Origin of the sequence: Nostoc spongiaeforme FACHB-130, from assembly GCF_014698475.1 — a bacterium.
GTDB classification, from domain to species: Bacteria; Cyanobacteriota; Cyanobacteriia; order Cyanobacteriales; family Nostocaceae; genus Nostoc_B; species Nostoc_B spongiaeforme.
In genome coordinates this window covers 1-57,671 of the sequence record NZ_JACJTB010000017.1, presented here as the reverse complement: position 1 = coordinate 57,671, position 57,671 = coordinate 1, and the positions used below count along the sequence as shown (strand labels likewise).

Here is a 57,671-nt window from a genome sequence, read left to right as displayed (position 1 = left end):
ATTTGGCTCATACAGTAAATTTGCCAATTGAGGCGGTAGAGCCAGAGGTAATTGCTCATCGCTGTGAAGTTGTATTTTTGTCTCTGCCAAATGGTCTGGCTTGCCAAATTACACCGCAATTATTAGAAAAAGGCTGTAAGGTTCTGGATCTGAGTGCGGATTATCGGTTTAGTGATTTGGCAACTTACACCAGTTGGTATGGACAAGAAAGAAGCGATCGCACTGCGGCGGCGACGGCTGTTTATGGTTTACCGGAACTTTACCGCGATCGCATTGCCGAAGCCCAATTAATTGGTTGTCCTGGCTGCTATCCCACCGCCAGCTTGTTAGCATTATCACCACTTTTAAAACAAGGCTTAATTGTGCCAGAAACCGCCATTATCGATGCCAAGTCTGGCACATCAGGCGGTGGAAGACAAGCAAAAGTCAATTTATTACTGGCAGAAGCTGATAATTCTCTAGCTGCTTATGGTGTTGTGCGTCACCGTCACACCCCAGAAATTGAGCAGATTTGTAGCGACTTAGCCGGTCATGAAGTGACTGTACAATTTACACCCCACCTCATCCCAATGGTGCGCGGCATTTTGGCGACTGTCTACGCTACACTGCGCGATCCCGGCTTGGCGAGAGATGATTTAATTACAATTTACAATGCTTTTTACCGCAATTCCCCTTGGGTCAAAATCTGCGAAAGTGGTGTTTATCCCCAAACCAAGTGGGCTTGCGGTAGCAATCTTTGTTACATCGGTGTAGAAGCTGACCCGCGTACAGGTCGGGTAATTGTGATGTCAGCAATTGACAACCTAATTAAAGGCCAAGCGGGTCAAGCAATACAGTGTTTGAACTTAATGATGGGTTGGGATGAAACCTTGGGGTTACCTAAGTTGGGATTCTATCCATAGTTAGGGAGTGGGGAGTTGGGAGTGGGGAGTAGAAAAATTCCCTAGTCTCTAGCCCCCAGTCCCTAGCCCCTATTTCGGACCTAAACCCACTGCACCAGCATAAATAGCGCGATCGCCTAATTCATCTTCAATTCTCAGTAAGCGGTTGTACTTGGCAACCCGTTCGCTACGACAAAGAGAACCTGTTTTAATTTGACCAGCGCGGGTAGCTACTGCTAGGTCAGCAATTGTTGTGTCTTCGGTTTCACCGGAACGATGACTGATGACTGAGCGGAAACCGTTGCGAGTTGCCATATCAATTGTTTCTAATGTTTCGGTCAAAGAACCAATTTGGTTGAGTTTAATCAACACGGCGTTACCAGCTTTAGTTTCAATACCTTTCCGCAAACGAGTAGCATTGGTTACAAACAAGTCATCTCCTACCAATTGTACCCGTGAGCCAATTTTCTCAGTCAGCAATTGCCAGTTAGACCAATCTTCTTCGTGTAAACCATCTTCGATTGAGACGATTGGGTATTGGTCAACTAATTGACCTAAATAATTGATGAACTCAACGGGAGAGTGGGGTTTACCATCGTAAACATACTGACCATCTTTGTAAAATTCGCTGGCTGCCACATCTAACGCCAAAGCGACTTGTTCCCCTGGCTTGTAACCTGCTTTTTCAATCGCCGCCACCAGCAATTCTAAAGCGACTTGGTTGGACTCTAGGTTAGGCGCAAAACCGCCTTCATCGCCCACCCCAGTCAGCAAGCCTTTGTCATCCAAAACTTTGCTGAGAGTGGCAAATACTTCTGCACCCCAACGTAAAGCCTCTTTAAAAGAAGACGCACCAATGGGGACAATCATAAACTCTTGAAAATCCACGTTGTTAGCTGCGTGTGCGCCACCATTAATCACATTCATCAATGGGACTGGTAATAAATTCGCCAAAGGGCCGCCTAAATAGCGATAAAGGGGAATACCCAAAGATTCCGCACCGGCTTTGGCTGCTGCGAGGGAAACAGCCAAAATTGCATTTGCTCCTAAATTGGCTTTGTTAGGCGAACCATCCACCGCAATCATTGTGCGATCGATTAATTCTTGGTTCAGCGCATCCAAATTTAACAACTTGGGAGTTAAGATTTCTTTGACGTTCTGTACTGCCTTGAGAACACCTTTACCGCCATAGCGGCTTTTATCATTGTCCCGCAGTTCGTGAGCTTCAAAAGTTCCTGTAGAGGCTCCACTGGGAACCTGCGCTAGTCCCACAGCACCATTTAGCAAATGCACCTCGGCTTCAACGGTGGGTCTACCCCGTGAATCGAGAATTTCCCGTGCGACAATTGCCTCAATGGCTGTATCTACAATGTTACTCATCTGTGCTTTGTCCTTTATTCGAGTGCGTTCTTAGAGTTGAGCGCCTTAAGTCCAGTGGATTAACCTAATCGTTAGCATAGGCTGTTCAGCGACCTGATGGGCTGAGATTAAAGAAGATTTCCAGATATAGTTAAAGTGCTGAGTGCTGAGAAGCCAGTGCGTTGGGCGGCTCCGCCGACTCCCTCACTGGCGTTGCTGAGTATCAAGTCAGTTATTTCAGAGTTACGAGCAATCAACATTGTTCTAATCTTGCGGTAAATCCCTTTAGGATATGCGAACTTTGGATTTTGGATTATTTCTGAGTCAAAAGTCAACAGTAAGCCATATTGTGCCTAGTTAAGTGCTGAGTTGAAAGTGCTGAGTGCTGAGTAAATGATTCTTCCACTGTCACCTGTCCCTTTTTCCGCAGGAAGTTGATTTTTCGATGAAAGCGATCGCTCTTGCTGCCAACAATGATAATTTTAAGGATTGGGAACCCTTAAAAATCGAAGTTTATGAACGCAGCCGACGATAAAACGATTGTTCGTGAGTATTTCAATTCCACAGGGTTTGACCGATGGAAGCGGATTTATGGCGATGGCGAAGTCAATAAAGTCCAGCTAGACATCCGCTATGGTCATCAACAAACAGTGGATAAAGTTATCGGCTGGCTGAAAAATGATGGCAATTTATCTGAGCTATCAATCTGTGATGCTGGCTGCGGTGTAGGTAGCCTGAGCATTCCCTTGGCAACGGAAGGGGCTAAGGTTTTTGCCAGCGATATTTCTGAAAAAATGGTGGAAGAAGGCAAACAAAGAGCTATACAAGCTTTAGGAAACGCCTCCAACCCAACTTTTGCTGTCCAAGATTTAGAATCTTTGACAGGCAATTACCACACCGTAATTTGCTTGGATGTACTTATCCACTACCCCCAAGACAAAGCCGATGAAATGATTTCTCACCTTTGTTCTTTGGCAGAATCACGGATAATCATCAGTTTTGCACCCAAAACTTGCGCTCTCAGTTTACTCAAAAAAATTGGTAGTTTCTTCCCTGGTGCCAGCAAAACAACTCGCGCTTATCTGCACCGTGAAGCTGATGTAGTTAAGATTATCGAGAAAAATGGCTTTACAGTCCAGCGTCAGGAAATGACTAAAACTCGCTTCTATTTCTCTCGCTTACTAGAAGCAACACGCAAGTAAGTGCTGAGTCACCGAAGTTTGCCAGGGCGGGGGAAATCCCCGAACTTTGCTCAACGCTGGGAACCCGCCCACGCAAGTTCTCTCTGAGTGCTGTACACTTTATGGGGGCTAAAAGAGTTGAAATCTTTGCTGTCTATGTTGCAATAAAGTTCAGTTAAGGCAACAACTTAGACTGGTGTAGGTTGGGTGGAGGAACGGAACCCAACATTCACGCATACTTTGTTGGGTTACGCTATCGCTACACCCAACCTACTATTCTCTTAACTGAACCGTATTGGTCTATGTTGGAGACAGCATAAATCAGTGAGCAGTCAACAGTTATCAGTTTCTTTGAAGACTGATGACTGTTAAATTGAGAATACCAATATCTCAGATCATTCTATTCGCTAATTTCTGAAAACTAATATCTTTCTACGCCTTCAAACTGCTTGTGATTCATAGCTTTTGCTGCTTCGCCACAGGTGCGGGGTGTGGGGAAAATTTTGTCTGGGTTGGCTAAACCTTGGGGATTAAATACTTGTCTCACCCATTGCATTGTTTCTAAATCGATGCTGTTAAACATTTCTGGCATATAACATTTTTTATCAGAACCAATGCCATGTTCACCAGAAAGACTACCACCCACTTTTACACAAAGCTTGAGAATTTCTCCGCCCAATTCTTCAACTTTTTCTAATGCACCAGGGACAGAATTATCATAAAGCACTAAGGGATGGAGATTACCATCACCAGCGTGAAAGACGTTAGCAATTTTATAACCAAATTTTTGACTTAAGTTTTCAATTTCTTGCAAAACATAAGGCAATTGTGTACGGGGAATCACGCCGTCTTGTACATAATAATCAGGGCTTAAATGTCCAGCCGCAGCAAAGGCCGCTTTTCTTCCTTTCCACAATTTTAAGCGGGTTTCTGGGTCACTTGCAGAGGTGACATTCCGTGCGCCATTTTGTTGACAAATTTCGGTAATTCTTTGTTTTAAAACTGCAACTTCGACTTCTAAACCATCAATTTCTACTAGCAGAATAGCAGTCGCATCTCGCGGATAACAATTAGTTGCGACAACATCCTCAACAGCATTGATGCTGAGATTATCCATCATTTCCATGCCACCAGGAATTATCCCGGCACTGATGATATCAGAAACACTAGCCCCCGCAGCTTCTACACTTGTAAAATCTGCCAATAATACACAAATTGATTCGGCACTTTTGAGAATTCTGAGGGTAATTTCTGTGGCGATTCCTAACGTACCTTCAGAACCAACAAATATACCTGTTAAATCATATCCTGGTGTTTCGGGGATTTGTCCACCTAAATCAACAATTTCTCCTTCTGGGGTGACAATTTTTAACCCAAAAACGTGATTGGTGGTGACACCATATTTTAAACAATGCACCCCACCGGAATTCTCGGCGACATTACCGCCAATTGAACAGATAATTTGGCTGGAAGGATCTGGCGCATAATAAAATCCGGCACCGCTAACGGTTTGCGTTACCCAACTATTAATTACTCCTGGCTGCACAACAATGCGCTGGTTTTCTAAATCAACGCTGAGGATTTGTCGCATTAATGAAGTGACAATCAATACAGAATCTTCTAATGGTAAAGCACCACCAGATAATCCTGTCCCAGAACCCCGTGCGATAAAAGGAACAGAATACTGATTACAGATTTTTACCACCGCCGCGACTTGTTCTGTGGTTCTGGGTAATACAGCCACAGCCGGACGTTGACGATAGCTAGTTAAACCATCACACTCATAGGTAATCAATTCTTCGCGGCGTTGAACTACACCATTTTTACCAAGGACAGCTTCAAATGCGTTGATGATAGGTTGCCAATTCCGTTGTTGTTTATCTTGGGTAAGCATAGAGTTTTAGGTAGATGACTCTGTAGAAGGCAGGAGTAGATTTATATGAATATTATTATTTTTGCAAGGATAGCAGTTTAGGGGAAGAAAATAGCGATCGCCCAAATTACATTCAGCATACATCCGCGTCCATCTGCGGTTAATTTTTCCTGTTACCTATCCCCTATCACTGATTTTTCGGCTTGCGTAATATTTGCGAACCAATGGGAACCAGAACTTGGTTCAGACTCCGCAACTGTTCGGCTGTCCCCATACAAATTAAGGTATCTCCTGGCATTAATACAGTATCACCAGTGGGGCCGCCAATAAGATTACCATCAACGCGGCGAATGGCTAAGACTAATGCACCAGTTTGCGATCGCAGTTTGGCTTTTTGCAAGGTTTGTCCGACAAAGGGAGATAAGCTCGAATCAAGTAAAAATTCTTCCATATACAACTGTCGGTCTGCACCCGAAAGAATGCCATCTACAAAGTCTAATACTTGCGGTCTCAAGGCGGCTGCGGCCATCCGCTTCCCCCCGGTAATGTATGGTGAAATTACGGCATCTGCCCCACCACGCTGTAATTTTTGTAACGCTTCTTCCGTACTGGCGCGAGCGATCGCCCGAATATCTGGATTTAATGTTTTTGCCGATAATACTGTATATAAATTTTCCGCATCCGAAGGTAGGGCAGCAACTATACAAATTGCTCTTTCAATCCCCACATGGAAAAGCGTATCATCTAAAGTAGCATCACCTTGGTATACTATATAACCTTCTCCTTGCGCCCTTTGCACAGATTCAAACTCCGAATCTATGACCACAAAAGGTACGCCTTCCGCCCGAAATTCTCTGGCAATTTGCCGACCAGTGCGACTAAATCCACAAATAATATAATGTTCGGTCAAGGATTCCATTAAGCGCCTCTGTTGTCGTAGCCGAATTCCTTCTTGAAAGTAGCCTTCGATGATGGCTTCTGTAAATCGATTGACTATGTAACCAATATTAACTACGCCCAATAAAATTAGGGCAATGGTAAACAAGCGTCCTCGGCTGCCTAGTGGCTGTGTTTCCCCATATCCCACCGTAGCTAAGGTAATCACTGTCATGTAAGCGGCATTTTCCCATGACCAACCCTCTACAAATCTGTACCATAAAGTGCCAATCAGGAACACACCCCCAAGGGCGATCGCTCCTGCCATTAGCTCTTTTTGGATACGTTGATATTTTCTCTCAAGAGTGGAATACATGGTTTAACAGTTAACAGTTAACAGTTAACAGTTAACAGTAAAATCCCTGGGCGAAAAGGCGCACCAATTGGTTAACAGCGTTGGTGGCGGTCTAAATTACCTGCCATCCGCCTGATAACTGATCACTGATAACTGATGGCTGATTTAAGGATATTTAAGCGTTAGCCTAAAAGAAATCATGATTTGCGATCAATCACAAGAAATTTTTAACAATTTCGAGGAAACTAGTAAGTGAGTGTAGAATTAAAAATTTTCAGGAGGAGCGGTTAGTGAGCTTACCAACTCTAGTTGAAGAAGCCAGCATCCCCCCAGCATCAGGTTCAGTGTCATCTATTCCTTTTGATTCGGATAGTTTTAACGCAGCCGTGATGTCAACTTATGGTCGGTTTCCTTTAGCCTTAGAAAAAGGTGCAGGATGCCGTGTTTGGGATACACAGGGGCGGGAATACCTAGATTTTGTGGCGGGAATTGCCACTTGCACCCTAGGACACGCCCATCCAGCAATGGTTGAAGCTGTGACACGCCAAATTCAAAAGCTGCATCATGTTTCTAATTTGTACTACATTCCCGAACAAGGGGAATTAGCCAAATGGATTATCCAACATTCTTGTGCCGATCGCGTATTTTTCTGTAACTCTGGAGCCGAGGCGAATGAAGCGGCGATTAAACTAGCACGTAAATATGCCCATACAGTTCTAGATATAGAAAAGCCAATTATTTTAACGGCGAATGCTAGTTTCCACGGGCGGACTTTAGCAACGATTACCGCCACCGGACAACCCAAGTATCAAAAATACTTTGATCCCTTGGTTCCAGGTTTCCATTATGTACCTTACAACGATATTACTGCCATCGAAACAGCCATTAGTGAGTTAGATGAAGGTGATTATCGTGTTGCGGCGATTTTATTAGAACCATTGCAAGGCGAAGGCGGCGTGCGTCCTGGTGATGTGGTTTACTTCCAAAAACTGCGGCGTATTTGTGATGAAACCGGCATTTTATTGATTTTTGATGAAGTGCAAGTCGGAATGGGACGCAGTGGTAATTTATGGGGTTATGAACATCTCGGTGTCGAACCAGATATCTTTACCAGCGCCAAAGGTTTGGGCGGTGGTATTCCCATTGGCGCGATGATGAGTAAAAAATTCTGTGATGTTTTTCAGCCAGGAGAACACGCCAGTACTTTTGGTGGGAATCCTTTTGTTTGTGGTGTGGCGCTGAGTGTTTGCCAAACCTTGGAAAAAGAAAATATTTTGCAGAATGTCCGTGAGAGGGGAGAACAGTTACGTACTGGATTAAAAGCGATCGCCGCTAAATATCCCCAGTATATTTCTGAAGTGCGGGGTTGGGGCTTAATCAATGGAATGGAGTTAGCTGCTGACATTTCTCTAACTGCTGGTGAAGTTGTCAACGCCGCTATTAGTGAAGGTTTATTACTTGTCCCCGCCGGGCCAAAAGTGGTGCGCTTTGTCCCACCATTAATTGTCAGCGAGGCAGAAATTGACCAAGCTTTACAAGCTGTAGATAAAGTACTAGCCAAAATTACTGGTTAAAAAGGCAAAAGTAAAAAGTTAAAAGGCAAAAGTATACTTTTAACTTTTTACCTTTTACTTTTTACTTTTAACTCCGTCCACCAATACCTTTTTTAAAGGCTGGACGTTCAGACATCCGGTTAATATATTCCCCAACTGCTGGGTAGGCACTGAGGTCTAGTTTCAGCATCATCGGGATGTAAGCAAGAATTGATCCCACCGCCACATCCGCAACTGTGAATTCATCACCCAGAATGAAGGGTTGTTGTTGAAAAATTTCGTTTAGTGGAGTTAACAACCTGGGTACTTCCCGTTCTCTGGTTGATTCGTTAAAAATCCCTGATGCCAGAGTAGAGTTAGCAAACAACACCCACTGATAGATTTCTGCACGTTTTTCTATTGAATCTGGGAATTTGCCATACTTTTCATTCAAATACAGCAAAATCGCCCCAGATTCCCAAAGCTGAAAGTCATCATCAATTATTGCTGGGACTTTTCCCATCGGGTTAATCTGCAAGTATTCGGGCTGCAAATGTGCGCCTGCTTGCATATCTAGCTGAACAAACTCGTAGGGAAGTTCTAGTTCTTCGAGATACCATTTGGCGATCGCAGCCCGACTAAAGGCACCACCGTAAAGTTTTAGCATAACCACTTAATATTTAAAGAACCTTGTGTGTATGTGAATGCTGTTTCACATTGTCTTCTTTAGTGACAACTCTGGCAGCATTTAACACCCGTTTACGTTCAGTAGAATACTTGAAATTTGTGTAAGTCGTACCCAAAGGAATTAAATTTTTGCTGCTTTCGCTGCGTTTATAAGTCCGCGCTGCTGCAAATACTCTTTGGGCAAATTCTTCACCAAACTGTGCCGATGCAGGAAAACCTGCGGGTAATAACGGCTTTTCACCCTCCAACACTGCACCTACAGTTGTGGCACAAGCCAGTTTATAGGAAGTTGGAATATCTTGTATTAATGTTTCTAAAGATGCAGAAGGAATTGGTTCTATAACTTCAACTTGATGAACTTCCCCATCTTCTTTAATAAAACAGGTTGCCAAGCCAATAACAACATAATCATCGGCAGCTAAATCGGCAGTATTTTGATCAGACATTGCGGTTGTCATGAGAAAATTGTCGCAAAACTTTAAAATTGGAAAATGTATAACTAGAGATTGGCAAATGTATAGCAATCCTAAATGATTTATAAACCTCTCTCCCTTGTTTACCCTGTCTTCCTTGTCTCCCTTGTCTTTGCTGTTTACATATCAACTAGGACTGCTATAGATGCTAGTAGTTCACCAACCGAACATTGCCGTGTAGACTTAGCAGGGGTGCAGGGGGCAGGGTGCAAGGGAGAGAATCTTTCCCCTCTGCTCCCTGCTCCCTGCTCCGAAGCTTGCCACCACGCAAAGTTATCTTGGCAGACTACTAGTGAAGGGAGAAACACAGCAACAAAAAACACTAAAAGCGTCTGAAAGTTGCAATGTTTCTTAACCCTTTTCTCCATCTCTCTTGAACGGCTAGTAGGATTCTACCAAGTTGTTGCTCATTTGCCATTTTCTCCTGATTGTTTACAAATATATTGCTCAGAATCTTTTTCTCCCTCTGCTCCCCTGCTACCCCTCATAATTAGATATTTTTTTAGTTGGAGTCCCTAACGCCTAGCTACGCGCATCAATAAAAATAAACCTATACCTAAGAAAATAAAATTAGGCAACCAAGCACCCAAAAAGGGAGAAATCACACCTGCTTGTCCGATCGCACCACTAACAAAAAATAGTAAATAGTAAGTAAAAATCACAATCACGCACACGCCAAAACTTGTACCTCTCCCAGTGCGTTGGGGGACGGTTCCCATTGCTGCGCCGACTAAGCCAAACACTAAACAGACAAAGGGTAAAGCAATTTTTTGTTGAATTCTGACTTGCAGCTTGCGAATTTTTTGGCGATCGCCTCCTAATTTTTCCACTGTTAACTGTTCTAAAGATTCGGAAATATTCATTTCACCATAGTCGCGGCTTTTTTCTACCAGACTCAGTGGTGTGCGGGGGAGTTTGAGTTGCTGCTGTTCAAAACGTAAAATGTTGCGATAAGAACCATTAGGCGCAACTAAATAAATAGTGCCATTGTAAAAATCCCAAACGCTTTGCGAACCATTCCATTGCGCTGATTCCGCCACAACCACCTGATTCAGCCCTGCTGTAGAACGGTCAATAATTGTTAAACCTTTCATGCGTTTACCGTCAAACTGGTCAGCATAAAATAAGCGTGCCAGCATCTTAGTTTTAGTTCCGTCGGCTTCTTGGATATCACGGTATTCGGGATAAAAAATATTTTGTTGTTTTAAAACTGGCTTATCAGATTTAATAGCATTTTGAAGAGTTTGATTTGCTTGGTAATTAGCTGTTGGTGTAATTTGTTCGTTAAAGACAAATGTCATACCTGTGACTAATAAACTTAACACAACAGCAGGCAGCACCATCCGATAGACACTTACCCCACACCCGCGTAATGCGATGAGTTCACTTTCGCTAGAGAGACGACTATAAGTCATCAAAGTCGCCAACAGCGTGGACATGGGAAAAGCTAACACGATAAAATATGGCATTTTTAACAAGAAGACTTGAATCGCAATGCCCACAGGTAGCCCCGATTCAACAATTCTTCTTACTAAGTCAAATACCGCATCAATTGTTACGCCAATCGATGAAAATGCCCCGACACCAAAAAAAAATGGTGGTAGCAATTCACTGAGCAAATAACGATCCATAATCGTAAATGGCAGCAGTGAATTAATACTATAAAAAGACTGTTGCTTTGTTGCAATCATAAGCAAATAAGAGTTTATGGTTTAACCCTGGTTAATGCGTAATTTGTAACTTATCAATTTAAATTTTTCTGTTTTTTTAAACGTGAAAATTATCCCCTAAATAGTATTGCCGGACGAGAGGATTGCTGTAAAGTTCGTCAGCTGTCCCAGAAGCGAGAATTTGCCCTTCACGCATAATATAGGCGCGGTCAGTGATGGCTAACGTTTCACGCACATTATGATCTGTGATTAAGACTCCCATACCGCGATCGCGCAGTCCTGCTACAATTTCTTGAATTTCTGAGACTGCGATCGGATCAACCCCAGCAAACGGTTCATCTAACAATAAAAACTTTGGCCCTTCTCTTCCCGCCGCCAACGCCCTGGCTAATTCTGTCCGCCGTCGTTCACCACCAGAAAGTTGAATACCTTTGCTGTTAGCTACTTTCTCTAACCGAAACTCCTTCAGCAAAGTATACAATCGCTTCGACCACTCCCGTTTAGGGACATTGGTTTGCTCTAAAACCAGAAGTATATTATCTTGCACAGTCAGTTGGCGAAATATACTGGCTTCCTGGGCTAAATAGCCAATACCCAAACGCGCCCTTTTGTGCATAGGGACACCAGTAATATCTTGAGTATCTAGCCAAACGCGCCCTTGATTGGGTCGTTCTAAACCTGTGGCAATGTAAAAGGTCGTCGTTTTGCCAGCACCATTCGGGCCTAATAAACCAACGACCTCACCCTGAATAACAGAAAGATTGACGCGATTGACAATGGCTCGCTTGCCATAAGATTTGTGAATATTCTCTAAAACAATTTTCACTATCAGCGTTGATTGATACTAAGTAGTTATTATGAACTGCATACACTAGTGGCGTGGCAAGGCTACTAGGACTTATGAAAAAGGGATTAGAGGCTAGAACTAGTTTTTTTACTCAGCACTCATAATTGTGAGGATAAACCAGGAAGTTATTCCCCGCAGTTCTACTTAAATATTAATTTGCAGGCTTGAGATTTGGTGTTTTGGGGGCTGGTGTATTATTTTGTCCACCTATTTCCGAGTCTTCCACCATATAAATCGACTCTACCTGACGATTGCCTTGGGGTAAAGCGACAAACCTGCCTTCATCAATTAAATATGTCACCTTCTCTGCCCGAATACTATTGCCGCCTTGCTGCAAAATATAGACATTGCCACTAAAATCTATGCGGCGTTCTTTGCTAAAGTATTGGGCTTGAGCCGCAGTTGCTTGGATTTGCCGCGCTGGATACAACATCTGCACATTACCACGGGCGGTGATAATTTGGCTTTTAGCGTCATATTCTTGGATATCTGAGCGAATAGTTAAAGGCCGATTACCAGCAGCAGACTGCGCGGTTGCTGTTTGTGTTTGGCTAGGAAAAGTAAATGCGCCTAAAAGTGCTACTGGGAGTACCAAGGCTAGACCAAAGCGACGTAGTTGTGATGTTAGGGATTGATTGCAGGGCTTCATAGAAATTTGGGGTTCAGAATTTCTGATTTGATACTAATTATCTCAAGTACTTTCTCCAGCGATAACCTCTACAATCTGGAATAGCTTGGGATAAGTCATGGCTGGAAAACTGACGTTTGGCAGAACGTTGAAGTTTCATCATGATCATATAAGTCTAATGCGGATTTCCCAAACAAGCGATCGCTCTCTGGATTTGGAGTGTTATCATATCTTAGGAACTTCTTCCCATTTCTATTAATACCTGGAGAGGTGGCAGAGTGGTTGAATGCGGCGCACTCGAAATGCGTTAAGGATGTAAGTTCTTCGGGGGTTCAAATCCCCCCCTCTCCGTTGTTAAATAAAACCCCAAGCAAAAAATTAGGGTAGTAAACAAGATGTTTGTTACTACCCTAAAGTTTATTTATATTACTTAATTACTACACAAAATTACTTAACTTCTTCAGGTGCAAACTTCTCAACTTTACCTTTTTTCACTGCGACAACAACATCAAAGGTAGAACAGTAAGAAAATGTCGTATTACTAGCTTTGTTGTAAAGGTTAACTACATGACCTGCACCACCAGGCTGAATTCCAACTGGTTCAAGGTCGCCAAAGAAGAAACGACGTAGTTGATCACCACTACCAAAAACACCTTTATTCTTGATGATCAAGTCAATTTTTTGTTGAGCGGACAAACCTGTAGCATCAGCAGCTGAAACCGGAAGTATAGAAATTGAAGGTTTTACAGCCTGAAATGAGATATTCCCAACTGTCAACAAACCAGCTACGGCAACACCTGTTAGTAAGGAAGGGGCGAATTTCATTGGTTATTATTCCTTATGTTTGAGCTTTAGAGCAGCTATCCAGAGCATCTCAAACGCTACTGAACCTCATGTGAAACTTAGCCATAAATTGTCTGAGTTTATTCCTTGAGAAGATTCAGTTTAAACTCAGCATTTTCTCAGGTAAATGTGATGTGCAGAAATCTTAGGTAATTTTTAAGGGTGTTTCAGGCTGTTATCAGCTCAATGTACGCTAATATCTTTTAGTATTCTGGATGTAATTTGTATTGCAACTATAAGTGGTATCGTTGTGACTAGCCTGAGAAGATGGCATCATTTCATTGATAGAATTCCCAGTCAAGCCTATCTCTGGCTCGCAATCGTCATTTTCGGCGCATCTGGCGCAATTACCCGCAAATTAACAGAAATTGGCTCGCAAAACTTAATAAATGGCAGAAACCCGATTTCTTTATGTAATGTCTTGTTCGTTGGTAATATCTGCGCCTTATTGGTTCTGATTCTGATCTATAGGCAGCAGTGGAACAAAACAGCATTGAAGCAAATATCTGTAAAGAATTGGTTAGTGTTGTCGGTAGTTTCTATCCTATCAGGAGCTTTAGCCCCTGGATTAATTTTTCAGGCATTGGCGCTTACCAATGTCAATAATGTGATTTTAGTTGGCAGATTAGAACCACCACTGGCTTTAGCTTTATCAATTTGGTTATTGAAAGAAAGAGTAAATCTGTGGGAAATTATTGGTGCGATCGCAGCTTTTATTGGTGTGACACTAACTGTCTTACTCCAACCACCAGGAACTCATATAACTAATATGCCAGGATTTCACTTAGGTACAGGCGAAATCCTAGCAGCCGTCGCCGCCGTCGCCGCCGCTATATCTACCGTGATTGGGAAAAAATCTGTCTCCCACATTCCTTTAGGAATTTTTACAATTTATCGCACTGCGTTAGGTACTATCGTATTTTTCTTTCTGGCTGTAAAGTTATACGGTCAACATCATTTTGTCGAAGTATTTTCGCCTTTTTTATGGCAGTGGATGTTGCTTTATAGTGTGGTGATTGTCGTCTTAGGCCAGTCCCTGTGGTTTAAAGGTTTGAGAGCTTCTAGTGTATCTTTAGCTTCCTTAGTTGGCTCATTTACTCCCATTGCAGGCATTTTGGCAGCTTATTTTATCTTAGATGAAGCCCCAACTTTACCTCAATATATAGGTGGTAGTTTGATTGTTATTGGCATATTTATCAGCCAATTCGGAATAATGCGCCAAACTCGTAGAGTCACTACCGTCAATCAAGTCAACTCTACCGGGGTGCAACAAGTAGAAAGCGAAATGGGATTTAAAGGTATTTAATACCAGTTTCAAGCAGATGTAGATTCTTGGGGTAACATTTCTGCATCTTCACCGAAAACCGCAGTGTCAGAATGATGCGATACAGCAAAGCCATCTGCAACATCTTTAATAAAACCAGCCACTGGTACAGCAATAATTAACCCTAAAACGCCACCAATATAAGTTCCTACTAATAAAGAAATTAACACCCAAATTGGTCTTAGCCCGGTGAAACTTCCTAACAAGCGCGGCGCGATCGCTTGGTCAATGAGTTGATCTATAATCACAGCTACTGCTAAAACTTTAACTGCTAACCAAAAATCATGGGTAGCGATAATTAAAGTAATTACAATCAAGCTAAACACATCGCCAAAGGGAATTAAGCTTAAAATTCCTACTCCTAAGCCAAAAAGCAATCCAAACTGGACTTGAAATACTAAAAACATGAATGTTTGGGCAAGTCCCATCAATAAAGCTAATGTGCCTTGACCAATCAAGTAATTTTGAAAGTTTTGTTGGATTGATTTACCAATTTGTTGGGCAGAATCCCAAGGCAACTTCTTAAATATACCGTGCCACAATCTTGAACCATCTAACAATAAGTAAAAGCTTAAAACTACTGTAATTAATGCACCAGAAACACTATCAATTGTGTCGATGATAATGCTTAACAGCTTATCTGAAAGATATTCCACTTCATCAGGAATTTTATCCGTAATTTTCGTAAAAATCTGACTAAAATCTATTCGAGTGTGCTGGCTAAAAGCCCAATCATTTAAAACCTGTAATTTGGTCTCACTAGAATCAATCCATTGGGGTAGTAATTTCACCATTTCATTAAATTGCTCATATACTATGGGCAATAACGTAATTGCAAAAGTTACTAATATCAATGAGGCTAAAACAAAAACTAGTGTAACTCCATAGTTGCGGTTTAATCCTTTCCTCTCTAGTAAAGCAACAGGATAATTTAAAATAAATGCAAATAAAGATGCTAATACAAGGATAGTTACCAAAGGTTGAAAATATTGAAAAAACCTTAATAATAGCCATCCATTAAGAAATAATAGCGGAAACAACAGTATTAAAATTAGCCACTTTAGGAGGTGATTAACTGATAACTTGATATTCATAATTATTCCTAAATTTTGTGAAATGGTATAAATCTACTTTAGTGGACTTTGACTATCAGCCCGAAACTTGATTTCTGGGTGAGATATCGTCCCATTGCAAGACTTCGCTTAAATACCAATGTTAGGATGAGTAGTATTTTTAGAGATGTGTATGTATCGTAGTTTATACTCAGTCCTAGCGAACAACCTTTGTGCAGAAGTCATCAAGATATCACTTCAACTACTTGCGACCAATGGTGCTACGTCGGTATATTTACGACAGCTATGATGCTTTGAAGATTGCGGCTACAACTAAGTTATGATTCATGCCGTGACGTTTAAACACTTGCATCTCAACAACCAATGGTAAATTCCACCCTCGTGGCCACACTCTATGTCAACCCTGTAACGGGGAAAGATACTAATGATGGTTCACGGTTGAGTCCGTTTAAAAGCCTCACCCGTGCCTTAAGAACCACAACACCGATAATTATTCAGCTGTCACCAGGTACTTACAGCGCGGCTAACGGTGAACAGTTTCCCTTGGTGTTAACTGCGGGGGTAACAGTCATTGGTAATGAACTGAATAAAGGTGCAGGAATTATCATTTCTGGCGGGGGTGAATATCAAAGCCCGACTTTTAGCGTCCAGAATATCACGTTGTTATTGCTGGGTGATGCCAGTTTGATGGGTGTGAGTGTGACAAATCCCAATGCTAAAGGTACTGGGGTATGGATAGAGTCATCAAATCCTTATTTGGCTAACAATACTTTGATTAGTTGTGGACGAGAAGGAATATTTATTACCGGAAACGCCAAACCCGCCATTTTAGATAACTTGTTTGTCCAACATGCTGCGAGTGGGTTGTTTATGGCGCGGAATAGTAAAGGGGAGATATTACGCAACACTTTTCAAAAAAATCCTTTGGGGATCGCGATTACAGACTCAGCCGCGCCATTAATTGCCAATAATAAATTATCAGAGAATCGGACTGCGATCGCTCTTTCCCGTGATGCCCGTCCGGTATTGCGGCAAAATTCGATCAGCAAAAATGCACAGGGTGGCTTGTTGGTTAATGCTAATGCTGTCCCAGATTTGGGTAACAGCCAAGATGCTGGGGCGAATATCTTTCAAGATAATGGTGAGTTTGATTTACAAAATGCTACTTCACAATCCCTGATTTCTGCTGGTAATCAATTAAACCCCACTTTGGTGAAAGGACAAGTCAATTTCGTCGCCGCCACCGAAGATAGTCCGAGATTAGTTACTGGGAGTAGCAGTTTTCCTGATTTGGCGGGACATTGGGCTGCGGTGTTTGTCGAAGCCTTAGTTAGCCGAGGGGCAATTAGTGGCTTTCCTGATGGTACATTTGGCCCCAATGCACCCATTACCCGCGCCCAATATGCGGCGGTGTTGGCGAAAACTTTTCAGTTACCCAGCAGTAGTCAAGCTAGTAAATTTACCGATGTCAAATCAGATTTTTGGGCAGCACCAGCTATTTTTAGTGCGGCGACAGCCGGATTTATTAGCGGTTTTCCTGATGGGACATTTCGCCCTGGAAATAATCTCACAAGGGTACAGGCGATTGTATCAATTGTTAACGGTTTAAAATTTACAGGAGGTAATTCTAATGTGTTGAGTGTCTACCGCGATCGCGCCCAAATTCCCAGTTATGCTACTAATGCTGTCGCCGTCGCCACCCAAAAATTAATCATCGTCAATTATCCCCAATCGGATTTGTTAGAACCTCTGCGGGAGATTACACGCGGCGAAATGGCCGCCTTACTATATCAGGCGTTGGTTGCCAATAGCAAAGAAAAAGCGATCGCCTCGCCTTATATTGTCAGTCCTGATGCCGAAGTTCCGACATTTACCGACTTAGTGGGACATTGGGCGGAACCATTTATTCGCGCCTTAGCAAGCCTGAATTTAACTCAAGGTTTTGCTGATGGTAGCTACCAGCCAGATAAACCCATGACTCGCGCCCAATATGCAGCTTTGGTGGCGGCGGCTTTTAACCCGACTCCCAAACGCCCAGCCATTGAATTTATTGATGTTCCCCAAAATTTTTGGGCTTACAAAGCTTTACAAATTGCTGCGAGTGGTGGTTTTGTGAGTGGATTTAGCGATCGCACTTTCCGCCCCGATCAAAATGTCCAAAGGTTACAGGTGATTGTTTCCCTCGTGAATGGTCTCGGCTTACCCGCCGCCCAAAGTAATTTATTACTGCCTTACACTGACAGTAATACTATCCCTGACTATGCCCAAAAAGCAGTGGCAACCGCTACACAACAACGCATTGTTGTCAACTACCCCAAGCCTAATTTACTCGCCCCCACCCGCGAAGCCACCAGGGCTGAGGTTGCAGCAATGGTTTATCAAGCTTTAGTAGCCATTAACCGCACCGCAAATCTTAATTCGCCCTATATTGTTTCGACAGCCAAGGGTTGACCAAGTAAAATGAAAAACATTGCTGATTAACTTGGAAACCTTGGTGACCAACCCTATAGCTAAAAACACACTAGGCTATAGGCGATGGGTCGAAAATTTACACCTATTGCCTCAAGCCAATAGTCCCATGTTTACCAAAACGCCAGAAACAGCTGCTGAATTAGCAGCCGCCCTCCTAATTCACTACAGTTTTGACCTCAGTGGCTATAGTGCTACTGAGTTAGTTTACCGTTGGCAAAATCAATATCCCCTTGATTGGCTGCACTTAGCAGTCATTGAAGCTTTGTATCAAGGTCGTTATAAAGCGATTTCGGTACAGCAAATCCTGGCATTTTGGCAACGAAGGCAGCAGGCAATTTATCATTTCAACATGGAATTTGAACGCCTGATTTGCAGTAAATTCCCTGAAATCTTAACTGCCCTAAATACACCAGCGTTACCGCCTGCTCCAGAAGATGGTAACTCAGAAAATGTAGCGAATGTTGCCAATTTGGCAATAAATCATTCTGCATACTCGGTTGAGGCGGAATTTGAACCCAGCTACAAACGTAAAGAAACAGCCTCTAGTCGTAGCGAAAGTGAACGTGTCAAAAACATTTTGGCATCATCAACTTTAACTCTCCCTGCCACAGAAACTAAATCTAGGGTGACTTCTTCACCAGTCCTACCTCATAATTTTTCAGCAAACTCTGACAATCAGCCCAAATTACTGCCATCTACCGTTAATCATCCCCCAATTGACCGCTTTACTCCCGAAACAAGCGATCGCTCCGAGTCATTTACCTCTAAACTTAAGGCCATTTCTAACGAAAAGCCGCAGCGTGTGTCTAGTCACAGACAACTTGAACAAAGTTAGTAAAACTAACCAAATATTTTTAAGATTATTTTTTACCAGAAAATAAAATTAATATATTATTTGTTGAATATAGGACTCATATTTGATTTATGAAAAAAACCAGTACACCTAGGTCAGGCTTTTTTCCTACTCCCTACTCCCCATTCCCTACTCCCTGCCTACACAACTAGATTCGGAAATCAAATCGGATTCCTATATTAAATGAGCGATCGCACTTAGGGACATAAATAAAAGTTTATGTAATTTTAAATTAGATTTATACTGCTTTTTACTTAAAAATTAAATAAAAAGCTTAATTTAGCTATGGCAAAATCAGTTTTTCAATTATTTAAATTTCTGAATTGAAATAAAAATCTTTGTAGAGACGTTGTTGCAGAACGTCTCTACAAAGATTTAAAAAATCCTGAAAATCATTTTTATCAATTCAGGTACAACAAATAATTTGTCATCTGACATTTATTTGATTGCGGAAATATCTGCAATCAAATAAGTGAATTTTTGCTGTCAAAAAAATTATGCCCAAAAAACAAATATTTTTCCTATGGTTCAAGTCACTTTTAATGTGTGGGGAAACGGTTCTATTAACCGTTCAGGAATAATTAATTCTAGTGAGCCGACATATACTATTATCCACGGCTATCAAAGTACTGCTGGTAACGCTGGGAATAACTACCAACCCGCAGATTGGGTAGTCAACATTGCCCAAACCATTCGGCAGCGTGAGTCGAATGCAAACATTATTTTGGTAGATTGGGAAGCAGGCGCAAGTTCCTTGTATTATCCAACTGCGGCTAGTAACACGCGGGATGTCGGGAATCAGTTAGCTACTTATTTAAGAAGTCGCGGCGTAGCCCCAGCTGATGTTAACCTGATTGGACATAGTTTAGGAGCGCACGTAGCGGGGTTTGCTGGTACAGCTTATCGTGCAGCTACGGGAAGTTCCATCGGACAAATTGTGGGCTTAGATCCAGCCGGGCCGAATTTTGAAGGCGCAGCCGCAGGCGATCGCTTAGATCCCACCGATGCAACTCGCGTCACAGCTATACATACTAGTGAAACCCTGGGCTACGATGCACGACTCGCTACCCTAGACCTCTACATTAACTGGAATGATCTATTCCAACCAGGACAAATCAGTTTTGTGGGTAATCATAGCTATGCCCATACTTTGTATACACAATTACTCCAAGGTAATAGCTTTACCCAGTCCAACGGCACTCTTTTGAACTTGAACACCGTACTAAATGCAGGATTTCTGGGTGAGAACTATAACAGCACTAAAAACAATCAAGTAATTGCTGCACTCAATCTTGTTGGTACTGCTGGCAATGATGTTTTGTCTGGTGGTGCAGCTAATGATACCATTCGTGGCAACGCTGGTAACGACAGGATTACAGGTGGCGATGGCAATGATTCCCTTTATGGGGATAGTGGGAGCGATCGCATCAATGGCGGACGTGGTAATGATTCTATCTTCGGTGGTACAGGGAGCGATCGCTTGTTTGGTGATGATGGCAACGATATACTAACAGGTGCAGATGCCTCCAATGGTAGAGGTTTGGGTGAAATTGACCGCTTAACAGGTAGTATAGGGAGCGATCGCTTTGTGGTTGGTGCTACCACGGGTGTCTTCTACAGCGATGGTAATACCAGCACCTCTGGTCTAGGCGACTATGCCTTAATCACCGATTTCAATGCCCTAGAAGATATCATCCAATTATCAGGCTCTAAATCTAGCTACAGCTTGGGAGCCGTACCCACTGGTTTACCTACAGGTACAGCCCTATTCCTCAATGAAAACAGCCTGGAATTAGTAGCGATTATTCAAGGTTCCACCAGCCTCAACTTGAGTGCTAACTATTTCGTCACAGTTTAAATTTCAAAAGTCCCTGATAGCCCGCTACAGGCGGGCTTTTCATTTTTAACCGTCTTTTATCTAGCTTTTATAAGGTTATCTTAGCTGTCTCTTAACATCAATCGCTTATAACTCCTGAGTAGCAGACAATTCAGGAGAACACTATGAAATTTTCCAGACGTAAATTTTTCACCTTAGCCGGAACAGGAACAGCAGGTGCTGTTCTCTTATCACCATTACAAGCTTTTTACGCCCAGCGCACATTAGCAGCCGGGCCTTACGGTGCTTTACAACCAGATCCTCTAGGTGTCCTAGATTTGCCTGCGGGATTTTCTTACAGAAGATTATCAGAAACAAGGCAAACAATGACTGACGGCTACAGAGTTCCCGGTGGTCACGACGGTATGGCCGCCTTTGCTGGAGCCAATGGTAATACAATTCTCATCCGCAACCATGAACTTTCTCCAACCTCTAGCAATGGTTTAAATGCACCCAATAGCAGCAAGTACAACACAAGTGCTAGAGGCGGTTGCACTAAATTAGTGGTTAATTCTTCCCGTAACCTAGTGGAACATCGAGGCGTTCTGGCGGGAACCATTCGTAATTGTGCTGGTGGCCCTACGCCTTCAGGGTCTTGGTTAAGTTGTGAGGAAACCTTTGAAACCAATAACAGCAAAAGGCATGGTTATGTGTTTGAAGTTCCCAGTAGCGCCAATACTTTTGTTACCCCTGTTCCACTAACAGCTATGGGGCGTTTCAACCATGAGGCTGCTGCGGTAGATCCCAACACAGGCTATATTTACATGACCGAAGATCAGCCGAATGGACTATTTTATCGCTTCATTCCCAACCAAACCAACAACCTGAGTGCTGGCGGTACGCTCTACGCCTTAAGAATTATCGGCTCATCTGGAATCAACACCGCTACAAATTTCCCCAAAAATACTCAAAGGGCTGTAGATTGGGTAACAATCAATACTCCTGACCCTGCTACTGATACCGTCAGAACCGAAGGTTATAACAAAGGTGCGGCTAGGTTTTCGGGTGGGGAAGGTATCTTTTATGGTAATGGTTATGTCTACTTCACTTGTAAGAGTGGTGGTAGTAGTGGAGATGGTCAAATCTGGCGCTATTCGCCTACTAACAATACCGTTGAACTGTATATTGAACCTAATAATTCTGGCGTTTTAGATAATCCCGACAATATTATTGTTTTCCCCAACCGTGACATTTTCCTTTGTGAAGATGGAGATGGAACAGATTATATTTTGGGCATTACACCCAGTGGCAGTCTTTACAAGTTTGCCAGGAATGCTCTCAACACATCAGAGTTTGCGGGAGTTTGTTTCTCACCTGATGGGCAAACCATGTTTGTCAATATGCAGACACCAGGAATTACCTTTGCAATTTGGGGTTCCTGGTAAATTTAGCTCTTAACTAAATCCTCTTCTGTCACCTATTACCTACTAAGTAGGTCGGTGTAAATAATTATTGTTGGAATAAGGCAGGGGGCAGGGAGCAGGGAGCAGGGGGAGAAAGCGTTTGAGCTTTATTTACTTTTCTTTACATAGTTTGGTTTTATTGCATCGACTTACTTATATCCACAGCTCCTACACGTAATGCCACACGTTTGTACTGACTAGCATCATAAGGAACACCAGCGTGCATAACTTGGGAGTTATCCCAAAAAACCAAATCTCCAGGCTGCCACACATGAGCATAAACGGGTGTACATTCTAAAATCCTTTGAAATAGTTCGTGCCAAAATTGTTGCGCCAAACTCAATTCATCTTCCATTCCTACCAGTATGGATGTATCTGAACCTAGATATAAGCCTTTCTGTCCCGTGACTTTATGAGTTGAAACAACAGGATGTTTTTTCATCGGTACATCTGCTCCTGGCTTAGAGGCTGGTGGCAGATGATACATTGACATTTGCTCTAATTGTCGCTGATATTCAGCCTCAAGATTTTGATAAGCTTCCACCATATCAAGGAATTCAGTGGTGTGGGGTTGACCATCAATTCCTTGTGCGGGTATTTCCACACCATACAACATCACCACATACAAAGAATTCATATCTAGACCTGCTGTTCTGGGCAGATGGTCTTTGTCATGATGCCATTGCCAAGCAAATTGACCAATGATTTCTGGAGAATTTTCTTTGGGATTTCCTAAAATAGCTACACCAGGGCTTTGTAAATTTGGGTCAATATCTGGGTCTAAAGGTTTTGGTAGATACTTAAAGCCTGATTCCCCAAAAGCTTGGGTGGCAAATTTCTGCAATTGTGATGCTGTTAAATGTTGATTTCTGACGAAAACTACACCATTCGCCCAAAGAGATTGTTTAAATTCTTGTATTTGTTGGTTTGTAAGTTGCGTCAGATTGCAACCTGGTAAAACTTCTGTACCTAGTCTATGATGCTGCTGAACTGTTTGCGGCATTTTCCTAGTCCTTGTTACTTGATTTCAATCTATCGGCTAAACAGTTCAAGAGAATGGATGTGTTAAAAAATATTTATTCGCTATTTACAATTCTCAACAAACAGCATTTAGTATGTATCAAGCCGTGGATAAATCAACCCTGCCAAATTTTCCGTTTGGCGGTCAACCAAACAGTTACCTACACCCTCTCTCTAAATCTTAATTTTTCGTCTCACTGCGTCAGTCCTCGCAACATTACTTAACTATTCTGCGTCACGAGATGAGAATTCATCTCATGGGTTTTGAAATTCAAGTAGCCCAGATTTGAATTTCCACCCAGTCTGGCAGTTTGTTGTTTTCATAAATGAGTATCTGAAAGAATAATGAGAAATATCAGTAAGTACTTCAGTACGATTTCTTTAGTTGTGCTACTGCAAAGTTTTCCGGTAAATGTTCAAGCACAATCAACAGAAACACCTTCTCAGACAAGCTCAGATTCTATTCAACAGGTAATTGCCGCGAAATGGATGACCAATTCGCCGGATGGCAATTTTCATCCCGAAAGATTGCTAAACCGGGCAGAATTAGCCTCAATTATGGTGAAAGTCTTTCGGCTAGATAAAAGACAAGCTGTGAATCAAAAAAATTTCGTGATTGCAGATGTCCCGGCTTCTAATCGCGCATTTAATGATATTCAGATAGTCTTAAAAACAGACATCATGAAGGGCTATCGGGGGAATTTGTTTTTTCCCAACCAAAGAGTTAACAGAGCAGAAGCTTTAGCGATATTTGCCCAAGCTTACGGTGTCTTTCAGTTTGATGATGATTCGGTGAATGAGATTTTAGCCTCCCATCCTGATGCTACATCAATTCCGACATGGGCGCGAAGAGCGATCGCCACCGTAGTCTCGGAAGGATTTGTCAAAACAGACAACCAAGGTAATCTTTCGCCATTGCAACCCATGACTCGTGGAGATATGGCTTACGTGTTAAGTAAATACTTGCAACGGCAACAAAAACTACCAGACACACCAGAAGTTCCGACTGTGCCTGATAATACAGTTTCACCCTAGTAATCAAGGTAACTTACCCATATTCAGAGAACTCACACAAACAACAGGTATCAGGAATGCCAAACCTTGACAGCCAAAGACTTGTATCTTCTAACGCCATACCGAAGCAGCATGTGTGATTACGTAAGTTTGCATTCTTAAGGGATCATGTAACAGAATTGCAACGCCCCATCATCATGGGGACAGCCCGACCGTGGGAAAATCAAAATACCAGAAGTAGAAATTAGAGAGGAAAACCCTATAATATGCATCTGAGCGAAATCACCCATCCTAATCAGTTGCACGGTTTATCTATCCGGCAACTGCAACAAATTGCTCGCCAAATTCGAGATAAACACCTGCAAACAGTAGCAGCAACAGGCGGTCATTTAGGGCCAGGTTTGGGTGTTGTAGAGTTAACTCTAGGGCTTTACCAAACATTAGATTTAGATCAGGATAAAGTTATTTGGGATGTCGGACACCAAGCTTATCCCCACAAATTGATTACAGGACGTTACAGTAATTTCCATACCCTCAGACAAAAAGACGGAGTTGCTGGTTATCTCAAACGTTGCGAAAGCAAGTTTGACCATTTTGGTGCCGGTCACGCTTCTACAAGTATCTCCGCCGCCTTGGGTATGGCATTAGCTAGAGATTTAAAAGGTGAAAAATTTAAAGCGGTTGCTGTTATTGGTGATGGTGCTTTAACTGGTGGGATGGCGTTAGAAGCTATCAACCATGCTGGACATTTGCCGAAAACTAACTTGCTGGTAGTGTTGAACGACAATGAGATGTCTATCTCTCCCAACGTCGGTGCAATTCCTCGCTACCTCAACAAAATGCGCCTGAGTCCGCCCGTCCAATTCATCAAAGATAACTTCGAGGAACAATTCAAGCAAATTCCTTTCGTGGGTGAATCTTTGTCTCCAGAGTTGGGGCGCATTAAAGAAGGGATGAAGCGGTTGGCGGTTCCCAAGGTAGGGGCGGTATTTGAAGAACTCGGCTTTACCTATATGGGGCCAGTTGATGGACACAATTTAGAAGAATTGATTGCAACTTTCCAACAGGCGCATCAAATACAAGGGCCAGTTTTAGTACATGTAGTCACAACCAAAGGTAAAGGCTATGAACTGGCGGAACAAGACCAAGTAGGCTACCATGCCCAAAACCCCTTTAACTTGGCAACCGGGAAGGCTATTCCTTCTAGCAAACCCAAACCCCCTGCTTATGCTAAAGTCTTTGCCCACACTTTAGTTAAACTTGCTGAACAAAACCCAAAAATCATCGGTATTACAGCCGCAATGGCCACGGGTACAGGTTTAGACAAACTGCAAGCTAAACTACCTAATCAATATATAGATGTGGGTATTGCTGAACAACATGCTGTCACTTTAGCAGCAGGTTTAGCATCTGAAGGTATGCGTCCGGTGGCGGCTATTTATTCCACCTTCTTACAAAGGGCTTACGACCAAATTATTCACGATGTTTGTATTCAAAACTTGCCTGTGTTCTTCTGTTTAGACAGGGCGGGTATTGTGGGTGCTGATGGCCCCACTCACCAAGGGATGTATGATATTGCTTATTTGCGCTGCATTCCGAATATGGTGTTAATGGCACCCAAGGATGAAGCCGAACTACAACGGATGATTGTGACTGGCATTAATCATACCAGTAGTGCGATCGCTATGCGCTTCCCCCGTGGCAATGGTTACGGTGTTCCCTTAATGGAAGAAGGTTGGGAACCTTTGGAAATTGGTAAGGGTGAAATTCTCCGTAATGGCGATGATGTGTTAATCGTTGGCTACGGCACAATGGTTTACCCCAGTATGCAAGCGGCAGAAATTCTCAGCGAACATGGTATTGAAGCGACAGTCATTAATGCCCGCTTTGTCAAGCCTTTAGATACAGAATTAATCTTACCCTTGGCTAAGAAAATTGGTCGCGTTGTCACCCTAGAAGAAGGTTGTATCACGGGTGGCTTTGGTTCTGCTGTGGCTGAAGCTTTACTCGACGCTGATATTGTTGTCCCCATCAAGCGTATTGGTATCCCAGATGTCTTGGTGGAACACGCTACCCCAGAAGAATCGAAGGCAGAATTAGGTTTAACAAGTCGTCAAATTGCCGAAAGAGTGATGCAGGCTTACTTCCAGAAGCAAGTATCTGCTGTAGTTTAAATCTACTGTGTGATCTTCATTAATAATGTGATTTAGGTGGTCATTTACCACCTTTTTTTGTATTGTTAAATTCTTCCCTATTCCCTACTCCCCATTTCTAAATACTGCATAACGCGCTTTTCCTTGCTGCTTGGCATGATACATTGCTGCATCTGCATTTTGCAGTAAGTTTTCTGGCTTATCACCACCACCTTGATTGATCGTAATACCTATACTGGCTGTAGTTGAAAATAAATTGCCATTGAGAGTTAAGGGTAAGCCTAAAGTGTCTTGAATACGTTTGGCTACGTTAATCGCATCGTTAATATCTTTAATATCTTCGAGCAACACGGCAAACTTATCACCGCTAAACCTGCCGACTGTATCACCACTGCGTAGGCATGATTCTAACCTGCGAGCGATCGCTATTAATAAATCATCGCCCATCGTATGACCATAGCGATCGTTCATTTCCTCAAAGCCATCTAAATCTAAAAATAAAATTCCAAAACGGTAATCTATCCGGCGTTTACTTCTTTCTACCGCTTGTTTTAATCGATCTAAAAATAAAGCTCGATTTGGTAATGCTGTCAATCCATCATAAAACGCATTCTGAAGCAGTCGTGACTCCATCAATTTGCGTTGGGTGACTTCTTGAAGCACTAATACTGCACCAGTAATATTATTACTAATATCACGCATCGGTGCAGCATAATCGCCAACTAATATTTCTCTGCCATGTTTATTAATTAGTACACAATTATCTGGTAAATATATAATTGTTCCTGTAACTATTGTTTGTGTAGCTATATTTTCAATTGCTTCTTCTATATCTTTGTCAATTAGTTTCACAACTTCTGTTACATTTTTTCCCTGTACTTCTTTTAGCTGCCAACCTATCAGTATTTCCGCCATTGAATTCATAAATTGAATGCAACCATCAGTATCCGTGACAACTACAGCATGTTGCATACTGTTAATAATTGCCAACATTGGTTGCTTTTGTTCCTGCATTTTCTCGTTAATAAGGAAATTTTCATCCTCAGCAACTAGGATTTTTTGTGCCAGCATATTCAGATTACCTATTTGCTAAGTTCCGATATTGTGGGAATTGTTAACTGAATCTGAAGGTGAATAATTCTATGATAATCAATATCTCGAATAATCTGGTTTGATTTTGGAAATTCTTCAATGCAACATTTTAGCCTTGCTATGCCACTACGTGTATTTCAAAAATATGTCTCTACAGGATTTATCAAGTGTTAATTCTGATAAAGTTGGTATAAAAATAAAAGTGTTAATTTTAGATGCAGTGACAAGCTAACTCTTCTTGAATAGTCATCATCAAAGCAGTGAGGTTTATAGGTTTAACAAGATAACGACGTGCGCCTAAATGTATGGCTCGTTCTTGATCTGCTTTAAAAGCAAAAGCTGAAACTACAATTACAGGTATTTTAGATAAATATGGATGTTTTTGGATTTGTTCTAACAGCCAATAACCATCAATATCGGGTAATTTTAAATCTAGTAACACTAAATCGGGCTGGAATGTGTTGACAGTTGAAAATAAAGCTGTACCATTTGACAGACTTTTGACATTAAATCCACAGTAACCCAGATAGTCACTCAGTAACATCCGGTTTACATGATTATCTTCAATTAATAAGACTCTTTTTAATTGATTGAGATGCACTTGCTGATTAATGGTGAGTAAATTTACTGTCATTACAAAGCAGAATTGAAGATAGACATTTCAGATTCTAAGTTGAATAAAAAATATGCTGTCAGAGGAATTATTAAGTTACTAAAAATCTATTTATGCTATTTTGCTATATCAAAAAATAGTCAATAAAAATTAACTTTTATCTTAGTATTTACTAAATAATATCATTATGATTTATTGAAATATTTTAACAAAAAATTAATATTTACTTAATAAATCTTTATATTTTCATTATGGAACGTGATTGTGAATTTGTTTCCAGTCATGTATGTGTACCTACATAAATGGCTTATTATAGTGATATATACAACAGTAATTTCCTAGAGAAGATATAAAGATTTCATAAAAAAAGGAGCATAATTGCTCCTTTGGTAATTATATGGAATGGAAACCGGAGTCTCAACCGGAAACTTTCTTTAACTTGCGTTGTGTAGCAACAATTCCAGCCACACCTAACATACCTAGAACTACGGAAGGTTCTGGTACAGATGTTGGCCCTGGAGTTGGTACAGGTATGCCTTGGATAGTTACTTCGTAGTTGCCATTATGAGATTTAGTCCCATCATTAGAAACTAAACCAGATGCAGAGGCTTGATAACTAGAAAGGATTTGATCTGGCCCACCGTTATAGGAAACTTTGACTAGTTCGCTGACTTGTAGTGGTTTTAGTGGATTAGATGGTAGTCCTAAAAGAGCTGCTGCATCATAGTGACCTGCTAAACCAATCTTGATTTCTCCAGTGGTGTCATTTTGGTTGACATAAGAAATATTGGGGTCACTAAAACGTTGAAATCCGCCTGCAAGTAAAAATGTGTTAAACAGGGTTTGGTTAGCAGTCAAGCCATAAGTAGATAAAGTAGCGTTAAACCACTGAGTTGCCAAATTAGATGAATTGTACAACCCATTAATCGCGCTGTTTAACAGGGTAGTTGTTGTTGCTCCTGTTACTGACTGTACACCGCTTGCACCAAACCAATCAGTGGCCGTCAGGCTACTCAGAGAGATTTGTTTACCATTAATTTCACCACTTAAAGTTGTAACTTGGTTGTAATTAAAGAAATTTTTCAGTGCTACAAGACGTTGTGAGTTGGTTGCATTTGAAGCTGGAGAGAGGGAAGATTTTTCACTACTAGCGAATAACTCAACGTTACCAGTAGGGCTGCTGCTGTCGCCAGTTAAGATAGTTGCCAAATCAGCACCTGGAGCTTCGTATGTGTTGGTGCCATTAACAGCATACTTGATGTAATCATTGCCAGTAATGATGGCATTGGTTAAACTACCTGCTTGTGCTGGGTTAGAGGCGATCGCACTCACGCCAACAGCCATTGAGGCACCAATTACAAGTGTTTGCAAAGTTCTTTTCATTTACTGTCTCCGCCAGTTTTGAGGTAATTTTATATACTTTATTTGTCTCTGGAATTGGATTAGCCTGACTACAGGCTTTGACTTTTAAAGAATGCGGCTGGTCACAAAAATTACCAGCTTTTAATCATCCCTAGTAGTTCTGCACACCAATCTAGTTTAGGAAACGGGGAGACTTTATTGGGTAAAGCTGTTGTGGATTCTGAATAAAAAGATGACTAATATTTTGCTATTGATTTCAGCAAATATACGATATTGCTAATTTTCCTAGTGTCGTGAATATGACATTGATGTTAAAAAGATTTTTTTACCTAGCTTTTTTTAGCTGATGCTGCATTCCTAAGCAACCAGCGATCGCAATTAATCCCAGCAAGACTGAAGGTTCTGGGACTTTCCGGGGGCTTGGATTTGTACTACTGAGGTTTGCCCACTTGTTGCTATAGGCAGGGATGTAACTAGATACAGGTGCATCACTTCTAGGGGTGAGACTCAAACTGGGTGTGTAGTAATGATTTGGGCTGGTATGATTTTCATCCTCAGTTACTTCTGCTTGGGAAGTCCCCTGTTCTGGTTCTCGTAATGAAGTGTTGCTCAAACCCCAAACTGACTGCTGTCCCCAAACACCAATCACCAAGAAAGACACAGCACACAGGCTAATTTTTACCACACTACTTGCCATGCACCTCTATTCACCACTTCTAATCAACTGTCACCGATAGATTTTAATATCTCGGTGACATTTCCGTAATTTCTCTGTAGTGTATCTTAAATAAACCCAACGTTAGATATGGATTAATCAAATTCTGGCTAATTTAACATCAAGACTTGATGAATCCACTGACTTCGGCATACTTAAAGAAACTTAGCAATTCGCTCCACGGCGGTTTCTAATAAAGCTGGTTCATGTACCAAGGCAAACCGCACATATCCTTCTCCAGATTTACCAAAACCAGCACCGGGAGAAGCGGCTACCCCGGTTTGTTTGACTAACTGAGTACAAAATTCCACAGAATTATTTTGCCAAGGTGCGGGTAACTTAGCCCAAATATACATCGTGGCTTCGGGACTGGGAACTTGCCAACCAATGCGATGTAAAGCATTCACAAAAGCATCACGGCGTTGGCGGAAGGTGGCGACTGTATTTGTGACTCCGGCTTGTGGCCCGGTTAAGGCTGCGATCGCCCCATTCAAAATTCCTCTATACTGATTAAAATCAACTGCGGCTTTGATGTGACGTAAAGCTTTGATTAATTCAGCATTGCCAATGGCATAGCCAATGCGGAAGCCGCCCATATTGTAAGACTTAGAAAGGGTGAAAAATTCAATCGAGACGCTTTTTTCTGGGTCAGCTTGCAGAATTGATGGTACTAAAGATGGGGACTCTATTCCCGGAATTTCCGCAAATACCAAATCTACATAAGGAAAATCGTGAACTAACACAATATTGTGTTGCTGACAAAAAGCCACAGCTTCTTGGAAAAAAGCCAAAGGGGCGATCGCAGCTGTGGGATTATGGGGATAGCTCAACACCATCATCTTCGACTGCGCCACAACCGCCGCCGGAATATCTGCTAATACTGGTAAAAAACCATTGTCTGCCAGTAGTGGCATAGGATAAATTTGTCCACTGGCTAAATACACTCCGCCTGCATGGGATGGATAACCAGGGTCAAGCAATAAGGCAAAATCCCCAGGATTTAATAAAGCTAGAGGTAAATGAGCCGTACCTTCTTGAGAACCAATTAAAGGTAATACTTCGGTTTCGGGATCAACTTTGATGCCAAATTTCTGCTCATACCAGTCAGCCGCCGCTTGCCGAAAGGCTTGCGTACCGTTAAATAACAAATAACCGTGGGTACTTTGATCATACAAAGATTGGGCGATCGCTTCTAAAACATGCGCCTCAGTCGGCAAATCCGAAGAACCCAATGATAAATCAATTAACTGCTGCCCAACAGACAAAGCCGCCGCTTTAGCTTTGTCCATCTCCGCAAACACGTTAAATTGTAGAGGTTGTAAACGTTGTGCAAATTGAATGTTAGTCATTTTTTCTTTGTCCTTTGTCATTAGTCATGAGTCATTTGCTAATGACCAATGACTAATGACTCATGACTAATTGTTATTTAAATGGGTATCTAGCAGACTCAGTAACTTTTCTTTATTAATAACTCCCTCGGTTGATTCTAATAATTTTTCCCCTTGAATTAGCCTTAAGGCTGGTACACCTTCTACCCCATACTGTTTGACAGAAAGTGGGTTGGGGTCAACTTCCATTTTGACAACTTTTAGGCGATCGCTATATTGGTTGGCTGCTAAATTAATCAGTGGCGACATTAACTGACATGGGCCGCACCAAGAAGCCCAAAAGTAAACTAATACAGGCTGCTCAGATTTCAACACTTCGGTTTCAAACTCAGCATCAGTGATGGTGATTACACCCTTACTCATGGCAGTCTCCATTAGTGGTCATTAATACTTGGCACAAAAAATACTTTATCCCAAAGTTGTCAATAGTCCATAGTCGATAATTCATGGACTGTTGACTACTGACGCAAAATCCCACAGCCAACAGGTGTGGGACTAGCTCAAATCAGTAAGCTAAACACATCTAAATTAAATTATTACTCCTAAAGGTCTTTCCTGGTCATCTGCGTTGACAAATGACTAATGCAAGTCTCAACCCCAGGATATACAGTTTGAGTGTCTAATCGCTTATCCAATCGGATTTTACATTTGATCTAGTTGCTTGCGTAAAGATTCCAACTCAGCGTCAACAACTTCATTGGTTTGGGGAGGTGTAGTTTGGGAAGGAGTTGTTTGCTGTGGTGGTAGTTGGGGTTGATTTGCGGGGCTGGCGGGTGCTAGTGAAGCTTTTAAAGCTGCCAATTCATCATCAACATCACTTCCCGCTTCTAAACGGGCAAACTGACTTTCTAAATCAGCACCTGCTAATTCTGCGGCTGATTGGGCGCGGGCTTCTTGCATCAGGACTTTTTCTTCCATCCGCTCAAAAGCTGCCATTGCACTGCTGCTGTTCATCCCGCGTACCATACCTTCGAGTTGCTCTTGGGCTTTAGCGGTAGTAATCCGCGCTTTGAGCATTTCTTTTTTGGTTTTGGCTTCGGAGATTTTGCTTTCTAGCTGAATTAAATTGCGTTTAAGAGTTTCAACTTGGGCTACTTGCTGGTCTAAACTGGCTTTGAGGGCTGTAACAGTGTCGTTAAAAGTTTTTTTCCGTTCTAGGGCTTGACGTGCCAAGTTTTCATCGCCTTTTTGCAGTGCTAATTGGGCGTTGCGCTGCCATTTATTAACTTCGTTGAGATTGTCGTTGTACTGTTTTTCAGTCCGTTTTTGAGCAGCGATCGCTTGAGCAACACCTTGTTTCAACTGTACCAAGTCTTCCTGCATTTCCAGAACTGCTTGCTCTAGCATTTTTTCTGGATCTTCAGCTTTATTTACCAAGTCATTGATATTGGCACTGACGACTCGTTTAATCCGATCAAATAATCCCATAATTACTTTTCCTTTGGCAGTTTCGGTACTTGGATGAACAGTTAAGGTTTTTACTATGTAATAGTTTCTTATTTAAATGTAATCTTTCTGGTTTGGTTCGGTACCCCCCGATACCCCATAATTGCTAAGATATACCCTATTCATAGCAATTGACCAGTTTTTAAGACTCTGGAGTTTGGGGCAATTGCCGTAGTGGTGTATTGTCTGATTCATGGAGTACTTGTTGTTTCATACTGGCCAATTCCGCATCAATACTGTTACCAGATTCTAGGGAAGTAAATTGTTTTTGTAAGTCATCGCTATCTAGTTGCGAGATGGCATCTGATTGCGCTTCTATTTGCAATACTTTTTCTTCCATCCGCTCAAAAGCATTCAAACTACTAGTAGGGGAAACGCCACTCAGCATTTCTTGGAGTTTATAAGATGCTTCCGCCGAACGGGCGCGGGCGATATACATATCTTTTTTAGTTTTAGCTTCCGAGATTTTGGCCTCTAGCGATCGCATATCGATTTTCAGACGGTTGACAATTTCTGTTTGTTGCCCGATTTGATTCGACAAAGATGTGGCAGTTTCTTGGTAAGCACGACGTTTTGTCAAAGCTTCTCTGGCTAGAATTTCATTGCCTTGTTCTATGGCGAGTTGAGCGTTACGATACCATTTTTCTGCCGCCGCTTGGGCTGCTATGGCTTGGCGTTCTGTACGTTTTTGGGTAGCAATTGCCTGCGCTACACCTTGTCGTAATCGCACTAAATTGTCTTGCATTTCAGCAACGGCTTGTTCCAAAAGTTTTTCTGGATCTTCTGCACTGCCTATCAGACTATTTAGGTTAGCCCGAATCACCCGCAGGATACGCTTGATTAATTCCATTTCAGCTCTCCATTCACTTTTTGCCAGTCAACAGGCAGAGCATATTCTTGATATTTTCCCCATCCTATCTTAGATGTAGATCACTTAGTTTCACTGCACCCGTGCTTTAATTCCTTTGGCTTGTAGTTCTTGTAATCGTTGTGCAACCTGTTCTTTGGTTTTTAAAGCAGCAAGATGAATCAGTTTATTGTCACCCGATAAATAAGCATCAGGAACTATTTGCTTGGCAGTCGCAAAACTGCGATCGCCTTCATTATCCATAACAATGTGATAAAACCCATCTGCTGCGGGTTTGATTTCGCTATTTACCTGGGGTGTAGTGACAAGAGGTTGTGTTGTGGGGATGGGTGATACATTCAATGGCTGTACTGGCTGCACCTCTGGTAAAGGATTAACGGCTGGTGGGGCAATTACCACAGGTGGATTTACAGGTGCGGCCGCATTTGGGGGAGTTTTTGGTTGTAAACCAACAATATCGTTAGGATCTTTCAGTTCGGGAAATTCTTTCGCCGCTAAGTTGGGATATTTGGGTATGGGAGTGAGTTCGGTTTGTTCTGGGGGCTGAGATTGGCTGGCGGCTGGCTGAGTCTGGGTTGGATTGGTATTAGTTGCAGAATTGCTGTTAAATATTTTATCGAAACTCAACTGCGGCAAGCTTTTGGGATTAAAAACTACATAGCCCAATGTCAGACTAGCCATCAACAATAGCAACATAGAGCCGATACCCAAAGGCGATAGCAAACTATCTTGAGAATTACTGGGTGGCTTGGTTGGTTGTGGTTGTTCATCATTGAGACTCCGCAACAAGGCCTCACTGGATTCTAAGTAATCATCTGGCTGAGTCGGAGTTTCTTTCGTTGACATCAAATTTTCACTTTCAGTCGTCTTGAAAGCCGCAGGCACTATACTGCTAGTGGCATGGGGTGATGGTAGGGGAATTTGAGTTTGCTGGGAATCTGGAGAAGATGTTGGCTGGGGCGGAGTTGTTGTTTCAGTCTTGGCTACTGTGACTGGTTTTTCGATAGACACTTCCGTCACAGGTGCAGACGGTATACTGGTTTTAACTTCTGTGACAGGTAGCTGAGTTTTGCCAGTTAATGCCGTGATTGCTGTTGTATTTTGGAGTTGAGTGTTAACGTTACTGCCTGTTTGGGCTTGATAAGCTGTCTTGGCTGCTATACGTGAACGACGGTATCTAGCCAACTCTTGGTCTAGCTGCACTTCTAAACTGGCCAGGGCTGCGGCTAGTGCTGGCTTCAACTCAGGTGTTTTAGATAATTGAATACCGGAATCTATCGGCGAGTTTTGACTCATTACCTGTCTGCCTCAAACCTAGACTGTTAGTTTAACTTTAGATAATTTGTGCTAATGGTAGCGAAAAATTTCTCATCACTATAGACTTTCTTGAACTATCTTGAATTTCAGCACTTGGAAGTAAAGATGTCTTTGAAATCAGTCAATGATATTTTAGGCTGTTTAGAACAGCAAGCCAGATGGCAAGAACAACCATTTCAAAAAGTGCTGCATTTTTGGGCAGAGGTGGTAGGTGCAGTAGCCGCTAAACATACCCAACCAATCATGATTCAGCGAGATGTTTTGCGTGTGGCAACTTCCAGTGCTGCTTGGGCGCAAAATCTCGCTTTCAAACGCCAAATTATTCTTTTAAATTTAAATCCAAAGTTACCTGCGCCGTTGGTTGATATTCGCTTCTCTACGGCTGGCTGGCAAAATTCATCAGCCAAACCCCAACTAACCACAAATTTACCCCAAGAACATCCTAGTTATCTGGGAAAGGCGGGTGCTGTTCAAATTGATGCTGCACCTGCACAGGAAACTCCTCAAACAGCTTTTGGGGAATGGGCGAAAAAAATGCAAATGCGATCGCATAATTTACCTCTGTGTCCCCAATGTCAATCTCCCACACCTCCAGGCGAACTCCATCGCTGGCAAGTTTGCGCTATCTGTGCATCTAAGCAGTTTCAAAACCTACCTTACTCCTGAATATGTAAACAATATTTAATAAAGTTGATATTTTTACAGAAAAAACCGCAAAGCTTTTGTAAATTTCATATTCTCTATAGGTCTCCTGGAAAATACTTAAGAAATCTAGAGTTAATTTCTTGCTTTTCCATAAACAGTTAGAAATTATTAACTGGGTTGAGAGCTTAAATTTTCTCCTAAAAATCAAGATTTGGCTGATAGCCTTCAACTTGAATGACAAAACAAGTCGTTTATCAAGAAGACTTAGCTGTGCTGCACTAGGAGAAATCTATCCTTTTGCTGATTTTTTTTGCCAAAAATTAGGTTTAAAAAGCAAGTCTGATTAACTTCTACCTCAGATGCTAAACGGATGTGGTTGTCATATAGATTTTTGGTTTAACTCAAAATTTTTACCAGGATTTTAGGTAATGTCCATATTCAATTTTTCTTTGCTTATCTCCTTTCTGAGTACTTATTGACACATCAAAATTTTCATTTTTAACGTAACTGAGGACTTGATTGAGTAAATAGTATTTCTCAATCTAGCAATTTTTCCTGATGGTATCTCAGTAATAACTATGTAAGTTTCAAGTTTAATGGCTAAATTAAATACACGATTTTATCGTTAATTAGCTATATATAACTTAGATAAAAAATTAAAGTTAAACTCAGCTTAAATCTAAACTTTTAGTTTTAACCTTGATCCCTAGCTATTTTTAGCTCAAAATTAGTAGGTAGATACTTTACCAATCATTTACAAATATAACAAGATTCTAAAAACATCCTGAAGTTTATTTTTCTGTTGGGATCGCTAGAACCTAGAGTAAATAATCATTTGTTGGCAATATTACGTATTTATATCTAGGCGCAAAATATAAACATATCAAGCAGCCCTGAACAGCACGAAAGATGAACTCAAATGAAACCGATAAAATTTTTGACATCTGCCTGTAGATATTGTCGTCATTACAAACCAGAAGGTCGCCGTGGCGGAACTTGTCAACAGTTGGGAGCGCATGTGCAAGCCAGTTGGAAAGCTTGCTCGTTAGCGATCCCACCTTTTGCTCCTTCTTGGGAAACTTTAGAAGACTCTTGGAGTTTGCCAGATGGAACACCAGTTTTAGATGGTGTCCATTCTCTAGTTTCTGTGGCAGACAATATAACAGTTGTGCCTATGGAAGAAATAGCTAATTTAATTCCTGAAGAAACTGAGGCTAAAGCAGTAAGTGCTAATTTAGCAACTATTTCTTATTAAACTCAGTTTATAGACATTAAAAAAATATTTCTCTTGAAAATTGCTAGTGCTGTAAACTTTGACATCTGGAAAAATCGCACCTGATACCAATTGTGGTATATCTGGAGGTGCGATTTTTGCCATTTTAAGGTAGCCAAGGAAAAGAGCGAAAATTAGGCGATCGCTTTTCTAAAAATGCTTGCTTACCTTCTGCACCTTCTTCAGTCATGTAATAAAGTAAAGTTGCATTCCCCGCCAGTTCTTGTAAACCTGCTTGTCCATCACAATCGGCGTTAAATGCAGCTTTCAGACAGCGAATGGCAATTGGGCTTTTTTGTAAAATTTCTTGCGCCCATTGAACACCTTCATTTTCTAATTCTTCTACAGGCACAATACAGTTAATTAAACCCATATCCAGGGCTTGTTGAGCATCATATTGCCGACAGAGAAACCAAATTTCTCGCGCTTTTTTCTGTCCCACAATGCGGGCGAGATAACTAGCCCCAAAACCACCGTCAAAACTGCCGACTTTGGGGCCAGTTTGACCAAAAATAGCGTTATCAGCCGCAATGGTAAGGTCGCAAATCAAATGTAAAACATGCCCACCACCGATCGCATATCCCGCGACTAAAGCAATGACTACTTTTGGCATCGAACGAATCAATCGCTGTAAATCCAGCACATTCAAGCGAGGAATCCCCGCATCATCAACATAACCCGCCTGTCCGCGCACACTTTGATCACCACCAGCACAAAAAGCGTACTTGCCATCAGTGTGGGGGCCAGACCCAGTAAAGAGAACTACCCCAATACTTGTATCTTCACGGGCATCACAAAAGGCATCGTAGAGTTCAAAGACTGTCTTTGGGCGGAAAGCGTTGCGTTTGTGGGGACGGTTGATGGTGATTTTTGCAATACCATCGGTTTTGTGATACAGGATATCTTCGTAGGTTTTGACAGATTGCCAGTTAACTTGCATGAGAATGAATTGCGCTATCGTGCTTGAGAATTTTATCGCGGACTGAGAAGTGATCGCTAAAGTACTTTCAAATAAAAAGATTTACTATCACTGTGTAGGCAAAGGATCAGGGGGAAAAAGAGGCTAGTAAAACAAGGCAAAAGTCAAAAGGAAAAAAGAATATTTATACTACAAGCGTTTTAGCAACTTTTTCTGTCTGTTTATTTACGCTGACCTGTACTAGTTTAACTATTGATTTTTTGAGCCTTTGCGCGAAACAAAAAACATCTCACTAATCAGCAATGCCCAAATTTTCCTAAATTTTCCTGTCGCCATTTAGCATCAGCTTTCCGATTTGTCTGCAACTCTAAAACTCTGATTCCTTGAGTTGGTAATGGGTTGAGTTTTCCCTGTAACTCTTCCCAAGAAGTAATTAATTCATGCTGCACACCGTATGTAGCGCACAATTGAGCAAAATCAATATCTTGGGGTGTGCCGAAAAATTCTTCAAAGGGTGGGTCGAATTTGGCGATAGGTAACATTTCAAAAATCCCACCACCGTTGTTATTAATTAAAACAATTGTGAGATGACCGACAAATTTATTGCGGATTAAAAAACCATTGGTGTCATGTAATAATGCTAAATCTCCTGTCAACATCACGCTGCTTTGTTGACGATGGGCAATTCCTAAAGCGGTGGATAATGTGCCATCAATCCCATTCGCGCCACGGTTAAAATATGTCCGCACTCTTAAATTATTCGGTCGCCAAAAATACTCCACATCTCGCACAGGCATACTATTGGCAATAAAGAACGGCGTTTCTGGGGGTAATATTTGAGACAATAACCAAGCTGCTTTCCCTTCAAATAAATCTTCCATTTTTGTCAGAGTCTGGTCAACGGCAGCCCTGACTTTTGCTTCTGCAATACACCAATTTTGCAGATATTCCGATGGCGAATTTTGATCGTCACTTCCCCTGATATCTAAAGTATCTACACTGATTCGTAAATGTGTAGTTTTGCCGTGGAGGGGGTCAAGGTTTTGGTTGCTGGGGTCAATTACCCAGCGTTGGGGTTGTGTTGCATTTAACCAAGTCCGCAGTTCTTTACTGGTAGGCATATCTCCCACCTGAATGACCATTTCGGGTGCTAACTGCTTGGCTAATTGCTGATTACGTAAAATCAGGTCGTAGGTGGAAATTAAATAGGGGTTGAGGTCGGCGTAATTTCTTAGTGGCGAGAGTCCCTCAGCCAGAACAGGCCATTGCAGCGTTTGGGAAAGTTTAGCGATCGCTCTACAATAATTTTCAGGATTTTGTGGTTGGGCAACTCCGGCAATAATTACACCGCGATCGCAATTTTGCCATGCTGGGGGAGTAGGAAGTAGGGAGTAGGGGGTGGAAATAGTGTTGGTGACGGCTGTGAAGAATTCTTCTGGGTCAAACTGAAAGTCAGTACCATCTGGAACTGGCGCAAGGGGGTCACGGAAGGGAATATTTAAATGTACCACCCCTGGAGTTGATATTTGCATTCTCTCCCAGGCATAAATTACCATTTGCCGCAAATAAGCCAGCATTTCCATATTTGCAGAAGGCAGGGCTAACTCAGTTTGCCAGTTGGGATAACTACCATATAATTTCACTTGGTCGATGGTTTGACCAGAGTGACAATCTCGCAGTTCTGGTGGTCTATCAGTTGTTAAGACTAAAAGTGGTACGCGGCTTTCTTTTGCTTCTATTACGGCTGGATAAAAGTTTGCCCCTGCTGTACCAGAAGTACAAACCAGTGCTACTGGTCGTTTGGTGGCTTTAGCTACTCCCAAGGCAAAGAAAGCCGCAGAACGTTCATCGAGAATAGATATAGCCTCAATATCTGGTACTTGTTGAGCAAAGGCAACTGTTAAAGGTGTAGAACGAGAACCAGGACAAATTACCGCACAAGTTAAACCCAGTCGCTTTAATGTCTCCGTTAAGACAAAAGCCCAAAGTTGATTAACATTTTTATAGGCGACCAGCATCAAATCCAAGGTAGCTATCAGACAATATTCAATTTTAAAGGCAACAGGGACTATACCCTTTCATCCCTACACCCAATCCCCACAAAAAATTTTGGTGTCTAAGTCCTTTGTTTGTTAAATTTTGGATGGCAAATTTATCTGGAACACTATGGACTGTATTCATTTAACGGAAATTCGCTGCTATGGCTACACTGGATATTTGCCAGAAGAGCAAGTTTTAGGGCAATGGTTTGAGGTGGATATTAAATTGTGGTTGGATCTTGCCCAAGCTGCTGAAACTGATGCGATCGCAGATACTCTTGATTATCGCAGTGTAATTAGCACTATTCAAAATTTAGTTAAAACATCTAAATTTGCTTTACTGGAAAAGTTAGCAGGTGCAATCGCTGACTCTATTTTGCAACAGAGCGATCGCGTCACACAAGTCCAAGTCTTTGTTACTAAACCCGCCGCCCCTATTCCTGATTTTGGCGGCAAAATTAGGATTGAACTTACCAGAAATAAGGCTCATCGTTAAAAAGTCTATTACCAACGTCAATTTATCTCATAACCTTACTAATAACCAAGGACAAATGACAAATGACAAATCTTCTGAAGAACTGAGGGTTTTTGTTTACGGTACACTGAAACCCGGTGAAGCTAATTATCAAAAATATTGTGCAGCAAAGGCAATAAATACCAAAAGGGCAGTCGTGTTAGGCAAGCTGTTTGCTTTGCCTATGGGCTACCCAGGAATGACATCGGGACAAAATCAAGTCCACGGCTATTTACTTTCTTTCACTGACCCACAGGTTTTACAAGCTCTAGATTATCTCGAAGATTACCAACCCGATAGACCAACCTCAGACAATCTTTACAATCGCCAAAGAGTTGAAGTGTACACACCCCAAGGCGAAATTCTGGGTTGGGCTTGGGTTTATGTAATGAGTTTAGAACTTGTTCACCAGTTCAACGGCACTTTTTTGGCTGATGGCTGGTGGAGTGGTTGTGGTTTAGCACTCACTGAATTTTAGATTTTAAATTTTGGATTTTGGATTGAAAATTCAAGAGCCAATAATTAAACAGCTCTGAAGCTCCTGAATTTATTCATGAAAAGAATCTCAAGTCCAAAATTATTTGGCTTGAGATTAATTCAAGTCTGGCTGGATTTTGTTTAGTCCAGGCTGTTTGAAATCAATAGTTTCTTCTGGCGTGGTGACTGCTGCTTTAGGAATTTCAATCACCGGATTATTTATCGCCACCATCAGGGGTGCTGTGGTGGTAGTAGATGTTTTAGCGGCTGATAGAGATTCTATTTCTGCTGGGGGTTTTTGTGCCAGTTGCGGTGTCCTAGATTCACTTCCAGGTAGCAAACCCGAAACTACACTAATAAAACAAGCTGCAACAGCCGCACCACCAAATGTCCAAGCTAGGCGTGAGCGACGACTCAACCGAGAGAAGACTTTTTGGGCTGTGACTTCTGGTGATTGTGCGGTGTCTGGAACTGGTAAAGTCCGTAAACCTTGCCGCAGTTTTAATAATCTAGCGTACAGGCATTGAACAGAGGCATCATTAGCCAACCATTCTTCTACTTGCCTGCGTTCTGTAGCTGTTACCTCACCATCGAGGTATGCACTCAATAACTCGAAGCGATCGCGCTTCACCATATCTGTAGTACCCGTTGATTCATTGGTATGTTGATCCATCCCTGCTGACAAATCTCCAGTAAGTTGTGAGTGGGAACGGTCGTTAAACTGAGAATCAGTAGTCATCTTAACATTATTACTAATCCATACACGGGTAAAGCAAGCTAGTAATTCTCAGAAATTCATTGATCAATTCCTGATTTTTCCTGACGGCAGCAGCAGATGTTTTGATTCCTCACAATTCTTAATCAATGTTTAAATTATCGCATTCAACAAAGGAAAGAGATTGTAATTTAGGTATCTAGATAATTTTGCAATTGCGCTTGCAGTCTGGATCTGGCTCTAGCTATTCTTGATTTTACCGTACCCAAAGAAACCCCTGTGATTTCGGCGATTTCTTCATAAGCCATGCCTTCAATTTCTCTTAAGACGATTGTAGTCCGAAAAACTTCTGGTAAGTCAGCGATCGCTTCTCGCAGTTGCTCATAAAATTCTCTGGTGGTCAACTCCTCTTCTGGCCCTGGAGTATCACCAGCAATTTCCCAATCCATTTCGCCATCATCAACCGCACGGGGAGCATCTAGGGACAATGGACTCACAACCCGCTTGCGTTTACGCAATTCGTCGTAAAACAAGTTAGTAGCAATCCGGCTTAACCAGCCGCGAAACTTAGCAGGTTCTTGTAATCGGTTAATGTTCCGATACACTCGAATCCACACTTCTTGAGCCAAGTCGGCTCTATCTGGCCAATCAGGCGCTAGGTGGTATAAAACCCTATCTACTTGGGTTTGATAGCGACGCAGGAGTTCTGCGAACGCAGCACGATCTGGACGCAATCCCGCTTGACAGCGCAAAATTAAATCGTGGTTTGAGAGCTTGTCAACTTGCACCGATGCTTCTGAATATTTCGCATCAACCGTTGACCAGGATACAGCAATCGATTGACTCATAGATCGTATTCGCTTTAAATCATCCCTTACTATTAGACCTATTAAATGACAGTATGTTCCTGATTTAAGTGCCGGATTAACGACTGGAACATGAAAGTCTCGAATTTCGGCGAGGCTCCTGGTTACAACAATGGTGCTGAATTCTAGTTTTTAGTGTAAAAGTTGGGTTTGCCGTCGAAATTATGCCACATTTATACTCATAGGCGTTTTACCGATAATTGTGTGGCTGATAGCAACTGACTATTTACGCTTGACAAATTTCATTTTTATTGTTATGTCTCCCATCAGTTATTACCTGTTCTCTATCTCCTCACCCTCACGGCAAAAATCTAAATCTGTTGACAGACGAATAGCTAAATTTATGAGCTTCTACTTTGAATACTGAATTGAGTTTGAAGAAGTCGTTAGACTGTTTTAAAGATTGTGGTAACTTCACTAAGGGTAGAGTAGAATCTTGTTTTTGGTGATTGTTGCCGGAGATGATGAAGCTCGCAGAAATTCATAATTATTAATTATGAGTCAGACATTATGAATTTCTGCTGGCATCCTGGAAAACTCATGTTATTTATTTGGTCTAGTTACCAGAATTGTAGTTTTTTCTGGATGTTCCTGATAAAGAGCATCAGTGTTCGCTGGATTTGTGATCCGAACTTGAAGAAAGAAGTTAATGGAAAATGTGATTGTGATTGCTAACAATAGTTTTTCAAACATGAATTATCTCCCACCCACACCATTAATAATTGAATACCGTACTTGGAGAGTTCTAGACAAAAGCCTGAACGGAGGAAACCTTCGTTCGGTCTTTACAGGAATCAAGGTTTCTCTCCAAAAGTTTTATTTGCTGGGATATTTGCTTAAGTTAAGTTTGCCCAGAAAGATTGGCGAATATATAAGGAAACAGATAAGTATTTATGAATTATTGATAATTGGATGATGAGCGCATTCAATTATTCCAAGAGATGGATCTGTCAGGGATAAATAATAGGCGATCGCAATGATAAGAAATGAATCTATAACGCGTGTAGCAATGTTTCTCTGTTTTGGCGCAGCCATCTTGTCTTTAGCTGTCCATTGGCGAGTGACGACAACACAACAACAGTCGGATAATTCTGCCCCTAATCGGAAGTTTCCAGGGAGTATAGGAGAAACAGCCTTTGGTGCTTCTACAACTGGGCAGGACTCGCAACAGAATTCTGATCGTAAGTCAGGTACAGTCAGCCAAAATGTAGCTAGGGATACTGATATACCTAATGACAGTCGATTTGTTGGCGCTGAGTCAGCACCAAAAGAAAATCGGAATACTGATACTCAACCCAAATCATTTTTTACCCAGTTTTCCACTCAACAAAAAACTGCTAGTAAACTGGGGGGGATGAAAATGCAAGTGGTGGTTGATTTAAGCGATCGCCGCACTTATGTTTATCAAGGAGATTTGGTTATAGCCAGTTACCCAATTGCTATAGGGAAAAAAGGCTGGGAAACACCTACGGGTTCTTTCCAAATTATGAATATGCAGCATGACCCGATTTGGCGACACCCCATTACTGGTAAAGTGTTTCCTCCCGGTAGTGATAGTCCTTTAGGTGAGCGTTGGATTGGGTTTTGGACAGATGGACGCAATGAAATTGGGTTTCATGGCACACCAGATATTCACTTGTTAGGAACTGCCATTTCTCACGGTTGCTTGAGAATGCGTAATTCTGATGTACGTTTGTTGTATGACCAAGTTAAAGTCGGCACATTGGTAACAGTGCGTGATTAGTCAAGAGTCAAGAGTCCATAGTCAAGAGTTCAGCGTCAAAACATCCTGACCATCAACCATTGACTATTGACCAAAATTTATTTCTGCTCGAAGCTAGGGGCGTAGACCTGGAGTAAGGTACTAACTTGACGAAGAACTTCAGTGCCAGCGTTTTTCGCCAAAAAGGGTGTTCTGTTATCTCCGACGTTGGGTTGGTCGAGGTTACGGCTGATCGCTTCGTTGACTTGTTGAGAAATCAACTCTTGTAATTCTGCCCTAGCGCGTTGACGTTGGTAGTTAGCACCTTCTTCTGTAGTGGCATATAAAGGTGGCAGGCGGTTGAGGGCATAGGCAGCGATATCACCCACATCAAGAGAACTTTCGCTGGTAGCTTCAATCTCGGCGACACGGGCGATCGCTTCTGTTAATACCAATTCTTCCATAACGTTGATAAATTGTTTGCGAGGTACCGCCACTACCTCACCTGTCAATAAAGCTCCCATTAATCGATCCAGGGCCATATACTCTTCTATCGAGAGTTCCGATGCGTTATCACAAATTCGCCCAACTTCTGCTTCCATAGCTGGGGTGAGATAACCATCCTGAAGAGCTTGTTCCACAATTTTTTCAATACTCATAACGCTCATCTTGTTTAAGCCACCCAAGTAAGGTAAGGACGGTACAAATCCAATTTATCTTGCCCAATTATCGGTGCATAATCTACAAATTATGCACACAGGTTATTAGTTAACATTTTTTATTGAAAAATCTGTGTTCGCCAGGGTACGGGGTCAACAGATTGGCCATTGACATACAAACCCCAGTGCAAGTGCGGCCCTGTAGAAGCGCCTGTTGAACCCACTGCGCCAATTAATTGACCAGCTTTCACAAAGTCGCCTTCCTTAACGTTAATGCGACTTAAATGTAAAAATATACTGGTTACTCCTTGACCGTGATCAATCCCGACTACATTGCCATGAACTCGGAAGCCTTGTGAAACTGTACCCACTAAAGCAACTCGCCCAGATGCTGGGGCGGTTACAGGTGATCCTGCGGCTCCGGCGTAGTCTACACCCCGATGATAGTAATCTTTTGCAAATTTACCATTATAGTAACGACGTACGCCATAGATTGTACTAATCCGGGCTTTACTGGGTGCGAGGAATTTGCCGTTCCAATATTTTTCAGGGGTTTGCAAGGCTTTGAAGGCTGCGACACGCTTGAGTTCATGTTCGGTGGCTCCATCGGCAGATTTCCCTGGTGGAAGGGTGATGCGCTGTATGGGAAATTTGCGCGATCGCAATTGGACTGTTAAATTCTTAATTTGACCATCTCCAGCAATTTTTAAGGTTCGATTTCCTGCTGTTTCTAGGGGAGTGGTGGGGATGAAGGCTCGATATTTGTTGGGCGCAACGGCAAAGGCCGGGTAAGTTTTTTCGCCTACTACTACTGTTGGTTGCTGACTATTTTCTTGGGTGACATCAATCATTACCGACAGGGTGTCTCCCAACTGGGGATTACTCGGAGATAACTGCACTTGCAAAGCTGCTGCTGGTAATGCCGATGTTAGGGGTAAAGATATAAATATCCCAGATAAAAAATTTTTCGCATGGCGAGTTACTAGTTGACTCTGAGAATTTTTAGGATGATTCTCGATAATCATAGAAATATAATATAATTCCTTTTTTTGTGAACATTTAGCCTAAATAATCATTGCTAGGGCTTTCTTTGCCATGCAATTATTTTTGAACACCATAATATTATGTCAATAAACATTCTAATGAATAAACTATACCGATTTGGATGCGATCGCCAATAATCATCATTTGTTTCCATGAAATACTCTAGGCAGTCAAGCAAACAGTAAGCTAAAACATGGTTAAGCGTTGTTGTTGCCAACCCTTGTTTTGCCGATACATTATAGTGTCCTAAGATTGATTACTCAAATAGAAGTTGTATCAAAAATTATTAAAGCGGTTATCAAAATCAACTAAACCACAAAAGCCACAAAGGCAGTGCTATAAATAAGCCGATAAATGTCAAGGCAATACTGCTGGCTAATAAGTTGCGATCTAAATCATAAACTTCTGCCAAAATTAATACAGAAAGACCAGTAGGTGTACCGGACATTAACACTAGTACTAAACGTTGTTCACCAGTTACACCAAAAAAGGTGGCGCTCAATCCCACTAATACAGGTACAATAAAGACTTTCAGGACGCTGGCAATAGAAGCAATTTTAATACTTTTCCAGCCTGTAATTGTACCTAAACGCAGACCGACGAGTAACAAAGCCAAGGCGATGACTACCCAAACAGCTTGTTCTAATCCTGACTCAACAACTGCTGGTAATTGGATAACTTGAGTACTCAAGCCCAGAAAAAATGTCCACAAGCTAGGGACTGTAATTAAGTCGCGTAGCTGAGTCCACCAGTGCTGATTGATTGTGCTTTTACCAAAATAGCTGGCAATTAAGACCGCAATACCATAAGTGCCGATGACGTTGTTGGTAACGCTGAATAATACTGCCCAGTCGTTGTTGGCTGGACTAGTAAGGACTTGGGTGAGGGTAAGTCCAACAAAACCAGTATTCCCTAAAATGGTAGCGAGAATAAAACTGCCTAAGCTGGCTTGCATTAATGGGATATCTACTGCTGAGTCTGGGGGTGGCTGTTGATGATATCGGAACCACTGTATAGCTTGCCAAATCAACAACGCTAAAACTAAACTCAGCAATAGTACTCCTACTGCGACTCCAGGGATGAGGAGGCCGTGAGATAAGTCAGTATGACGTGCCAAAACAAAAATTTGCAATGGCACTCCCACCCAGTACAGGCCATTACCAAGCCACTTGAGGAAACTATCTGGAGTTAACCGAGAACCTATTAGTCCTATCCCAACCCACAGGAAAAGCGGGGTATAAGCATGAATTAGACTGTCAATCATGGTAGAGTGGCACCTTGGTTGAGGTGTCCAGAAATTGTGGATTTTGGATTTTAGATTTTGGACTGAATCTAAAATCTAAAATTCAAAATCTAAAATTCAGCACAGCCTCTTACATTATTATTTATTGTGCGTAATTATTTATTGTGCGTAGGCCTCCATTGGTAAACAAGAACAGACAAAGTTTTTGTCACCAAAAGCAGCATCAATACGACCGACATTAGGCCAGAATTTTGCTTCCCTTGTCCAAGGTGCAGGGTAAGCGGCTTGTTCGCGGGAATAGGGATGAGTCCATTCGCCAGCGATGAGACTTTCGGCGGTGTGGGGTGCGTTCTTGAGGGGATTATCTTCAATATCCATTTTGCCGGATTCAATTTCGGCGATTTCTTGACGAATAGCAATCAAAGCATCACAAAAACGGTCTAATTCTGCTTTTGATTCGCTTTCTGTGGGTTCCACCATGATAGTTCCCGCCACAGGCCAGGAGACTGTCGGCGCATGGAAACCATAGTCCATTAATCGTTTAGCAACATCATCGATATCGATGTTGGCGGATTTTTTGAGCGATCGCAAATCTAAAATACACTCATGGGCAACTAAGTTATTTTTGCCTTTGTACAACACTGGATAGTAGTTTTCTAGTCGCTTGGCAATGTAGTTGGCATTGAGAATTGCCACTTTCGTAGCTTCTGTCAAACCAGCCGCCCCCATCATGGCAATATACATCCAAGAAATGACTAAGATGCTGGCACTACCCCAAGGTGCGGCGGCGACTGCGCCTGTTGAATGGGGAGTGGGGAATGGGGAGTGGGGAGTGGGTTTATTGATGGGAACTACGGCGTGTCCGGGGAGGAAGGGTACGAGATGGGAAGCTACACCAATTGGCCCCATACCAGGGCCGCCGCCACCGTGAGGAATACAGAAGGTTTTGTGCAAATTCAAGTGACAAACATCTGCACCAATATCGCCGGGACGACACAACCCGACTTGGGCGTTCATGTTTGCGCCATCCATATATACTTGTCCACCGTGACGGTGTATAACTTGACAAATTTCTTGAATGGCTTCCTCAAATACGCCGTGAGTTGAAGGATATGTCACCATCAACGCCGCCAGTTCACTACTGTGCTTTTCGGCTTTGGCTTTGAGGTCTACTACATCAATATTACCGTCAGCATCACAGGCAACCGGCACAACCTTCATCCCACACATCACCGCACTGGCTGGGTTGGTTCCATGTGCGGAGGTGGGAATTAAACAGATGTTGCGGTGTGCTTCGCCGCGACTTGCATGATATTCGTGAATGACTAACAGTCCGGCGTATTCTCCTTGGGAACCGGCATTTGGTTGTAGAGAAATTCCCGCAAACCCAGTAATTTCCGCTAACCAAGCCTCAAGTTGCTGAAAAAGAATTTGATAACCGCGTGTTTGTGATGGTGGTGCAAAGGGGTGTATCTTGCCAAATTCCTCCCAACTCACCGGAATCATTTCGGCGGTTGCGTTTAGTTTCATGGTACAAGAACCCAAAGGAATCATCGATGTTGTTAGGGATAAATCCTTGGTTTCTAGTTTGTGCAGATAACGCAACAACTCTGTTTCTGAGTGATAGCGGTTAAATACGGGATGGGTGAGGTAGCTGCTTTGACGGCGTGGCAAAATATCGGTAGTGGAATTTGTTAATTCTTCTATGGTGAAAGATAATTCATCTTTAAGTGCGAAAATCTGCCACAGGTCGATTAAATCTTCTGCTGTAGTTGTCTCATCTAAAGATATACCAACAGCAGTCTCATCAAAAATTCGTAAGTTGATATTTCTACCTTGGCAACCTGCAAGAATAGTTTCGAGGTTTTGTGTACCTAACTCTACTCTTAACGTATCAAAGACATTTTCTGAACTAATTTTGTAACCCAGACGCTTTAAGCCTGCTGCCAAAATTACAGTTAACTGGTGAATATTTTCGGCAATATTCTTCAGTCCCTCTGGCCCGTGATACACGGCGTACATACCCGCCATTACAGCTAATAATACCTGGGCGGTACAAATATTACTGGTGGCTTTTTCCCGCCGGATGTGTTGTTCGCGGGTTTGCAATGCTAAACGTAATGCTGGCTTACCGTTAACATCTCTAGATAACCCAACAATGCGACCGGGAACTTGGCGTTTATACTCTTCTTTGGTGGCAAAGTAAGCTGCATGAGGGCCGCCAAACCCCAAGGGAATACCAAAGCGTTGAGTGCTACCTACGGCAATATCAGCGCCAAATTCACCGGGTGGGGTGAGTAAAGTTAAGCTGAGGGGGTCGGCGGCGACGGTAACTAACGCCCCGACTGCATGGGCTTTGTCTACGAAGGCGCGATAGTCGTAAATTGTGCCATCGGTGGCTGGATATTGCAACACTGCGCCAAAAATCGGTTCTGCAAAATCAAAGGTTTGATGGTCGCCGATAATAATGTTAATTCCTAGAGGTTTCGCCCGTGTTTGCAGCACATCGATAGTTTGGGGATGACATTCACGGGAAACAAAATAGTTATGGGCTTTGGTTTTGCTGACACCATAACTCAGACTCATGGCTTCGGCGGCGGCGGTGGCTTCATCGAGTAAGGAAGCGTTGGCAATTTCCAAACCTGTTAAGTCAATAATCATGGTTTGGAAATTAAGCAGTGCTTCTAACCGCCCTTGGGCAATTTCTGGCTGATAGGGTGTGTATGCAGTGTACCAACCAGGATTTTCTAAGATATTACGACCAATTACAGGCGGGGTAACGCAGTCGTAATATCCCATACCGATGTATGAACGACACACTTGATTTTTAGCCGCAATATTTTTTAACTTTGCTAGGGCGGCGTATTCACTTTGTGCGTCGGGTAATTGTAGTGTTTGCTGCGATCGGATGGCTTGTGGTACTGTGCGATCGATGAGGTCGTCTAGGCTGGCAAAACCCAGAACTTCCAACATTTGCTGAATGTCATGGGTGTTAGGGCCTATATGTCGTTCTATAAAATTAGAGTACGCTGTATTTTCAGGAAAGGTAGACTTGGTTTGAGGGGCATGGTATACCACAAATCGAACTCCGGACGCAACTATTTAATATTTTGCAATAAAAAATACTTTTAACAAGTTGACATTCAAGGAAAAGTACGAAGTATGGAATTTATACTTCATACTTTATACTTCATACTTCTTCAGCACCTTCTACCAATGCGCTGTACTGGCTTGCAGTTAAGGCATTATCTAGTTCACTGGGATCATCAACACGTATTTTCAGTAACCAGCCTTCGCCGTATGGATCATCGTTCAGTAGTTCGGGATCATCAATCAAAGCGTTATTACTTTCTACCACTGTACCTGTTACGGGTGAATACAATTCTCCAACAGCTTTGACTGATTCGATTGTGCCTAATTCATCACCTTTGGCAAAATTTTTACCAATCTCTGGCAGTTCTACAAATACGATTTCACCTAATTCTCTGACGGCAAATTCCGTGATGCCAATGGTAGCAATATCACCATCTAGCCGTACGTATTCATGGCTATCCTGGTATTTTAAATCATCAGGATATTGAGACATATTACTTACCCTCCAATTATCACTAAAATTATTGTTCTCACAGTAATGCTGGTCATATTTAATAATCAGGTTTACTGTAGCTTGAGTAGTTCACAACACATTATTCCTCAAAAAGCAGCGAAGGATGAAGTCTGAAGTCTGAAATGTCAGCCTTTATACTTCATTTCTTAGTTTTTGACCGATAAAAGGGGCGTTTGACTACTACTGTGGGGTAGGCTTTACCGCGAATTTCCACTTCTAACTGTTGACCAACCTTTGCTAGTTTGCTGGGAATATATGCCAAAGCAACAGGATAACCCAGTGTGGGAGATATCGTACCACTGGTAACTTCTCCTACAACTTGACCTGCGGATAAAACTTGGTAGCCGTGACGGGCGATGTTACGTCCTTGCATTTGTAAACCTATGAGTCGGCGTTGTACTCCGTTGGCTTTTTGCTGTTCTAAGACTGACCGACCAATAAAGTCGCCTTTGGTATCGATGTGAACTAACCAGCCTAGACCAGCTTCTAAGGGTGTGGTTGTATCGTCGATGTCTTGGCCGTAAAGTGCCATTGCGGCTTCGAGTCGTAAGGTATCTCTTGCACCTAGTCCACAAGGAACAACACCAGCGTTGTATAAATTACGCCATAGTTCTATGCCTACTTCTGGGTCTACCATGATTTCAAAGCCATCTTCGCCGGTGTAACCTGTTCGGGCGACGAAGGCGGGTTGACCGAGTATATTTGCTTGTAAATGACCAAAGGCTTTAATTGGTTGTAAGTCTTGGTCTACAAATGGCTGGAGATATTTTTCAGCTTGTGGCCCTTGCAAGGCAATTAAGACTTTTTCGGGTGAGAGGTCTTGAAATTGAATTTCATCTAAGTTGAGGTTTTGCAATAGCCAGGTTTTATCTTTGGCTGTGGTTGCTGCATTAACAACGATCGCTACTTTCTCTTCACTTTGATAATAAACAATAATATCGTCAATGATTCCCCCTTGGGCATTTAACAATACTGTATATTGCGCTTGCCCCGCTTGTAAGCGACTCAAGTCAGAAGGGACTAAACCCTGGAGTTGGTCAATGACTTTTTTACCTTCCAAGGTGAATTTGCCCATGTGGGAGATATCAAACATCCCCGCAGCATTTCTTACAGCTTCATGTTCGCTGGTAATACTGCTGTATTGTACAGGCATTTCCCAACCACCAAAGCTGGTAAAGCGGGCTTTAAGTTCTACACCCAGTTGATATAAAGGAGTTCGCGCCAAGGATGCGGCGATGTTTTCTTGATTAGCCACAGGTAGTTATGCTCTTCAACTGCTATATATCCTAAGTCAAGGATGAAGCCTGAAGTCTGAAGTATAAAATTTCCGACTTCATACTTCACCCTTCAGACTTTAACCTAGTAATGTTATTTGTAGGAGTATTGAGTTTTGTTAAGAATAAGTTATGAAAAATTGGCGCATATTGGCGAGTGTTGTTTTAGCAATGGCTTTATTGTTATTCCCCTTATCGGCGGAGGCTGCTAGTTCTTCGAGTATTACCCGTTCGGCTGGGGATGAAGTGATAGCAAAGGATTATTCTGGTCAAAGTTTAGTGGGTAGTGAGTTTACCAACGTTGATTTGGAGAATGCTAACTTTAGCAATGCTGACTTACGCGGCGGTGTGTTTAACGGCACTATCCTAGAAGGTGTAAATCTGCATGGTGTAGATTTTAGTAATGGTATAGCTTACTTAACTAGGTTCAAAAATGCTGATTTGACAGATGCAATTTTGACAGATGCGATGATGCTGCGATCGACCTTTGATAATGTTGAGATTACAGGTGCAGATTTTACGAATGCCGTGTTAGATGGGCCGCAGGTGAAAAAACTCTGTGTTAAAGCTAGTGGTGTCAATTCTAAAACAGGTGTAGATACGCGAGAGTCTTTGGGTTGTCGGTAAATTGATAAAAATAACCCTCCAGATATTTGGAGGGTTTTAATTGATGAAATTTTGAACATTAATCAGCAGGAAAATTATTCAGGATTTGTAGATTTTTCATCTGCTAAATGAAAAGTTTTTTCTATTTGCAGTCTTTGTTCGGCATTACGTAAAAAATAGCCGTCTACCATAGCTGAACCTAATAACCTACCTAATTCTTCGCGGCTAGTAGTAATCATAGTATTAAATCTGTCGTGGGGCAAATTGCCTAATATTGCCACAATTGTCTGTTGAATTAAATGTAATACTTCTGGGGAATCTGGTTTAGATAATTGGACAACTGTATCTCGATTGAGAGATTGTAGATATTGCCAAAAATGATTTTCATTAATATCTTCTGGCATAAAATTTTCTGGCTGGCGAGGGGAAAGATTACTCATAGTATGATTTATGTTGTCGCTGCAATATATTGAATTTATCAGTTTTCTGCAATATGTGGATTCAGATTAACCGAACATCTTGCATCTGGTTTATTCTACTTCTGATAAATCTTGCTTGGCTAGAAAGAAGTAGGTTTTATGTAGGAATAAAAATATTATTTTCTATATATATGTATCAAAAACAACTAGTAATTTATTCTAGGAAAATATAAATTTTTGACAAAATATAGGCAAATATCTAATTAGTTTGATAACATCGTAAAACCGTTATCAAATTGCTTAGGATACCAGTCGAGAAAATATCTTAGGCATCTATATTGCTTAATAGCTGTCAACTTGCTATAGCCTATTAGATTGTTGTTAAGTTTTCTCTTCAGAATAGCATCTATCTCTATTGACCGTTGCAAGTATTCAATTTGGAGACAGATATGAAAAAGTTATTTCCGTTGATCATCAGTAGCATTTTGTTAGTTGGTGCTGTTGGTTGTCAAGAAAGTCATCAAGATGCTGCTAAAAGTTCTACTAATAACCCAACTTCCCAAGCATCAGCAAAACCCGCTTCCCAAACTAGTCAAACTACAGATAAAACAGCTAAAGATACAACTGAGAAAACAGCAGTAACCAAAAATACTCCTGTAACTACAAAGTCTGAGGGTGAATTAAAAAGTGAAGTTACTAAAAAGCTGAAAGCCGAGTTACCAAATAATAAATTAGAGGTAGAAGCTAAAGCGGGGAATGTCGTAATAAAAGGAACTGCGACATCGAATGCAGAGTTACAAAAAGCTGAAAAATTAGTGAAGGAAGTTAAAGGTGTGAAAAGTGTCAAAGTAGAAGCGAAAGTGCTAATACCTAATAAGATTTAACTTCAGTAAACCCCCCCCTCAGACTGGAAGTCTGGGGCTATACGAACAAAGCCTGCCTACGCAGGCTAAATTATTTAGTAGGAGAATTGAGCGTTTTGAGTAAGTTCTGGTAAAGAATCATTACCAGATTCAACTAATTTGCATTTGACAGGGATAATTACTGTATTTTGTCCATCACAACGGATTTTTTGTGAGGGTGCTGTGCATAGAAGTTTTGATTTAAAGTACTTATCTGGATTCATCAAAATCACTCAATATACTAAAATAACTATTCCTGTGATTAGTTTGGCTTTGGCAGCAATTATGCCTAATACTGCTATAGCTGAGACTGTGATGCAAAAAGTTGCACGTACAGGAGTACTAACGGCTGGTACAAGTAAAGATGCATTGCCTTTTGCTTATACCGATGACCAAGGTAAATTAACTGGTTATTCGGTAGATATGTTAAATGTCATCAAACAACAATTAGAAAAACAATTAGGAAAAAAAATTCAATTAAAATTAGTCGGTTTGACTCCTGCACAGAGAATTCCCAAAATAGTTAACCGGGAAGTTGATATTGTTTGTGATGCTAGTAGTTTTACTTGGGAACGAGATAAAAAGGTTGATTTTTCGGTGAGTTATGGTGTGACGGGTACGCAATTATTAGTGAAATCAGGTAGTGATATTGGTTCGCCAGAATCGTTAATTGGGAAACGAATTGGGGTGTTAGCACAAACTACAAATGAATTAGCAATTAAACAGGTACAACCCCAAGCTAAGTTGGTTTATTTGAAGACTCGTGCAGAAGGATATACAGCTTTAGAAGAAGGCAAAATTGATGCTTTTGCATCTGATAGTATTTTGTTGGAAGGATGGTTGCAAAAGGCGAAGAATCCTGATAATTTTGCGATCGCACCTGATAGACCTTTGTCACGAGAAGGTATCGCTTGCATGGTTCCAGAGGATAATTCTAAGTTTCTCGACGCTGTAAATTATTCTCTAATTAAGTTTATGCAAGGTTTTGTCAATGGCGATAGCAAATATGTCGCTATTTTTGACCGTTGGTTTGGGCCGCAAGGTGCGGTTTTTCTGAATCGAGATTTGCGCGATTTAACTGTGGAAACTATGCAATTAGTGATTGAGTTTCGTGAGGAAATTCCGAAGAGAGAACTTTAATTAGGGGTGTGTGGGTGTTGATTTCTCAATTCCTGCTCTACCTATCAAATTCTACCTATCAAATAATGAGCAAGATTTGGGGGATTCTCCCCCACGCCCCCGATTGGGGGACGGTTGCGTCCCCCAAACCCCCTCCAAAATCATTTTTTCGTTTTTTGTTGAGTGATCATTTGCTGGTTTTGTTGTAATTTCGTTTTCTTAACTGAACCGTATTGGGTTATAAATCATTGATGGGTTAGTCCGTGTAGGCTGACTTTGTTTTTATAGCCGCGAATTCCATTCGTTGGGGCTATTTGCTACTCAATATGAGCCGAAACTTGGCATTTACTCAACTCTTGTACTAAACGATGTGCTTGGTGCAAGTATAGGGGATGTTGGAAAGTGGCGGGTAATTGATTCATTAAAGTTCTGGCTAGGTGCATATCACAACCAGTAACTCGTGAAATTATGGCTGCGCCTTCAAATGTGGCTTCTGCGGAAATTGTTTTTTCGACTCGCACTAAGCAGTGTCCGGGTTTGATGGTTCCGCGTTCGACGGCTTGCAGTCCTTCGATGGTGGCTAAGACGACCAAGCGATCGCCTACAATTAATTTGATATCATCGGCAGGCATAAACTTGGGTGTATGCTGTTTAGCTCTCAGATGAAAAATTGGCACGACTCGATAACCATAGGCAATATCAGCAATTAATTTGCCATTGAGGGTATCCTCAGTTTCAATTTGATATTCGGTAACTAATATTGTTTGGTTATGCAAACGAAATAAATTTAAAATATTTTCCCCAAATGCTGCACCTGCAAATGCTTCGGCGGCTAAGGCGTAAACTCCCATAATTCTGGCGTGGGGTAGTAGTAGACCGATATTTTCGCTAAAACAAGGGTCAAAGGTACGAATAACTAAGTTAGCTTTTGGGTTGACAGTACTTGCTTTTAAAGCGATTTCCAAATTTGTCACTTCATCATCGGTGACAACCACAACACTTTTTGCTGTTGAAAGATTGACTTTTGTTAAAGCATGGTTGAGATTTCCTAAAACTAAAGGCATTTGGGGTAACATTCCTGTTTCTAGGTCTTTGGTATTTACGCCTACCAAGGGTTGTTTGAGTTCTTGCAACAACTGGGCGACACTCCGACCAACTCTTCCCATCCCCACTAATACTACATGGTCGGCTTTGGGGATGCGGGGACGACGTTTAGAAAACTGAAATCTTGCAGATAAGACACGTTCGGTCATTAAGGCGTAGAGAATACCAACGAACAATGTACTAGTCACACTCGTGGTAATACTGAATAAATGCAGCCACCATGTCAGGGGAAAAGATATTTTTTGCTGTCCCCCAAAGACATCACCGTAACCGCCGAGACTCAATACCAAAGCCACATTGAGCGCATCTTGCCAAGAAAGGTCAGGATACTGTGATTTGAAAAGCAGTGTTCCTAACAAGAATAAACTCACTAACAATAATGCCCCAATGAAAGCGACGCGGCGGGTTTGACTACTGTCTTCCCAAAACTGCGTTAATTTGTGGCGGAGATTTTGCCATGATATTTCTGTGACCATTTCATGCCAAAATTGCCCAAGGCTATTCATTTGTTTTGGGGAAGTCTTGAGATTTTCGCTGACTTCAATGTAAAAGATAGAGTCTCCGGGGAGGACTTTTGCATCTGGTTTCCATTGATAGAAACCTTTGGGTACTGGTTGACCGGCTGTGACGTGGATAAGTACGCGGCGTTGGCTAGTATTAATTTGCGAAACACAGCAATGACTCCAGCGATGGGAAGCATGGATAGATACTGCGAAAATTTGGAGTAAATGGTTGTCTAAATTAAAAAATCCTCTGGTTTCACAACCTAATGCGGCTAAAGCTAAACTGTGGGAGGGTAATTGGGTGGCTTCAAAGGCGATAAAGTTACCCAAACTGTCTTGGAGTAAATCGTTGAGATTATTTTGGGCGGAACGGATAACTAAACGCACATGAGGATTGAGCGATCGCGCCGCAAATGCCGCAGCGATATTCACCCGCTCATCACTTGTTACAATCAGAATTGCCCGACAATGTTTTATCCCTGCTTGTTCTAATATTTTCGGTTGTCGACAATCACCAATTACCAATTTATCGATTAACTCTGGTAATTCTGTAATTTCCCAAGTGTGAGTATTTACCTGTTCAATTGCATTAACCTTAACGCCAAACTCCTTCAGCACAGATACACAATATTGTCCTAAATTCCCCAGTCCACACACTAAGAAAAAGTTCGGATCTGTTGTTGTATTGTGTTCCATATATTTGATGTTAGTCAGCAGATTTTACTTGACTTTTTGGTTCTTCCGGTATTTTTATGGTGAGTAATAAAGTTTAGTAAATTTTAGTAACTATATTTTAATGATGCTCAGGCTGAAAACATAGACTGTGTAAGTATTACAACAGTTTTAA

General features: G+C 41.8%; 51 protein-coding genes and 1 tRNA gene (1 of these 52 running past the window's edge). 19 read left to right on the top strand and 33 right to left on the bottom strand.

The window, feature by feature from the left end:
* Positions 1–902, top strand: partial view of an N-acetyl-gamma-glutamyl-phosphate reductase gene (argC, locus tag H6G74_RS14675; protein WP_190968370.1) — the 3' portion only. The gene continues 157 nt to the left of window position 1, outside the view; 902 of the gene's 1,059 nt are visible here — the last part of the coding sequence; its start codon lies beyond the left edge, outside the window; its stop codon occupies positions 900–902.
* Between the two features lie 69 nt (positions 903–971).
* On the opposite strand, the gene eno is transcribed toward argC, so the two are convergent.
* Positions 972–2,261, bottom strand: a complete 1,290-nt coding sequence (gene eno / locus H6G74_RS14670; RefSeq protein WP_190968369.1) for a phosphopyruvate hydratase — start codon at positions 2,259–2,261, stop codon at positions 972–974.
* 107 nt (positions 2,262–2,368) lie between these two features.
* On the bottom strand, positions 2,369–2,500 hold the full coding sequence (locus tag H6G74_RS31540) for a hypothetical protein (protein WP_277927157.1): 132 nt from the start codon (positions 2,498–2,500) through the stop codon (positions 2,369–2,371).
* 255 nt (positions 2,501–2,755) lie between these two features.
* On the opposite strand from H6G74_RS31540, the gene bchM reads away from it, so the two are divergent.
* A complete protein-coding gene (gene bchM / locus H6G74_RS14665; protein WP_062290560.1) occupies positions 2,756–3,442 on the top strand; it encodes a magnesium protoporphyrin IX methyltransferase in 687 nt (228 codons plus the stop codon).
* 400 nt (positions 3,443–3,842) lie between these two features.
* On the opposite strand, the gene glcD is transcribed toward bchM, so the two are convergent.
* Together glcD and H6G74_RS14655 are read right to left on the bottom strand one after the other, a co-directional pair.
* Positions 3,843–5,315: a glycolate oxidase subunit GlcD gene (gene glcD / locus H6G74_RS14660; protein ID WP_190968368.1), complete on the bottom strand. Its 1,473-nt coding sequence runs from the start codon at positions 5,313–5,315 to the stop codon at positions 3,843–3,845.
* A gap of 166 nt (positions 5,316–5,481) precedes the next feature.
* On the bottom strand, positions 5,482–6,546 hold the full coding sequence (locus H6G74_RS14655; protein WP_242051234.1) for a potassium channel family protein: 1,065 nt from the start codon (positions 6,544–6,546) through the stop codon (positions 5,482–5,484).
* 269 nt (positions 6,547–6,815) lie between these two features.
* Between H6G74_RS14655 and H6G74_RS14650 the strand changes: the two genes are divergently transcribed.
* Positions 6,816–8,099 carry an aspartate aminotransferase family protein gene (locus tag H6G74_RS14650; RefSeq protein ID WP_190968367.1) on the top strand — a complete coding sequence of 428 codons (1,284 nt, stop codon included), beginning with the start codon at positions 6,816–6,818 and terminating at the stop codon, positions 8,097–8,099.
* 67 nt (positions 8,100–8,166) lie between these two features.
* Here the strand turns inward: H6G74_RS14650 and H6G74_RS14645 are convergent, their stop codons facing one another.
* From H6G74_RS14645 to H6G74_RS14625, 5 genes are all read right to left on the bottom strand, one after another.
* Complete coding sequence (locus tag H6G74_RS14645; RefSeq protein ID WP_190968366.1) at positions 8,167–8,724, bottom strand: glutathione S-transferase family protein; 558 nt, start codon at positions 8,722–8,724, stop codon at positions 8,167–8,169.
* Between the two features lie 13 nt (positions 8,725–8,737).
* Positions 8,738–9,202, bottom strand: coding sequence for a hypothetical protein (locus H6G74_RS14640; protein ID WP_190968365.1), 465 nt, complete (start codon positions 9,200–9,202; stop codon positions 8,738–8,740).
* A 530-nt stretch (positions 9,203–9,732) separates the two neighbouring features.
* Positions 9,733–10,848, bottom strand: coding sequence for an LptF/LptG family permease (locus H6G74_RS14635; RefSeq protein WP_190968364.1), 1,116 nt, complete (start codon positions 10,846–10,848; stop codon positions 9,733–9,735).
* A gap of 136 nt (positions 10,849–10,984) precedes the next feature.
* Complete coding sequence (gene lptB / locus H6G74_RS14630) at positions 10,985–11,713, bottom strand: LPS export ABC transporter ATP-binding protein (RefSeq protein WP_190968363.1); 729 nt, start codon at positions 11,711–11,713, stop codon at positions 10,985–10,987.
* 172 nt (positions 11,714–11,885) lie between these two features.
* The gene (locus tag H6G74_RS14625; RefSeq protein ID WP_190968362.1) at positions 11,886–12,383 is read right to left on the bottom strand and encodes an LptA/OstA family protein; all 498 of its coding nucleotides are present in this window, start codon (positions 12,381–12,383) and stop codon (positions 11,886–11,888) included.
* A 243-nt stretch (positions 12,384–12,626) separates the two neighbouring features.
* Here H6G74_RS14625 and H6G74_RS14620 point away from each other — a divergent pair.
* Positions 12,627–12,713 (top strand) — tRNA-Ser (locus H6G74_RS14620).
* A 96-nt stretch (positions 12,714–12,809) separates the two neighbouring features.
* On the opposite strand, the gene H6G74_RS14615 is transcribed toward H6G74_RS14620, so the two are convergent.
* Positions 12,810–13,187 (bottom strand): hypothetical protein, encoded by a 378-nt coding sequence (locus H6G74_RS14615; protein WP_190968361.1) that lies wholly within the window; start codon positions 13,185–13,187, stop codon positions 12,810–12,812.
* Between the two features lie 268 nt (positions 13,188–13,455).
* Between H6G74_RS14615 and H6G74_RS14610 the strand changes: the two genes are divergently transcribed.
* Positions 13,456–14,511, top strand: coding sequence for a DMT family transporter (locus tag H6G74_RS14610; RefSeq protein WP_190968360.1), 1,056 nt, complete (start codon positions 13,456–13,458; stop codon positions 14,509–14,511).
* An 8-nt stretch (positions 14,512–14,519) separates the two neighbouring features.
* Here the strand turns inward: H6G74_RS14610 and H6G74_RS14605 are convergent, their stop codons facing one another.
* Positions 14,520–15,617, bottom strand: coding sequence for an AI-2E family transporter (locus tag H6G74_RS14605; protein WP_390849936.1), 1,098 nt, complete (start codon positions 15,615–15,617; stop codon positions 14,520–14,522).
* A 348-nt stretch (positions 15,618–15,965) separates the two neighbouring features.
* Here H6G74_RS14605 and H6G74_RS14600 point away from each other — a divergent pair, with 348 nt between their 5' ends.
* The 4 genes from H6G74_RS14600 (at position 15,966) to H6G74_RS14585 (ending at position 22,188) form a co-directional block, all read left to right on the top strand.
* Entirely contained in the window at positions 15,966–18,053 is a 2,088-nt protein-coding gene (locus H6G74_RS14600; RefSeq protein ID WP_190968358.1) for an S-layer homology domain-containing protein, read from the top strand.
* Positions 18,054–18,180: 127 nt separating this feature from the next.
* Entirely contained in the window at positions 18,181–18,909 is a 729-nt protein-coding gene (locus tag H6G74_RS14595; protein ID WP_390849934.1) for a hypothetical protein, read from the top strand.
* A 541-nt stretch (positions 18,910–19,450) separates the two neighbouring features.
* Entirely contained in the window at positions 19,451–20,785 is a 1,335-nt protein-coding gene (locus H6G74_RS31535; RefSeq protein WP_277927156.1) for a hypothetical protein, read from the top strand.
* Between the two features lie 143 nt (positions 20,786–20,928).
* Positions 20,929–22,188 carry an alkaline phosphatase PhoX gene (locus H6G74_RS14585; RefSeq protein WP_190968357.1) on the top strand — a complete coding sequence of 420 codons (1,260 nt, stop codon included), beginning with the start codon at positions 20,929–20,931 and terminating at the stop codon, positions 22,186–22,188.
* A gap of 154 nt (positions 22,189–22,342) precedes the next feature.
* Here the strand turns inward: H6G74_RS14585 and H6G74_RS14580 are convergent, their stop codons facing one another.
* Positions 22,343–23,209, bottom strand: coding sequence for a TauD/TfdA dioxygenase family protein (locus H6G74_RS14580; RefSeq protein ID WP_190968356.1), 867 nt, complete (start codon positions 23,207–23,209; stop codon positions 22,343–22,345).
* 362 nt (positions 23,210–23,571) lie between these two features.
* Here H6G74_RS14580 and H6G74_RS14575 point away from each other — a divergent pair, with 362 nt between their 5' ends.
* Together H6G74_RS14575 and dxs are read left to right on the top strand one after the other, a co-directional pair.
* On the top strand, positions 23,572–24,261 hold the full coding sequence (locus H6G74_RS14575) for an S-layer homology domain-containing protein (RefSeq protein ID WP_190968355.1): 690 nt from the start codon (positions 23,572–23,574) through the stop codon (positions 24,259–24,261).
* Between the two features lie 245 nt (positions 24,262–24,506).
* Entirely contained in the window at positions 24,507–26,414 is a 1,908-nt protein-coding gene (gene dxs, locus H6G74_RS14570; RefSeq protein ID WP_190968354.1) for a 1-deoxy-D-xylulose-5-phosphate synthase, read from the top strand.
* An 84-nt stretch (positions 26,415–26,498) separates the two neighbouring features.
* Here dxs and H6G74_RS14565 read toward each other — a convergent pair whose 3' ends face one another.
* From H6G74_RS14565 to H6G74_RS14525, 9 genes are all read right to left on the bottom strand, one after another.
* A complete protein-coding gene (locus H6G74_RS14565; protein ID WP_190968353.1) occupies positions 26,499–27,464 on the bottom strand; it encodes a diguanylate cyclase domain-containing protein in 966 nt (321 codons plus the stop codon).
* 232 nt (positions 27,465–27,696) lie between these two features.
* A complete protein-coding gene (locus tag H6G74_RS14560) occupies positions 27,697–28,119 on the bottom strand; it encodes a response regulator (RefSeq protein WP_190968352.1) in 423 nt (140 codons plus the stop codon).
* A gap of 396 nt (positions 28,120–28,515) precedes the next feature.
* A complete protein-coding gene (locus H6G74_RS14555; protein WP_190968351.1) occupies positions 28,516–29,481 on the bottom strand; it encodes an NF038130 family PEP-CTERM protein in 966 nt (321 codons plus the stop codon).
* 304 nt (positions 29,482–29,785) lie between these two features.
* The gene (locus H6G74_RS14550; protein WP_190968350.1) at positions 29,786–30,157 is read right to left on the bottom strand and encodes a PEP-CTERM sorting domain-containing protein; all 372 of its coding nucleotides are present in this window, start codon (positions 30,155–30,157) and stop codon (positions 29,786–29,788) included.
* A 173-nt stretch (positions 30,158–30,330) separates the two neighbouring features.
* Entirely contained in the window at positions 30,331–31,524 is a 1,194-nt protein-coding gene (locus tag H6G74_RS14545) for an LL-diaminopimelate aminotransferase (protein ID WP_190968349.1), read from the bottom strand.
* Between the two features lie 66 nt (positions 31,525–31,590).
* Positions 31,591–31,926, bottom strand: a complete 336-nt coding sequence (locus H6G74_RS14540) for a thioredoxin family protein (RefSeq protein WP_190968348.1) — start codon at positions 31,924–31,926, stop codon at positions 31,591–31,593.
* 279 nt (positions 31,927–32,205) lie between these two features.
* Positions 32,206–32,991, bottom strand: a complete 786-nt coding sequence (locus H6G74_RS14535) for a PspA/IM30 family protein (protein WP_190968347.1) — start codon at positions 32,989–32,991, stop codon at positions 32,206–32,208.
* Positions 32,992–33,151: 160 nt separating this feature from the next.
* Positions 33,152–33,859 (bottom strand): PspA/IM30 family protein, encoded by a 708-nt coding sequence (locus H6G74_RS14530; RefSeq protein WP_190968346.1) that lies wholly within the window; start codon positions 33,857–33,859, stop codon positions 33,152–33,154.
* A 90-nt stretch (positions 33,860–33,949) separates the two neighbouring features.
* On the bottom strand, positions 33,950–35,173 hold the full coding sequence (locus H6G74_RS14525) for a hypothetical protein (protein ID WP_190968345.1): 1,224 nt from the start codon (positions 35,171–35,173) through the stop codon (positions 33,950–33,952).
* Between the two features lie 126 nt (positions 35,174–35,299).
* Between H6G74_RS14525 and H6G74_RS14520 the strand changes: the two genes are divergently transcribed.
* A complete protein-coding gene (locus H6G74_RS14520) occupies positions 35,300–35,860 on the top strand; it encodes a DUF721 domain-containing protein (protein WP_190968344.1) in 561 nt (186 codons plus the stop codon).
* Positions 35,861–36,758: 898 nt separating this feature from the next.
* Positions 36,759–37,094, top strand: coding sequence for a hypothetical protein (locus H6G74_RS14515; protein WP_190968343.1), 336 nt, complete (start codon positions 36,759–36,761; stop codon positions 37,092–37,094).
* Between the two features lie 124 nt (positions 37,095–37,218).
* Here H6G74_RS14515 and menB read toward each other — a convergent pair whose 3' ends face one another.
* A complete protein-coding gene (menB, locus tag H6G74_RS14510; RefSeq protein ID WP_190968342.1) occupies positions 37,219–38,052 on the bottom strand; it encodes a 1,4-dihydroxy-2-naphthoyl-CoA synthase in 834 nt (277 codons plus the stop codon).
* 275 nt (positions 38,053–38,327) lie between these two features.
* Positions 38,328–40,049 carry a 2-succinyl-5-enolpyruvyl-6-hydroxy-3-cyclohexene-1-carboxylic-acid synthase gene (menD, locus tag H6G74_RS14505; RefSeq protein ID WP_190968341.1) on the bottom strand — a complete coding sequence of 574 codons (1,722 nt, stop codon included), beginning with the start codon at positions 40,047–40,049 and terminating at the stop codon, positions 38,328–38,330.
* Positions 40,050–40,197: 148 nt separating this feature from the next.
* Between menD and folB the strand changes: the two genes are divergently transcribed.
* Together folB and H6G74_RS14495 are read left to right on the top strand one after the other, a co-directional pair.
* Complete coding sequence (gene folB / locus H6G74_RS14500; RefSeq protein ID WP_190968340.1) at positions 40,198–40,566, top strand: dihydroneopterin aldolase; 369 nt, start codon at positions 40,198–40,200, stop codon at positions 40,564–40,566.
* 55 nt (positions 40,567–40,621) lie between these two features.
* The gene (locus H6G74_RS14495; protein WP_190968339.1) at positions 40,622–41,062 is read left to right on the top strand and encodes a gamma-glutamylcyclotransferase family protein; all 441 of its coding nucleotides are present in this window, start codon (positions 40,622–40,624) and stop codon (positions 41,060–41,062) included.
* A 114-nt stretch (positions 41,063–41,176) separates the two neighbouring features.
* Here the strand turns inward: H6G74_RS14495 and H6G74_RS14490 are convergent, their stop codons facing one another.
* Both H6G74_RS14490 and H6G74_RS14485 read right to left on the bottom strand, forming a co-directional pair.
* The gene (locus H6G74_RS14490) at positions 41,177–41,800 is read right to left on the bottom strand and encodes an anti-sigma factor family protein (RefSeq protein WP_190968338.1); all 624 of its coding nucleotides are present in this window, start codon (positions 41,798–41,800) and stop codon (positions 41,177–41,179) included.
* A 167-nt stretch (positions 41,801–41,967) separates the two neighbouring features.
* Positions 41,968–42,624 (bottom strand): sigma-70 family RNA polymerase sigma factor, encoded by a 657-nt coding sequence (locus H6G74_RS14485; protein ID WP_190968337.1) that lies wholly within the window; start codon positions 42,622–42,624, stop codon positions 41,968–41,970.
* A 1,027-nt stretch (positions 42,625–43,651) separates the two neighbouring features.
* Here H6G74_RS14485 and H6G74_RS14480 point away from each other — a divergent pair.
* Positions 43,652–44,386: a L,D-transpeptidase gene (locus tag H6G74_RS14480; protein WP_242051233.1), complete on the top strand. Its 735-nt coding sequence runs from the start codon at positions 43,652–43,654 to the stop codon at positions 44,384–44,386.
* 77 nt (positions 44,387–44,463) lie between these two features.
* Here H6G74_RS14480 and H6G74_RS14475 read toward each other — a convergent pair whose 3' ends face one another.
* The 6 genes from H6G74_RS14475 to gcvT all read right to left on the bottom strand — a co-directional run bounded on the left by H6G74_RS14475 (position 44,464) and on the right by gcvT (position 52,152).
* On the bottom strand, positions 44,464–45,003 hold the full coding sequence (locus tag H6G74_RS14475; RefSeq protein WP_190968335.1) for a late competence development ComFB family protein: 540 nt from the start codon (positions 45,001–45,003) through the stop codon (positions 44,464–44,466).
* Between the two features lie 119 nt (positions 45,004–45,122).
* Positions 45,123–46,028 carry a M23 family metallopeptidase gene (locus H6G74_RS14470; protein WP_190968334.1) on the bottom strand — a complete coding sequence of 302 codons (906 nt, stop codon included), beginning with the start codon at positions 46,026–46,028 and terminating at the stop codon, positions 45,123–45,125.
* A gap of 323 nt (positions 46,029–46,351) precedes the next feature.
* Positions 46,352–47,311, bottom strand: coding sequence for an AEC family transporter (locus H6G74_RS14465; protein ID WP_190968333.1), 960 nt, complete (start codon positions 47,309–47,311; stop codon positions 46,352–46,354).
* Between the two features lie 138 nt (positions 47,312–47,449).
* A complete protein-coding gene (gene gcvP, locus H6G74_RS14460; RefSeq protein ID WP_190968332.1) occupies positions 47,450–50,368 on the bottom strand; it encodes an aminomethyl-transferring glycine dehydrogenase in 2,919 nt (972 codons plus the stop codon).
* A 112-nt stretch (positions 50,369–50,480) separates the two neighbouring features.
* A complete protein-coding gene (gcvH, locus tag H6G74_RS14455) occupies positions 50,481–50,876 on the bottom strand; it encodes a glycine cleavage system protein GcvH (protein WP_190968331.1) in 396 nt (131 codons plus the stop codon).
* Positions 50,877–51,036: 160 nt separating this feature from the next.
* Complete coding sequence (gcvT, locus tag H6G74_RS14450; protein WP_190968330.1) at positions 51,037–52,152, bottom strand: glycine cleavage system aminomethyltransferase GcvT; 1,116 nt, start codon at positions 52,150–52,152, stop codon at positions 51,037–51,039.
* 151 nt (positions 52,153–52,303) lie between these two features.
* Between gcvT and H6G74_RS14445 the strand changes: the two genes are divergently transcribed.
* On the top strand, positions 52,304–52,798 hold the full coding sequence (locus H6G74_RS14445; RefSeq protein ID WP_190968329.1) for a pentapeptide repeat-containing protein: 495 nt from the start codon (positions 52,304–52,306) through the stop codon (positions 52,796–52,798).
* Between the two features lie 74 nt (positions 52,799–52,872).
* On the opposite strand, the gene H6G74_RS14440 is transcribed toward H6G74_RS14445, so the two are convergent.
* Positions 52,873–53,217 (bottom strand): DUF760 domain-containing protein, encoded by a 345-nt coding sequence (locus H6G74_RS14440; RefSeq protein WP_190968328.1) that lies wholly within the window; start codon positions 53,215–53,217, stop codon positions 52,873–52,875.
* A 428-nt stretch (positions 53,218–53,645) separates the two neighbouring features.
* Between H6G74_RS14440 and H6G74_RS14435 the strand changes: the two genes are divergently transcribed.
* Together H6G74_RS14435 and H6G74_RS14430 are read left to right on the top strand one after the other, a co-directional pair.
* Entirely contained in the window at positions 53,646–54,080 is a 435-nt protein-coding gene (locus tag H6G74_RS14435; protein ID WP_190968327.1) for a BON domain-containing protein, read from the top strand.
* A gap of 303 nt (positions 54,081–54,383) precedes the next feature.
* Positions 54,384–55,238: an amino acid ABC transporter substrate-binding protein gene (locus H6G74_RS14430; RefSeq protein WP_190968326.1), complete on the top strand. Its 855-nt coding sequence runs from the start codon at positions 54,384–54,386 to the stop codon at positions 55,236–55,238.
* A gap of 296 nt (positions 55,239–55,534) precedes the next feature.
* Here H6G74_RS14430 and H6G74_RS14425 read toward each other — a convergent pair whose 3' ends face one another.
* Positions 55,535–57,520: a potassium channel protein gene (locus tag H6G74_RS14425; RefSeq protein ID WP_190968325.1), complete on the bottom strand. Its 1,986-nt coding sequence runs from the start codon at positions 57,518–57,520 to the stop codon at positions 55,535–55,537.
* Positions 57,521–57,671: the final 151 nt, after the last annotated feature.

Bases quoted from the DNA above. Each gene is read 5' to 3' on its own strand.
- eno (WP_190968369.1), bottom strand. From the start codon at position 2,261: ATGAGTAACATTGTAGATACAGCCATTGAGGCAATTGTCGCACGGGAA.
- H6G74_RS31540 (WP_277927157.1), bottom strand. From the start codon at position 2,500: ATGTTGATTGCTCGTAACTCTGAAATAACTGACTTGATACTCAGCAAC.
- bchM (WP_062290560.1), top strand. From the start codon at position 2,756: ATGAACGCAGCCGACGATAAAACGATTGTTCGTGAGTATTTCAATTCC.
- glcD (WP_190968368.1), bottom strand. From the start codon at position 5,315: ATGCTTACCCAAGATAAACAACAACGGAATTGGCAACCTATCATCAAC.
- H6G74_RS14655 (WP_242051234.1), bottom strand. From the start codon at position 6,546: ATGTATTCCACTCTTGAGAGAAAATATCAACGTATCCAAAAAGAGCTA.
- H6G74_RS14645 (WP_190968366.1), bottom strand. From the start codon at position 8,724: ATGCTAAAACTTTACGGTGGTGCCTTTAGTCGGGCTGCGATCGCCAAA.
- H6G74_RS14640 (WP_190968365.1), bottom strand. From the start codon at position 9,202: ATGACAACCGCAATGTCTGATCAAAATACTGCCGATTTAGCTGCCGAT.
- H6G74_RS14635 (WP_190968364.1), bottom strand. From the start codon at position 10,848: ATGGATCGTTATTTGCTCAGTGAATTGCTACCACCATTTTTTTTTGGT.
- H6G74_RS14625 (WP_190968362.1), bottom strand. From the start codon at position 12,383: ATGAAGCCCTGCAATCAATCCCTAACATCACAACTACGTCGCTTTGGT.
- H6G74_RS14615 (WP_190968361.1), bottom strand. From the start codon at position 13,187: ATGAAATTCGCCCCTTCCTTACTAACAGGTGTTGCCGTAGCTGGTTTG.
- H6G74_RS14600 (WP_190968358.1), top strand. From the start codon at position 15,966: ATGGTAAATTCCACCCTCGTGGCCACACTCTATGTCAACCCTGTAACG.
- H6G74_RS14595 (WP_390849934.1), top strand. From the start codon at position 18,181: ATGTTTACCAAAACGCCAGAAACAGCTGCTGAATTAGCAGCCGCCCTC.
- H6G74_RS31535 (WP_277927156.1), top strand. From the start codon at position 19,451: ATGGTTCAAGTCACTTTTAATGTGTGGGGAAACGGTTCTATTAACCGT.
- H6G74_RS14585 (WP_190968357.1), top strand. From the start codon at position 20,929: ATGAAATTTTCCAGACGTAAATTTTTCACCTTAGCCGGAACAGGAACA.
- H6G74_RS14580 (WP_190968356.1), bottom strand. From the start codon at position 23,209: ATGCCGCAAACAGTTCAGCAGCATCATAGACTAGGTACAGAAGTTTTA.
- H6G74_RS14575 (WP_190968355.1), top strand. From the start codon at position 23,572: ATGAGAAATATCAGTAAGTACTTCAGTACGATTTCTTTAGTTGTGCTA.
- dxs (WP_190968354.1), top strand. From the start codon at position 24,507: ATGCATCTGAGCGAAATCACCCATCCTAATCAGTTGCACGGTTTATCT.
- H6G74_RS14565 (WP_190968353.1), bottom strand. From the start codon at position 27,464: ATGCTGGCACAAAAAATCCTAGTTGCTGAGGATGAAAATTTCCTTATT.
- H6G74_RS14560 (WP_190968352.1), bottom strand. From the start codon at position 28,119: ATGACAGTAAATTTACTCACCATTAATCAGCAAGTGCATCTCAATCAA.
- H6G74_RS14555 (WP_190968351.1), bottom strand. From the start codon at position 29,481: ATGAAAAGAACTTTGCAAACACTTGTAATTGGTGCCTCAATGGCTGTT.
- H6G74_RS14550 (WP_190968350.1), bottom strand. From the start codon at position 30,157: ATGGCAAGTAGTGTGGTAAAAATTAGCCTGTGTGCTGTGTCTTTCTTG.
- H6G74_RS14545 (WP_190968349.1), bottom strand. From the start codon at position 31,524: ATGACTAACATTCAATTTGCACAACGTTTACAACCTCTACAATTTAAC.
- H6G74_RS14540 (WP_190968348.1), bottom strand. From the start codon at position 31,926: ATGAGTAAGGGTGTAATCACCATCACTGATGCTGAGTTTGAAACCGAA.
- H6G74_RS14535 (WP_190968347.1), bottom strand. From the start codon at position 32,991: ATGGGATTATTTGATCGGATTAAACGAGTCGTCAGTGCCAATATCAAT.
- H6G74_RS14530 (WP_190968346.1), bottom strand. From the start codon at position 33,859: ATGGAATTAATCAAGCGTATCCTGCGGGTGATTCGGGCTAACCTAAAT.
- H6G74_RS14525 (WP_190968345.1), bottom strand. From the start codon at position 35,173: ATGAGTCAAAACTCGCCGATAGATTCCGGTATTCAATTATCTAAAACA.
- H6G74_RS14520 (WP_190968344.1), top strand. From the start codon at position 35,300: ATGTCTTTGAAATCAGTCAATGATATTTTAGGCTGTTTAGAACAGCAA.
- H6G74_RS14515 (WP_190968343.1), top strand. From the start codon at position 36,759: ATGAAACCGATAAAATTTTTGACATCTGCCTGTAGATATTGTCGTCAT.
- menB (WP_190968342.1), bottom strand. From the start codon at position 38,052: ATGCAAGTTAACTGGCAATCTGTCAAAACCTACGAAGATATCCTGTAT.
- menD (WP_190968341.1), bottom strand. From the start codon at position 40,049: ATGCTGGTCGCCTATAAAAATGTTAATCAACTTTGGGCTTTTGTCTTA.
- folB (WP_190968340.1), top strand. From the start codon at position 40,198: ATGGACTGTATTCATTTAACGGAAATTCGCTGCTATGGCTACACTGGA.
- H6G74_RS14495 (WP_190968339.1), top strand. From the start codon at position 40,622: ATGACAAATGACAAATCTTCTGAAGAACTGAGGGTTTTTGTTTACGGT.
- H6G74_RS14490 (WP_190968338.1), bottom strand. From the start codon at position 41,800: ATGACTACTGATTCTCAGTTTAACGACCGTTCCCACTCACAACTTACT.
- H6G74_RS14485 (WP_190968337.1), bottom strand. From the start codon at position 42,624: ATGAGTCAATCGATTGCTGTATCCTGGTCAACGGTTGATGCGAAATAT.
- H6G74_RS14480 (WP_242051233.1), top strand. From the start codon at position 43,652: ATGTTTCTCTGTTTTGGCGCAGCCATCTTGTCTTTAGCTGTCCATTGG.
- H6G74_RS14475 (WP_190968335.1), bottom strand. From the start codon at position 45,003: ATGAGTATTGAAAAAATTGTGGAACAAGCTCTTCAGGATGGTTATCTC.
- H6G74_RS14470 (WP_190968334.1), bottom strand. From the start codon at position 46,028: ATGATTATCGAGAATCATCCTAAAAATTCTCAGAGTCAACTAGTAACT.
- H6G74_RS14465 (WP_190968333.1), bottom strand. From the start codon at position 47,311: ATGATTGACAGTCTAATTCATGCTTATACCCCGCTTTTCCTGTGGGTT.
- gcvH (WP_190968331.1), bottom strand. From the start codon at position 50,876: ATGTCTCAATATCCTGATGATTTAAAATACCAGGATAGCCATGAATAC.
- H6G74_RS14445 (WP_190968329.1), top strand. From the start codon at position 52,304: ATGAAAAATTGGCGCATATTGGCGAGTGTTGTTTTAGCAATGGCTTTA.
- H6G74_RS14440 (WP_190968328.1), bottom strand. From the start codon at position 53,217: ATGAGTAATCTTTCCCCTCGCCAGCCAGAAAATTTTATGCCAGAAGAT.
- H6G74_RS14435 (WP_190968327.1), top strand. From the start codon at position 53,646: ATGAAAAAGTTATTTCCGTTGATCATCAGTAGCATTTTGTTAGTTGGT.
- H6G74_RS14430 (WP_190968326.1), top strand. From the start codon at position 54,384: ATGCCTAATACTGCTATAGCTGAGACTGTGATGCAAAAAGTTGCACGT.
- H6G74_RS14425 (WP_190968325.1), bottom strand. From the start codon at position 57,520: ATGGAACACAATACAACAACAGATCCGAACTTTTTCTTAGTGTGTGGA.